Consider the following 44437-nt stretch of genomic DNA (forward strand, 5'->3'; position numbering starts at 1 on the left):
ACCAGCGCCTCGGCCGCCTCGCGGGCCGAGCCGTCGCGTGCCAGTGCGGCYAGGCGGCGCGGCGCGAGCAGGCCGTGCACGCCATCGCTGGTCAGCACGAACAGGTCGCCGGTCTGCAGCTCGGCCTGCAGGTAGTCGACGCGCACGCCGTCGTCCAGCCCGATCGCGCGGGTCAGGCGCCCGCGCTGGTCGGGGTGGTCGAAGCCGTGGTCCTGCGTCAGCTGCACCAGTTCGTCGCCGCGCAGCAGGTGGGCACGCGTGTCGCCGACGTGCGCCAGCGTGAAGCCGTGGCCGCGCAGCACCAGCGCGGTCAGCGTGGTCATGCCCATCGCGTCGTGCGCGCTGCGCTGGCGGCGCCGGTTGTGGTCGACCAGCCAGCGGTTCTGCGCGGCAATCACGCGGTCGAGGATGGCGGTGGTGTGCCAGGTGTCGGGCGCGGCGAAGTAATCCTGCACGACGCTCATCGCGGTGGTCTGCGCCGCCTCGAGGCCGAGCCCGCCGGACGACACGCCGTCGGCGATCGCCGCGATCAGGCCGCGCGCGGCGTCGTTGCCGTCGGGCACGAGGCAGGCGGCGAAATCCTCGTTGCGCGGGCGCGGGCCCGCGAGGCTGAAGTGACCGATCTCGACGTCGAAGCTCATCAGGAAACCTTTGTGCTACGCACGCCGGTATGTGCCCTTGGGGCGGCCCGGCGGGCACATGGGCCGCAAGCGTACCGCGTGTCCGGCTGGCCCCCCTTTTGCTTTTATCGCTGCGCACGCAGCTGGAACTGGAGCTTCACATGAAGAAGATGAAACTCGTGATGGTCGGCAACGGCATGGCCGGCGTGCGCACGCTGGAAGAGCTGCTGAAGATCGCGCCCGACCTGTACGACATCAGCGTCTTCGGGGCCGAGCCGCACCCGAACTACAACCGCATCCTGCTGAGCCCGGTGCTGGCCGGCGAGCAGACGCTCGACGAGATCGTGCTGAACCCGCTGAGCTGGTACGAGGAGCACGGCATCACCTTGCACCTCGGCAAGAAGGTGGTCGACGTGGACCGCCTCAAGCGCGTCGTGCGCGCGGCCGACGGCACCGAGGAAAGCTACGACCGGCTGCTGGTGACGACCGGCTCGAACCCGTTCATCCTGCCGATCCCCGGCAAGGATCTTGAAGGCGTGATCGCCTACCGCGACATCGCCGACACCAACACGATGATCGAGGCCGCCACCCGCTACAAGCATGCGGTGGTGATCGGCGGCGGGCTGCTGGGGCTGGAGGCCGCCAACGGCCTGATGCTGCGCGGCATGCAGGTCAGCGTGGTGCACGTGGCGCCGTGGCTGATGGAGCGCCAGCTGGACGACACCGCCGGCAAGCTGCTGCAGAAGTCGCTGGAGGCGCGCGGCCTGAAGTTCCTGATCGGCGCGAACACGCAGGCGCTGATCGGCGACCGCGACGCCGGCAAGGGCGGCCGCGTGATGGCGGTGCAGTTCAAGGACGGCACCGAGGTCCCGGCCGACCTGGTCGTGATGGCCGCCGGCATCCGGCCGAACACCGAGCTCGCCGAAAAGATCGGGCTGCATTGCAACCGTGGCATCGTCGTCACCGACACGATGCAGACGGTGACCGACCCGCGCATCTACTCGGTCGGCGAATGCGCGGCGCACCGCGGCATCGCGTACGGGCTGGTGGCGCCGCTGTTCGAACAGGGCAAGGTGTGCGCGACGCACCTGGCGGAGTTCGGCATCGGCCGCTACACCGGCTCGCAGACCTCGACCAAGCTGAAGGTGACCGGCATCGACCTGTTCTCGGCCGGCAACTTCATGGGCGGCGCCGATTGCGAGGAGATCGTGATGAGCGATCCGTTCGGCGGCGTCTACAAGAAGCTGGTGATCAAGGACGACAAGCTGGTCGGCGCCTGCATGTACGGCGACACGGTGGACGGCAGCTGGTACTTCAAGCTGCTTCGCGAGGGCCGCACCATCTCCGACATCCGCGACAAGCTGATGTTCGGCGAATCGAACATCGGCGACACCGGCCACGAAGGCCACAACAAGGCGGCCGCGATGGCCGACACCGACGAGGTGTGCGGCTGCAACGGCGTCACCAAGGGCACCGTCTGCAAGGCGATCAAGGAGAAGGGCCTGTTCACGCTGGAGGAGGTGCGCAAGCACACGAAGGCGAGCGCATCGTGCGGCTCGTGCACCGGGCTGGTCGAGCAGCTGCTGATGTTCACCGCGGGTGGCGACTATTCGGCGACGCCGAAGAAGAAGGCGATGTGCGGCTGCACCGAGCACAGCCACCAGGAGGTGCGCGACGCGATCCGCAACGAGAAGCTGCTGAGCATCGACGGCGTCTACAAGACCCTGGCGTGGCGCACGCCGAACGGCTGCTCGAGCTGCCGGCCGGCGGTCAACTACTACCTGATCAGCACCTGGCCGAAGCAGGCACAGGACGATCCGCAGTCGCGCTACATCAACGAGCGCAGCCACGCCAACATCCAGAAGGACGGCACCTACAGCGTGATCCCGCGCATGTGGGGCGGCGAGACGACGGCCGACGAGCTGCGGCGCATCGCGGACGCGGTGGACAAGTACAAGATCCCGACCGTGAAGGTGACCGGCGGCCAGCGCATCGACCTGCTGGGCGTGAAGAAGGAGGACCTGGTCAACGTCTGGAAGGACATCGGCATGCCGTCGGGCCATGCGTATGCGAAGGCCTTGCGCACGGTGAAGACCTGCGTCGGTTCGGAGTGGTGCCGTTTCGGCACGCAGGACAGCACGCAGATGGGCAAGGACCTGGAGCGGGCGCTGTGGCGGATGTACGCCCCGCACAAGGTGAAGCTGGCGGTGAGCGGCTGCCCGCGCAACTGTGCCGAATCGGGCATCAAGGATGTCGGCGTGATCGGCGTCGATTCGGGCTGGGAGATCTACGTGGGCGGCAACGGCGGCATCAAGACCGAGGTGGCGCAGTTCTTCGTGAAGCTGAAGACGGCCGAGGAGGTGCTGGAATACAGCGGCGCTTTCCTGCAGCTGTACCGCGAGGAAGCCTGGTACCTGGAGCGCACGGTGCACTGGATCGGCCGCGTCGGGCTCGACTACGCGAAGAAGAAGATCCTCGACGACGCCGAGGGCCGGCAGGCGCTGTGGGAGCGGCTCAAGTTCTCGCTCGATGGCGAGCCCGACCCGTGGTTCGATTTCGACAAGGCACGGGTCGACACGCGGCAGTTCACGCCGGTGGCGGCCGCACACGGAGAAGCGCAATGAGCCAATGGCAAGCCATCTGCCGCGTCGACGACATCCCGGTGCTGGGTTCGCGCCGCGTGGCGCGCGATGCCGGCGTCGATGTCGCGATCTTCCGCAACGACCAGGACCAGGTGTTCGCGCTGCTCGACCGCTGCCCGCACAAGGGCGGCCCGCTGAGCCAGGGCATCGTGTTTGGCACCAGCGTCGCGTGCCCGCTGCACAACTGGACGATCGGGCTGGACGACGGGTGTGCTCGTGCGCCCGATGACGGCTGCACGCCGAGGTTTGCGGTGCACGTGTCGAATGGGGTGGTGCATCTCGATGCACGTGAGTTGGCCGAGCATGCGATCGATCTGGTGCGGCCGGTGGCGGGGCCCAAGGTCATTCAGGTGGTGGCGGTTTGATCGATGTCGCCACGGCAGGACCACACGATGCGTGAAACCCGCTCCACCTGCCCCTACTGCGGCGTCGGCTGCGGCGTGATCATCGAATCGACGAACGACCAGATCACCGGCGTACGAGGCGACCCGGACCACCCCGCGAACTTCGGCCGCCTGTGCACGAAGGGCAGCACGCTGCACCACACCGCCAGCGCCGCGATCACGATGCAGTCGAGGCTGCTGCAGCCGATGCAGCGGCTCGAGCGAGGACAGGCGCCACGACCGATCACCTGGGACACCGCCCTCGACTTGGCGACCGAGCGCTTCGCCAGCACGATCGAACGGCATGGGCCCGACGCGGTCGGGTTCTACCTGTCCGGCCAGCTGCTCACCGAGGACTACTACGTCTTCAACAAGCTCGCCAAGGGCCTCATCGGCACCAACAACGTCGACACCAACTCGCGGCTGTGCATGAGCAGCGCGGTCGCGGGCTACAAGCTCACGCTCGGGGCCGATGCACCCCCCGCCTGCTATGACGACCTGGGGCTTGCCAGCACGTTGTTCATCGCGGGCGCCAACACCGCGTGGGCGCATCCGATCCTGTTCCGGCGGATCGAGGATGCCAAGCGTGCCAACCCGGCAATGAAGATCATCGTGGCTGATCCGCGCCGCACTGAAACCGCCGAAGCCGCCGATCTGCACCTGCCCTTGCTGCCCGGCTCCGATGTCGCGCTCTTCAACGGCATGCTGCACCTGATGCTGTGGGAAGGGCTGGTCGACCAGGCCTACATCGCGGCGCACACCGAAGGCTTCGCCGTGCTGCGCGACCGCGTGCGCGAGTTCACGCCGAAAGACACCGCGCGCCTCTGCGGCATCGACGAGGCGGCGCTGGTGCAGGCGGCACGCTGGTTCGCCGATGCCAACGGCCGCACGCTGTCGCTGTACTGCCAGGGGCTCAACCAGAGCCGCGCCGGCACCTTCAAGAACGCCGCACTGATCAACCTGCACCTGGCCACCGGGCAGATCGGCAAGCCGGGCGCGGGCCCGTTCTCGCTGACTGGCCAGCCGAACGCGATGGGCGGGCGCGAAGTGGGCGGGCTGGCGAACCTGCTGAGCGGCCACCGCGACCTGGCGAACCCGGCCCACCGCGCGGAAGTCGCCTCGCTGTGGGGCGTGCCCGACGTGCCGGCGGTGCCGGGCAAGACGGCGGTCGAGATGTTCCAGGCGGCCGCCGATGGCGAGATCCGCGCGCTGTGGATCACCTGCACCAACCCCGCGCAGTCGATGCCCGACCAGGCCACCGTGCGGCGTGCGCTCGAACGCGCCGAATTCGTCGTCGTGCAGGAAGCGTTCTCCACCACCGCCACCTGCGCCTACGCCGACCTGCTGCTGCCCGCCACCAGCTGGGGCGAGAAGGACGGCACCGTCACCAACAGCGAACGCTGCATCAGCCGCGTGCGTCCGGCCATCGCGGCACCCGGCGAGACCCGCCACGACTGGGCCGCGGCCACCGATTTCGCGCGCCGGCTCGAAACGCGGCTGCGGCCTTCGCTGCCGTCGCTGTTTGCCTACGCCTCGCCGGAATCGGTCTGGAACGAGCACCGCGAGACGACGCGTGGACGCGACCTCGACATCACCGGGCTCAGCTACGAACGCCTAGAGACCGGGCCGGCACAGTGGCCCTTCCCGGCCGGCGCGTCGGTCGGCCAGGCCCGCCTGTACGAAGACGGGCGATTTCCGACCGACTCCGGGCGCGCCCGCTTCGCCGACACGCCGTTCGAACCGCTGGCCGAACCGCGCGACGCCCGCTTTCCGTTCTCGCTGACCACCGGCCGCCTGCGCGACCAGTGGCACGGCATGAGCCGCACCGGCACCATCGGCCGGCTGTTCGGCCATGTGCCGGAGCCGGCGATCGAACTGCATGCGCAAGACCTCGCGCGGCTGAAGCTCGCCGACGGCGACCTCGTCCACGTCAGCTCGCGCCGCGGCAGCATCGTGCTGCCGGTGCAGGCCAGCGACCAGGTGTCGCCGGCCCAGGCCTTCGTCGCGATGCACTGGGGCGACGAGTTCGTCGGCGGCCAGACCGGCAGCACGCCGATGCACGGCATCAACGCACTGACGACCTCGGCCTTCTGCCCGCGCTCGAAGCAGCCCGAGCTGAAGCACACGGCCGTCAAGGTGCTGAAGGCCGAGCTGCCGTGGCGGCTGCTCGGCGTCGCGTGGCTGCCCGACGACGAGGCGCTGCGCGTGCGCGAGGCGCTGAAGCCGCTGATGCACGGCTTCGCGTTCGCGAGCTGCGTGCCGTTCGGCCGCGAGCGCAGCGGCGTGCTGTTCCGCGCCGCCGCCTACGAGCCGGTGCCCGACGCGGTGCTCGACCGCATCGAGACCCTGCTCGGCCTGGCCGCACCCGAGGTGCTGCACTACGCCGACAAGCGCCGCGGCCAGCGCCGCGCGATACGGCTGGCGCGCCACGCCGGCGACGAAGCGCGACTCGAAGGCTTCATGCTCGCCGGCGACACCAGCGCCGAGGTCTGGATCAAGCCGCTGCTGCAGGACGAATTGCCGGCCCAGGCCTACGGCCGCCTGCTGCTGAGCCCGGGCGCGCGCGCGCCGGTCGCGGTGCCGGCCAGCGGCAAGCAGGTCTGCACCTGTTTCAACGTCACCGAGCCGGCCATCCTCGCGCAGCTCGAACGCTGCAGCGGCCCGGCCGACGAACAACTCGCTCAATTGCAGGGCGCGCTGAAATGCGGCACCAACTGCGGTTCGTGCATCCCCGCGTTGAAGCGCATGGTTCGGTCACAGCTTGCAGTCTCGACCGCTGCCTAGAATCGCCATCGCATAACAACGATGGAGACAGCATGACGATCCTGACGCGCGCAGCCCTGCTGCTGGCCTGCGCCTGCAGCCTGCTCGCCGCCTGCGCCACCGCGCCCGCCTCGCTCGCCGACTACCCGCCGATGGCTGCCGGATCCGCCCCCGGCGCATCGCCCCAGGCCCTGGAGACCGCGCACGCGATGGGCCGCGGCGTGAACCTCGGTAACATCTTCGACGCGCCCACCGAAGGCGCCTGGGGCCTGCGCTACGACGGCGCGCTGGTCGACAAGGTCGCCGAGGCCGGCTTCACCAACGCCCGGCTGCCGGTGCGCTGGAGCAACCATGCGTCGGTCGACGCCGAGGCGCGCATCGACCCGGCGTTCTTCAAGCGCGTCGACACCGCCGTCGATTCGCTGCTCGACAAGGGCCTCGTCGTCGTGCTGAACATGCACCACTACCGCCAGCTCGACGGCGACGCACTCGATGGCGATGAGGCCCCGGTGGCCGCCGGCCTGCATGCGCTGCGCTTCCTGAACATGTGGAAACAGATCGCCCAGCACTACAGCACGCGGGGCCCCAAGCTGGTGTTCGAGCTGTACAACGAGCCGCACGGCGCGCAGACCTCCAGTTGGAACGACCTCGCCGCCCGCGCGCTGCAGGTGGTACGCCGCAGCAACCCGACCCGCATCGTCGTCATCGGACCGACCCAGTGGAACAGCGCCAATGCGCTCGCGAGCCTCGTGCTGCCGAACGACGCGAACCTGATCGTCACGGTGCACAACTACGAGCCCTTCCACTTCACGCACCAGGGCGCCGAATGGGCGAGCGGCGCGTCGGCCTGGCTGGGCACCTCGTGCTGCGACGCGACGAAGCTCGCGCAGATGCGCGGCCCGCTCGACACCGCACTCGCGTGGTCGCTGCGCCACCGCTATCCGATCTACCTCGGCGAATTCGGGGCCTACGGCAAGGCCGACATGGCGGCACGCGCCACCTACACCCGCCGCCTGCGCGACGAGGCCGAGCGCCGCGGCTTCAGCTGGGCGTACTGGGAACTGGCCTCGGGCTTCGGCGTCTACGACCCCGCGGCACGCGCGTGGCGCGAGCCGCTGAAGAACGCCTTGCTGGCCCCCTGATCCCCCTTCTCTTAATACATGCCTCATCAAATCGTCGTCGCGTTGGCCCGGTACTTGCGAAACTCGCTCAGGGAGAGCCCATGAGCATCACGAACTACATCAAGGAAATCGGTCGCGGCAAGGAAGGCGCCCGCTCGCTGTCACGCGAGCAGGCCCTCGACCTGATGAGCCAGGTCCTGGACGGCCAGGTCAGCGACCTCGAACTCGGCGCCTTCGCGATGGCGATGCGCATCAAGGGCGAATCGGTGGATGAACTCGCCGGTTTCCTGCAGGCCACCGCCGCGCGCTGCCTGCCGATCGCCTGCGATCGCACCCTGGTGGTGCTGCCGTCATACAACGGCGCGCGCAAGCTGCCCAACCTGACACCGCTGCTCGCGCTGATGCTCGCGCAGGAAGGCGTGCCGGTGCTGGTGCACGGCATGCCCGAGGACCCGGGCCGCATCACCACCGCCGACATCTTCCAGGTGCTCGGGCTGCCGCTCGCGCGCAATGCCGACGACGTGGCCCAGGCCTGGCGCCGCCGCGAGCCAGTCTTCATCCGCACCGACACGCTGTGCCCGCCGCTGGCCCGCCTGCTCGACGCGCGCTGGACCATCGGCCTGCGCAACTCCGGCCACACCGTCGCGAAGCTGCTCGACCCCTGCGCGCCCGGGCAGGCGCTGCGCGTCGTCAACTACACGCACCCGGAGTACGGCACGATGCTGACCGACTTCCTGCAGCGCACCACCGCCAACGCGCTGCTGATGCGCGGCACCGAAGGCGAGCCGGTGGCCGACCCGCGCCGGCTGCCGCGCATGGATGTGTTCATCGACGGCCAGCCGCGCGCCGAGCTCTCGCTGTCGGCGCACGACGGCGTGCTGCGCGAACTGCCGGTGCTGCCGCGCACCTGCGATGCGGCCACCACCGCGATGTACATCCAGTCGGTCATCAGCGGCGAGAAGCCGGCGCCCTCGCCGCTGACGCAGCAGGTGGCCTGCCTGCTCGACGGCCTCGCGGCACTGGAACGGGCGCACCCGAAGGAGAAGACGGCATGAACGAATCAATGCAGCCCGGCGGCGTGACGCCGGGGAATGTGACCCTGGTCGGCGCCGGCCCGGGCGACCCGGAGCTGCTGACATTGAAGGCGATCCGCGCGATCCGCGCCGCCACGGTGCTGCTGGTCGACGACCTCGTCAGCGACGGCGTGCTGCGCTATGCACGGCGCAGCGCGCGCATCGTGCACGTCGGCAAGCGCGGCGGCTGCGCGAGCACGCCGCAGGCTTTCATCGAGAAGCTGATGGCCGCCGAGGCGCTGAAGGGCGAGCGCGTGGTGCGGCTGAAGGGCGGCGACCCGTTCGTGTTCGGCCGCGGCGGCGAAGAGATGCAGCACCTGCGCGCGCAGGGCATCGCGGTGTCGGTGGTCAACGGCATCACGTCGGGGCTGGCCGCCGCGACCTCGCTCGACGTGCCGCTGACGCACCGCGACCATGCGCACGGCGTCATCCTGGTGACCGGCCATGCGAAGGAATCGGGCGCCTCGCCCGACTGGCCGACGCTGGCCGCCGCGGCCGCGCAGGGGCTGACCCTCGTGATCTACATGGGCGTGGCACAGGCGGCCGCGCTGCAAGCGGGCCTGCTGCAGGCGTTGCCGGCGCAGACGCCGATCGCCGTCGTGCAGCACGCAAGCCAGCCGCAGCAGCGGCATGCCACGAGCACGCTCGGCGACCTGGCCGGCCTGATCGAGCGCGAGCAGCTCGGCAGCCCGGCGATCATCCTCGTCGGCGAGGTGCTGCGCGGCCTGCAGGCCCATGACGCCCTGCCGGAATCCCTCCAAATGGGGGTCTCCCGGGTCGCCTGAAGCGCAGAGCACCGCCGCATAATCGCCGGCCACGCAAGATCGCGGGCGGAGTGAGGACCTGATGCTCAAGATCGACAAGCTGAACCGCCTGACGGCTTCACACGGCCCGCTGGAACGCGGCCACGGCATGGTGACCGGCGTGATCGCGCTGGGGCTGTCCATCCTGTGCTTCCTGGGCGTGATCGCCTTTCACTTCCCCGAGTACCTGACGACGCCAGAGCTGCGCCCGAACTACAACGTCGACGTGATACGGCAGGTGCTGCTGGTGGCGCTGGTGATCGCCGGCTCACTGTCGCTGTTCAACATCATCCGCGGCCAGGCACGCTGGCTGGCATTCGCGTCGTTCGTGCTGGTAGCCGCATCGCTGGCCTGGGGCGGCCACAAGGTGCCGGTGAAGAGCGACTTCCCCGACCACACGCCCTACCTCGGCCTCGACTGGTTCATCCTCGACCTGCTCGGCTCGACGCTGATCTTCGTGTTCATCGAGAAGCTGTTCGCGCTGCGCCGCGAGCAGCCGGTGTTCCGCGCCGAATGGCAGACCGATTTCCACCACTTCATCGTGAACCACATGGTGGTGGGTTTCGTCCTGCTGGCAACCAACCTGGTGGTGCACCGGCTGTTCGGCTGGGCCGCGCACGACGGCATCCGCGGCTGGGTTGCCGGGCTGAACTTCTGGGTCGCGCTGTTCCTGATCGTGCTGGTGGCCGACCTGGTGCAGTACTGGACGCACCGCGGCTACCACGAGGTGCCGGTGCTGTGGCGCCTGCATGCGGTGCACCACAGCGTGAAGAGCATGGACTGGCTGGCCGGCTCGCGCCAGCACATCCTCGAGCTGCTGATCACCCGCACGCTGGTGCTGGCGCCGATCTACGTGCTGGGCTTCAGCAAGGAAGTGATCGATGCGTACATCGTCGTGGTCGGCTTCCAGGCGGTGTTCAACCATGCCAACGTCAGCGTGCGGCTCGGCCCGCTGCGCTACCTGATCGTGACGCCGAATTTCCACCACTGGCACCACTCGCAGGACGACGAGGCGATCGACAAGAACTACGCGGCGCACTTCGCGTTCATCGATTACCTGTTCGGCACCGCGGTGAAGGCGGACCGCAAGTGGCCGGATCAGTATGGAGTCGTGGGGGATTACGTGCCGAACGGGTTCTTCAAGCAGCTGAAGTTTCCGTTCGTTTGGAAAGGCTGACCTCGATCACACGTCCTCATAGGTCATCGCATGAGTGCATACATTGCTGCTCCAGCCGTGCCGGTCGGAACGATCAAGAGTTTTGGCGCCTTGGGCCCCAAATACGAGGTCGGCCCGCCGCTGCGCCCGTTGGCCGATGGTGATTGGCTGGTGGAAATCACGATGATCGAGACAGGCGAGAAGGCCGAATACCGCTGGACCCGAGTGGCCGACGATCCCGCGGCGCATTGACGAGCGCAGCCTTGTAGCCCGGATGCCAATCCGGGAATGCATGAACAACGAACCCGGATTCGTATCCGGGCTACGGACTTCGGCACCACCCCTTCGACACGGGCCCTCGACAAGCTCGGTCCCTGCTCAGGGCGAACGGTTTTTTCCCGTTCGCCCTGAGCTTGTCGAAGGGTCGGGCTGAGCCTGTCGAAGCCCTGTCCGCATCACGCCGCCGCTGGCCTCAGCGCCCGCGGCGCAGCCACCGCCAATATCCCCGCGAACAGCGACACCGTCGCGAGCCCGAGCGTCAGCGACGCGTGCTCCGCGATGATCCCGATCAACGGCGGGCCGGCCATCATCCCGAGGTAACCCACCGACGCGACCACCGCGATCCCGTGCGCCGGGTTCGCATCCACCTTCGCAGCCGCGCTGAACAGCACCGGCACCACGTTCGCGAAGCCGAACCCGACCAGCGCGAAGCCCACCAGCGCCACCATCGGATGCCCGATCAGCAGCACCGCCGCCATCGACACCGCGGCCAGCGCCGCGCTGCCGCTCATCAACAAGGCCGGCGACACCCGCTCGCGGATCCAGTCGCCGCCGAAGCGCGCGGCCGCCATCGCGGCACTGAAGCTCGCATACGCCAGCGCCGCGAAGCTCGCCTCGCTGGCCAGCTCCTGCTTCATGTAGAGCACGCTCCAGTCGTACATCGCCCCCTCGGCGATCAGCCCCAGCGCGCCAAGCACGCCCAGCAGCGCCAGCAGGCCGCGCGGCAGCTCGAAGCCGCCCTTGTCGTCGGAACCTGCGATCGTGCGCAGCATCACCGCGCCGGCCCCGCCGATCGCCGCCGCGCCGAGCACCGCCATCGCCACCAGGTGCGTCGCGCCGCCGACCTCGTGCGACAGCAGCAGGCTGCCCAGCCCCGCGCCGACCATGCCGCCCAGGCTGAACATGCCGTGGAAGCCGCTCATCAGGCTGCGCCCGGCGCGCTGCTCCAGCTCACCGGCGGCCGCGTTGATCGACACGTCGAACAGGCTGGTGCCGACACCGAACACCACCATCACCGCCAGCAGCCCCGCATACGCGTGCGACGACAGCAGCAGCGCCAGGCACAGCGCGGTCGCGCCGCCCGACAGCAGCGCCGCACGCCGCGCGCCCAGCCGCCCGACCCAGCGGCCGGCCTGCGTCAGCGTGGCGACCGCGCCGACGCCGGCGGCCAGCATCGCGATCGCCAGCGCCTGCTCGCCGAGCGCGTAGTGCAGCTTGATGGTCGGCACGTGCACGCCGAAGCTCGCGAACAGCACGCCCGCAACGAAKAACTGCAGGCGCACGGCCCAGGTGGCTCGGGCCACGGTGGTCGAATCAGGATTCATCTTTGATGGGTGTGCAAAAGGGCAAACGGTTGCGGGCGCGGAGAGCGGCCGATTCTAGGAAGCCGCAGCACCCTCACCTGTCACAGATTGCGCTGCCCGGATAATCCCGCGATGCATTCGTACGACGTGGTGGTGATCGGCGCAGGCGCGGCCGGCTTGTTCTGCGCAGGGATCGCCGGCCAACGCGGCGCCCGGGTGCTGCTGATCGACCACGCGGCCAAGGTGGCCGAGAAGATCCGCATCTCCGGCGGCGGGCGCTGCAATTTCACGAACCGCGACGCCGGACCGGCCAACTTCCTGTCAGACAACCCGAACTTCTGCCGCTCGGCGCTGGCCCGCTACACGCCGCAGGACTTCATCGGGCTGGTGCAGCGCCACCGCATCGCGTGGCACGAGAAGCACAAGGGCCAGCTGTTCTGCGACGACTCGGCGGAAGACATCATCGCGATGCTGCTGCGCGAATGCGAGCAGGGCCAGGTCACGCGCTGGCAGCCCTGCGCGGTCGACGCGGTGCGCGGCGAGCCCGGGCGCTTCGAACTCGACACCGCGAACGGCACAGTGCGTTGCCGGCGCGTCGTGATCGCCACCGGCGGGCTGTCGATCCCGAAGATCGGTGCCACCGATTTCGGCTACCGCGTCGCAAAGCAGTTCGGCCACAAGCTGATCGACACCCGGCCGGCCCTGGTGCCTCTGACCTTCGCGGCCGCCGACTGGGCGCCCTTCGTCGAGCTGGCGGGGCTGTCGCTGCCGGTGGCGATCAGCACCGGCGCCGGCAAGGCACGGGCCCGCTTCGTCGAAGACCTGCTGTTCACCCACCGCGGGCTCAGCGGCCCGGGCGTGCTGCAGATCTCGAGCTTCTGGAAGCACGGCACGCCGCTGCAGCTCGACCTGGCGCCCGACCGCGAACTGGCCGCGGAATTCCTGCACGCCAAGGCCGCCTCGCGCAAGCAACTGGGCAATGAGCTGGCGACGCTGCTGCCGGCACGGCTCGCCGCCGCGTGGCTGCAGGCCCAGCCGGGCCTGTCGGATCGCCCGGTGGCCGATCTGAAAGACCGCGACCTGCAGCAACTCGCCGCCGGCCTGCAGGGCTGGCAGCTGACGCCCGACGGCACCGAGGGCTACCGCAAGGCCGAGGTCACGGCCGGTGGCGTCGACACCCGCGAGCTGAGTTCGCAAACCCTGGAAAGCCGCCGCATGCCCGGCCTGCACTTCATCGGAGAGGTGGTCGACGTGACCGGCTGGCTCGGCGGCTACAACTTCCAGTGGGCCTGGGCCAGCGCCGCCGCCTGCGCCACGGCTCTCACCGACAGCCTGCAGCCCGTTGAAAGCGGCCACTGACACCCCGCTTGCATGACCAGGAACTATGGCTATAATCGCGGTCTTTGCTGGCAAACCCGCGCCGCGATTTCACTACAAATCTTCGTCCATGCCCCAGGCTGGATTCCGGAACCTCCTTCCTGAGAGCCCGGGCGAACGACAGTGAGACACCGAGCGCAAAAACTTCTGGATCTATGACTTCGATTCGCGTCAAAGAAAACGAGCCGTTCGACGTGGCTCTGCGCCGCTTCAAGCGCACCATTGAAAAGCTGGGCCTGCTGACCGACCTGCGCGCCCGCGAGTTCTACGAAAAGCCGACCGCCGAGCGCAAGCGCAAGAAGGCTGCGGCCGTCAAGCGCCACTTCAAGCGCATTCGCAGCATGCAGCTGCCCAAGCGCCTGTACTGATTCTTCGGCGCTGCCGGCCTGAACACCGGGCGCCCCAGATCCCCAAAGCCCGCAGCACGCGGGCTTTGTCGTTTTTGCCCCCTGCGAGCCACCCTCTTCTTCACGAGATCCTGCGATGAGCCTCAAAGACCAGATCACCGAAGACATGAAGACCGCGATGCGGGCCAAAGACGCCGCCCGCCTGCTGACGATCCGCGGCCTGCTCGCGGCGCTGAAGCAGAAAGAGGTCGATGAGCGCATCGTGCTCGACGACGCCGCGGTGATCGCCATCGTCGACAAGCTGATCAAGCAGCGCAAGGATTCGATCACGCAGTTCGCCGCCGCGAACCGCACCGACCTGGTCGACAAGGAAACCGCCGAGCTGGCCGTGCTCGAAGGCTACCTGCCGCAGCGCCTGTCGGCCGACGAGGTCGCCGCCGAGGTCGGCAAGCTCGTCGCCGAGCTGGGCGCCACCGGCCCCGGCGACATGGGCAAGGTGATGGGCGCAGTGAAGACCCGCCTGGCCGGCAAGGCCGACATGGGCCTGGTGTCCGCCGCGGTCAAGCAGGCCTTGAGCAAATAGGTCGCCGACCATGAGCGACCCTGTCGTCCAGCAGCTCAGCGCCGAGGTCTGCGTCGCGCCCCAGCTCGAACCGGCCGCGATGGCCTGGGCCGCGCAGCAGGGCTTCAGGAGCGTGATCAACAACCGCCCCGATTTCGAAGGCGGCCCCGATCAACCCACCAGCGCGACGATCGAAGCCGCCGCTCGCGCGGCCGGCCTGCAGTACGCGCACCTGCCGGTCGCGCCGGCCGTGCAGACGCCCGAGCAGATCGCCGCGTTCGCGTCGCTGCTGGCCGCGCTGCCCAAGCCCATCCTCGCGTTCTGCCGCAGCGGCACGCGCTCCGGCAAGCTCTACCGCGCGGCGACAGGCACTGCCTGATCCCGGGGCACGGCGGCCGTCCATGCGCCTGAAGCTGAAGGTCTTCCTGTTCGCGGTGATCCCGCTGATCGCATCGCTGCTGCTGATCGCGGTCGCGGTGCGCCAGAAAGAGAACGACCTCGCCGCCCGCGAGCGCGCCGTCGTCGAGGCCGCGACGATGGCCTCGAAGCAGAACGAGCTGCGCCACTATGTCGACCTCGCGCAGAGCACGATCGCGCCGCTCTACGCCTCCGGTCGCGACGACGACGCGACCAAGGAGCAGGCGATCCGCCGCCTCGCGTCGCTCGACTACGGCAGCGACGGCTACTTCTTCCTCTACGACCTGGCCGGCAAGAACCTGATGCACCCGCGCCAGCCCGAGCTGGTCGGCCAGGACATGTGGGACATGCGCGACGCCAACGGCGAACCGGTGATCCAGCGGCTGATCGCGCAGGCGCGCGAAGGCGGCGGCTTCGTCGAGTACCTGTGGCGCAAGCCCTCCACCGGGCAGATCACGCCCAAGCTCGGCTACGTGGTCGCGCTGCCGCGCTGGAACTGGATGTTCGGCACCGGGCTGTACCTCGACGACGTGCAGGCCACGATGAAGCAGCTCGACCAGCAGGTCACCGCCAACATCGCCGACACGATGTGGTGGATCGCCGGCATCGCGCTGCTGGGCACCGTGCTGATCGGCGGCTGCGGGCTGGCGCTCAACGTCAGCGAGCAGCGCATCGCCGATGCCAAGCTGCGGCTGCTGGCGCGCCAGGTCGTGCAGTCGCAGGAAGACGAGCGCGCCTACCTGTCGCGCGAGCTGCACGACAGCACAAGCCAGACGCTGGTGTCGATCAAGCTGCTGATGGAATCCTCGGTCGCGCAGCTCGGGCCCGAGGCGCCGGCCACGCTGACCAAGGCGCTGGTGCGGCTGAACGGCGCGCTCGGCGAGGTGCGCGAGATCTCGCACCGGCTGCGCCCGGCCGAGCTCGACGTGCTGGGCCTGCCGGCCGCCCTCGCCCACCTCGGCGAAGAGTTCGGCGAACAGCGCCGCCTGCCGCTGCAGGTGCGGGTGCGCGGCGAGCCGCCCGAGGGCCTGCCGAACGAGATCAACACCGTGCTGTTCCGCGTGACGCAGGAAGCGCTGAACAACATCGACAAGCACGCGGCCGCGTCGCGCATCGCGCTGCGTCTGGCCTTCGGTGCCGGCGGCGTGCGGCTGCGCGTGATCGACGACGGCCGTGGGTTCGACGTGGGGGCGATGCAGCAGCACCCGCGCCGCGGCATCGGGCTGCGCAACATGCGCGAGCGGCTCGCATCGATCGGCGGCAACCTGAGGGTGTCATCGCGCGCCGGCCGCACCGAGGTCGTCGCCGACGTGCCCGCCTCGGCGCTGCGCCGCTTCGCCACCACCGCCCCATGACCCACCACGCCAGTGCCACCGTGACCCGCCTGCTGATCGTCGACGACCACCCGCTGGTGCGCGAAGGGCTGAAGGCCCGGCTGTGCACCGTGGCCGGCATCGACGTGGTCGGCGAGGCCGGCGATGCGGCCGAGGCCTTCGCGCAGCTGGCCGCGCACGAGGTCGACCTGGTGCTGATGGACATCGGCATGAAAGACGTCAACGGCATCGAGCTGACGCGCCGCCTGCTGGCCGAGCGGCCCGCGCTGCGCGTGCTGGTGCTCAGCATGTACGACAACCCCGAGTACGTGAACCGTGCGATGCAGGCCGGCGCGCGCGGCTACGTGCTGAAGGACGCGCCGTCGACCGACATCATCGACGCGATCGCCGCGGTGCAGGCCGGCGAGACCTTCCTCAGCGCGGCGATCTCGGGCCGGTTGATGCGCGCGCAGACGCCGCGGCCGGTGATGTCGCTGCGCGAGAGCGAGATCCTCGCGTGCCTGGCCAAGGGCCGCTCGAGCAAGCAGATCGCGCAAGACCTGAACCTCAGCGTGCGCACCGTCGAATCGCACCGCCAGAACATCAAGCGCAAGCTGAACCTGGAAGGCCAGGCCGAGCTGATCAAGTACGCGGTCGAGCACTGCCGCGATTTCGGCGAAGCGCCTTCCGCCACGTAGTTTCACTTAGCTGTTTGACCCGTTGCCCGCCACGCCGGGTTGGGGTCTGATTCCACCCTGCCAAAAGAACCAGTCCTGGAGACGCCCGTGCAACCCCTGCTGTCCCTGTCACGCCTGATCGACCGGCTGAACGAATTCGTCGGAAAGTGGCTCGCCTGGCTCGTGCTGGCCGCCGTGCTGATCAGCGCCGGCAACGCCATCGTCCGCAAGGTCTTCAACGTCAGCTCGAACGCCTACCTCGAGATCCAGTGGTACCTGTTCGCCGCGGTGTTCCTGCTCGCCGCCGGCTACACGCTGCTGCGCCAGGAACACGTGCGCATCGACGTGATCTCGGGCCGCTTCTCGAAGCGCACGCAGATCTGGATCGACATCGTCGGCATCTGCGCCTTCCTGATGCCTTTCGTGATCGTCGCGACCCGGCTGGTGTGGCCGGTGGTCATCAGCAAGTTCAACAGCGGCGAGGTGTCGGGCAACGCCGGCGGGCTGGTCCTGTGGCCGGCCTGGGCGCTGCTGCCGGTGGGGCTGGTGCTGCTCGGGCTGCAGGGCGTGTCCGAGCTGATCAAGCGCGTGGCCTTCCTGAAGGGCCTGGTGCCCGACCCGATGAAGAAGGGCGGCGGCAAATCGGCCGAAGAGGAACTCGCCGAGTTCCTGCGCCTGCAAGAAGTGGCGGTGCGTGAGAAGGCTGCGCTCGACGCCCAAGGGAGCACGAAATGATGGAGTTCATCTCCTCCAACATGGCGCCGATCATGTTCGGCAGCCTGATCGTGTTCCTGCTGTTCGGCTACTCGGTCGCGTTCTCGCTGGCGGCCTGCGGGCTGCTGTTCGGCTTCATCGGCATCGAGCTCGGGCTGCTGCCGTCGGCGCTGTTGCAGGCGCTGCCGCTGCGCATGTTCGGCATCATGCAGAACGACACGCTGCTCGCGGTGCCGTTCTTCACCTTCATGGGCCTGCTGCTCGAGCGTTCGGGCATGGCCGAAGACCTGCTCGACACCATCGGCCAGCTGTTCGGCCCGATCCGCGGCGGCCTCGCGTTCGCGGTGATCCTGGTCGGCGCGATGCTCGCCGCGACCACCGGCGTGGTGGCCGCCTCGGTGATCTCGATGGGGCTGATCTCGCTGCCGATCATGCTGCGCTACGGCTACGACCGGCGTGTCGCGTCCGGCGTGATCGCGGCCTCGGGCACGCTCGCGCAGATCATCCCGCCGTCGCTGGTGCTGATCATCATGGCCGACCAGCTGGGCCAGAGCGTCGGTGACCTCTACAAGGGCGCGTTCATCCCCGGCTTCGTGCTGACCGGCCTGTACGTGCTCTACATCGTCGGCGTGACGATGTTCCGCCCGCAGTGGGCACCGGCGCTCCCGAAGGAAGCGCGCACGATCCGCGAGGCCGATGGCAGCAGCGGGCTGCGCTCGCTGGCCGTGGTGACGGTGCTGTCGGTGGCGTCGGCCTTTGCGTTCGCGCGCACCCGGCCCGACGCAACGCCCACCGATGAGCTGATCGTCACCTCGATGTGCGCCGGCGTCGGCTTCGCGTTCCTGCTGGCGGTGATCAACCGCGTGACGCGGCTGAACCTGCTGTCGAAGATGGCCGAGCGCGTCACCTTCGTGCTGATTCCGCCGCTGGCGCTGATCTTCCTGGTGCTCGGCACCATCTTCCTCGGCGTGGCCACGCCCACCGAGGGCGGCGCGATGGGGGCGACCGGTGCGCTGGTGATGGCGCTGGCGCGCCGGCGCCTGAACCTGAGCCTGCTGCGCCAGGCGATGGACACGACGATGAAGCTGTCGTGCTTCGTGCTGTTCATCCTGGTCGGCTCGACGGTGTTCAGCCTGTCGTTCCAGGGCGTGGACGGGCCGAAGTGGGTCGAGCACCTGCTGACCGGCCTGCCCGGTGGTCAGCTCGGCTTCCTGATCGTCGTCAACATCCTGGTGTTCGTGCTGGCGTTCTTCCTCGATTTCTTCGAGCTGTCGTTCATCATCATCCCGCTGATCGGGCCGGTGGCGCACACGCTGGGCATCGACCTGGTGTGGTTCGGCGTGCTGCTGGCGGTGAACATGCAGACCTCGTTCATGCACCCGCCGTTCGGCTTCGCGCTGTTCTACCTGCGCAGCGTCGCGCCGGTCGACGACTACACCGACAAGGTCACGAAGGCGCCGGTCGCGAAGGTGACGACCGGGCAGATCTACCGCGGCGCGATCCCGTTCGTGCTGATCCAGATCGTGATGGTGGGGCTGGTGATCGCGTTCCCCGGGCTGGTGTCGAGCGGGCTCGGCAAGGAGAACAAGCTGAACAACGACGAGATCATGCAGCAGCTGCAGCAGGACCGTCAGGACAAGCCGGCACCGTCGATGGACGGCCTGATGCCGCAGCCGGCCGAAGAGCCGGCGAGCGCGCAGTCGTCATCGAAGTCCGGCGCCGACGACGAGCAGATGAAGGCGGTGGAGCGCGCCCTGAAGCAGGACGCCAAGTAGCCCGGATGCCAATCCGGGGGCCGGCCGACTACAACTTCTGCTGCTGCATGAACTCGTCAAACCCCGCTTCGGTGAAGCGGAACCACAGGTTCTGGTCTGCGCGGAACTTGCTGAAGTCCTCGTAGACCTTCTTCCAGTTCGGGTTCTTGCCCGACAACTCGGCGTAGATGGCCATCGACTCCTTGAAGGCGAGGTCCATCACGTCTTTCGGGAAGCGGAACAGCTTGGTGCCGCTGCCGACCAGCTGCTTCAGCGCACCGGGGTTGCGCGCATCGTACTTGGCCTGCATGTCGATGTGGGCCACCGCGGCCGCCGCTTCGACCACCGCCTTGTACTCCGGCGTCAGCGCGTCGTAGGCCTTGGTGTTGACGAAGAAGTCGAGCTGCGGGCCGCCTTCCCACCAGCCGGGGTAGTAGTAGTTCGGTGCGACCTTGTTGAAGCCGAGCTTCTGGTCGTCGTAGGGCCCGACCCATTCGGCGGCGTCGATCGTGCCCTTCTCGAGCGCCGGGTAGATATCGCCGCCGGGGATGTTCTGCGGCACGCCGCCCATGCGTTCGATCACGCGGCCGGCGAAGCCGCCGATGCGGATCTTCAGGCCCTTGATGTCGGCCGCGCTCTTGATCTCCTTTCGGTACCAGCCGCCCATCTGCGCCCCGGTGTTGCCGCCGGGGAAGCTGATGATGTTGAAGTTCTTGTAGAACTCGCGCATCAGCTTCAGGCCGTTGCCCTCGAACATCCACGCCGTCATCTGCCGCGAGTTCAGGCCGAACGGGATCGCGCAGCCGAGCGCGAAGGTCTCGTCCTTGCCGAAGAAGTAGTACGGCGCGGTGTGCGCGATCTCGACGGTGGCGTTCTGCACCGCATCGACCACGCCGAAGGCCGGCATGATCTCGCCGGCCGCGTGCACCGAGATCTGGAACTTGCCGCCCGACAGCTCGCCGACCTTCTTCGCGAACACCTCGGCGGCGCCGAAGATGGTGTCGAGGGATTTGGGGAAGCTGGAGGCGAGGCGCCAGCGCAGGGCCGTCTGGGCGTGGACGATGGCCGGGGCGCTGGTGGCGGCGAGCACGCCGGCCAGGCCGGTACGGGTGATGAGGGTGCGGCGGTCCATGTCTCTCTCCTCGGGTGGTGGGGCGGGGAGATTTTTCACGGAACCGCGACGGAGGCAGGGACGGACTTACCCCGTTGGGGAAAGCCCGTGCAGAAACAACGTTCGTGAATATTAAATCACCGTCACCGAGCCCGATGACTCGAAAGGAAATGTCAGATTACCTTATTGACTGCACTCGCATGTCGTTGACACAATTGACTGAATCCGATCAGGTCGTTTTCCGAGAGAAACTTCTCGGCATCCGCAATGAACTTCATGCGAAATCCACCAATTTTCTCCATCAGTTCCCCGACAGAATTACTATAAATTCGATCATAAATTCTGATTATATCCTGCCTGCCATCCCCCACCACCTTCAACGAAATGGCACCCAAAATACTAGAGCCCCTCAGATTAACTCCTTTATCAATCTCGCTCGCAATCATCTCAATTTCTTTTGCGAAATCCTTATTCACCACATTATCTGCGCTAAATAACCCACGCTTGCGACACAACATCTTCACAACGCTTCCATGATAGTTGAAATCGTGCATCATCATCATGAGTTCTCGCCGAAACAGATTGGAGAACTCTGAAATTTTGTTCTCCACAAGAAGTGGCAAAGATCTTTCAATGAAAGCCTTCTTTATTTCACTCAAATCTGATTTATCCTTCTTTTCCCTCGTCAAGTCTATCCAGCAATCAAAGACTTCATCCATTGTTGCGAGATAGCCCAGCCATATATCCGGAAAAAGCGATTCAGTCGCTTTTTCTTGCAGGGTCTTCAGCGAAGACGCAGCATGCTTGACCAATTCAGTCTTGGAGTCCGTGGAAAATTTTATTTCAGCCCTCTGGGCCAACAAAAGGTTGTAACTTGACCTCGTCGCCTTGACTTTCATTTTCGTAATACCCACCTCGCGCAATGCATGGTACGCAAGCAGCTCTTGCAGATCTCCAGTCTTTACGGGTTCGCGCATCAGAGCTTTACTGCCCGGCAGCCCTGAGGGCTTGATTTCTCCCTCGGCCGTGGCCGGGGACTTTGCCGCTCCACTTTTGTGAGCATCTCGATCACGTCTGCGAGGAGGCTTTTCATCATTTTTCTTTTTGCCATCCCCATCTGACAAAGGAAGATTTTTCCGGCCGATATTGGGGCGGACATCCGGCTCCAACAGATTCGCCTCAATTTCATGCATTGAGTGCGGAGCCCTTTTCCCGGACTCAAGATCGGCAATTAAATCATCGATCACCTCCCAAACATCATCGGAGGGCTCCCCCTTAGGAGAAACATAAATCCCTGTAGAGTTATTTTTTTCGCTTGACGCAAGACCGCAAGCTGGAATCTGCACGGGCTTTTCAATTTCAATTAAAACTGCACCTTCTCCGACAGCGTCGTTCGGCTCATAAAAAACCTCAGTCGACGTCCTATCAGCTTGCCCTGCTTCTTGGGGAACCAACCTGGCGCCCTCACAAGAGTTGAGATTGGCTATGTCATAAAGCAGACCATCAATGTCAGTATCGGCGGCGACATGATTTCCGTCGGAATTCTGGAAAGCGAGATAATCGCAGAGCCTCTGCAATGCCTTCTCATACTCGAGAACATTTCCTTGCTCCATGGCCGCAGTTGAGCCCCTCTCGAAATCCGAGAATCCACCATCGAACTCTGATTCTCTCCTACCGTCATTCGGTTTATATTTAATGGCATGCATCTGCTCGGAAAGCCAGCGATAGGTGCCTTCAATGGCGAGCTTGAGAGCTGGCTCGTTCAACTGAGATTTATCAATTCCACGAAATCCATTGATCGTTTGGGCCACAAGTCCGCTCGCCAACTTAAGTGCTTCACTGCGGTCGTTTGTGTACCATCTCTGCGACGGAACTACGTGCCATTTTCCATCGTTGAATGGAACCAACCGTTCGCAATGTTTGCCAGCACCGCTGCGCTGTTCGGCAATCTTTGTATTCACGGGTACCACGGACACTTGCGGCGCTGTTGCGTTGTGAGTGTTTTCCGTCTGAACCGCCGGACGGGGGGATGTAGTGGTGCTGATTGTCATGAATTTGCTCCAGAGCGCAGTAAAACGATGCCTCGCCATGCAGCAATCACACAGACCACTCACCAGCAGGCGCTCCCCCTGTGTGACCGATCCGCATTCCAAGTTCCAAGCCGGGACAAACGGCTTCACCCCTCTGGCCGATTCGCACTCTCAGGTGCGTCGCTCGCGCCTCGGATCCCGCCTCACCCCCCACGCACCCCCAGCTTGAAACTGATCATCGCCCGCAACTTGTTCGGCACCACCGGCTTCACCAGCAGGTGGAAGTTGTGCGCCTGCGCCTCGACCTCGTGGTTCGTCATCGTGCTGCCGCTCACCATGATGGCCGGCACCCCCGGCCCGAAGCGTTCGCGCAGCGCCTGGATCGCCTCCAGCCCGGTGTGGCCGTGCTCCAGCCGGTAGTCGACGATCAGCAGGTCGGGCACCTCGTGGCCGGCCTCGTCGCTCTGCGCCCAGGCCCGGCAGGCCGCCACCGTCTCGAAGCTGCGCACGCTCGCACCCCAGCCCTTCAGCAGTACCTCCAGCCCGTCGCGCACCGCCGGCTCGTCTTCGACGATCACGATGCGGCGCCGGTCCAGCGTCAGCCCGATCGGTGCCTTGCCGCCGAATGACGGCGCCACCGCGCGCGGCGCCTTGCCGGGCGGCAGCTCCAGCGAGAACACCGTGCCGTGCCCCGGGCGCGAGCGCAATGACAGCGGCGCCTCCATCAGCCCCGCCAGCCGCTTGACGATCGCCAGCCCCAGGCCCAGCCCCTTGCGCTGGTGCGGCGCCAGCGCATCGCCCTGCGGCACCTGGTAGAACTCCTCGAAGATGCGCTCCTGCTCGCGCTCGCGGATGCCCACGCCGGTGTCCCACACCTGCAGCAACAGCCGCCCGCCGCGCTTGCGGCAGCTCACCAGCACCGTGCCGTCCTGCGTGTAGCGGATCGCGTTCGAGACCAGGTTGCGCAGGATGCGCTCCACCAGCACCGGGTCGGCGAACGCGTTGTTCGCCCCGCCGCGAAAGCGCAGCCCCAGACCCTTCTCGAACGCGGTCGGCTCGAAGTGCAGCCTGAGCCGCCCGAACATCGCGCCGATGTTGAAATGCTCGGCCTGCGTCTCGACGCCGCCGGTGTCGATCTTGGTGATGTCGAGCAGCTCCGAGAACAGACCCTCCAGCGCGTCGACCGAGCCGTTGATGCTGTTGACGAGGTGGATCACCTCCTCGTCGTGGCTGCGCTGCCGCAGCGCCTCGGCAAACAGCCCCATCGCATGCAGCGGCTGGCGCAGGTCGTGGCTCGCGGCCGCGAAGAACTGCGTCTTCGAGCGGTTGGCCACCTCGGCCTGCTGGCGCGCCGCGTCAGCCGCCGCCTTCTCGGCGCGCAGCTGCGCGCCCAGCTCATCGGCACGCAGCTTCAGCTTCAGCAAGTTCTCGTAGTTGAGCCGGTAGTCGCTCGCGAGCAACGTCGTCATCGCGACAATGGTCAGCAGCACGCCGGCCAGCACCAGGTCGTCGAAGCCGCCCGGCAGCCCCACGCGCAGCACCGTCGGCCCGAAGCACAGCAGCGCGAAGACGTTGTAGACCTTGCGCATCGGCGCGAGGATCGGCATGCCGGCCACGCAGAAGCTGTAGACGGTGAGCAGCAGCCCGATGCGCTCCGTCGTGCCGCCGTGCGGGTAGAACAGCCACGCGGCCGAGCCCCAGACGATGCCCGAGCCCATCGTCGCGCCGACCCACACGCGGAACCACGGCTGCGCATCGGCCAGCGTCTGCACGTTGCGATTGCGAAACACCGCCAGCGCCCACACCCGGAAGAACCACAGCCCCCAGAACATCACCATCCAGGCGGCCAGCAGCCAGCGCGGCGCATGGTCCCAGAACAGCAGCGCCATCACCGACGCACCGGCCGCATTGCCGGCCAGCGTGGTCGGCACGTACGAATACAGCCCGTGGATGCGCTCGACTTCGGTCAGCTCGCGCGGCGATGGCGGGGCCGACATCGGGTCACTTTCTCCAGGCCGAGAACCCGCCGTGCGCCTGCGTCATCTGGCTCACCGCCAGCACCGCCTGCGTGCGCGAGCTGACGTTCAGCACCCGCAGCACCGCGGCCACGTGGTCCTTCACCGTCTCGACCGACAGCCCCAACTCGCGGGCGATCAGCTTGTTCGGGTTGCCCTGCAGCAGCAGCGCCAGCACGTCGGTCTGGCGCGGCGTGAGGCCCAGCGACGCGATCGACGGGTGCTGCTGGAAGCCGCCACCGCGCGCCGCCTCGCCGATCTGGTTGACGGCCGCGGGCACGCCGCCCCAGGGCCCGTCCTGCGCGCGTTCGGACGGCCGGTCGTTGCCGATGCTGATCGGCGGCACGTAGATGCCGCCGGACATCACCATGCGCAGCGCATCGAACAGCGTTTCGTTGGAGGCGCGCTTGGGCACGAAGCCCATCGCGCCCAGGTCGATCGAGCGGATCACGTCGCTCGCGCGGTCGGAGGCCGATACCACCACCACCGGCAGCGCCGGGTAGGTGCTGCGGAACTCGACCAGCAGGTCGAAGCCGTCGGCGTCGCCCAGGTGCAGGTCGAGCAGCACCAGGTCGAAGTCGTTGTCGGCCGCCAGCGTCTCGCGCGCGGCGCGGGCACTGCCGGCGCCGACCACGCTGACGTGGTCGCCCAGGCCCTGGATCACGGTCTGCAAGGCCGACAGGATCAACGGGTGGTCATCGACCAGCAGCACTTTCATCGCGACATCCTTTTGGTGGGTTGCCGATGCTAGCTGAGCGTGCCGGGCACCCCGTACCCCCCGAAGAGGGAGAAGCCGCATCGGCGCGTTTCAAACGTAGCGCCGTGTCAGCGATTCGGCCACGCACACCGGCTTGGCCGAGCCGTCGCGCTCCATCGTGACCTCGATCGTCAGCTGCGCGCCGCCATCGAGCACCTCGTAGGCCATCAACTTGAAACTGCCGCGCAGCCGGCTGCCCACCGGCACCGGCGCCGGAAAGCGCACCCGGTTCAGCCCGTAGTTGACGCCCATGCGGGTGTCGCCCACCTCGAAGGCCGACGCGAACATCTCCGGCAGCAGGCTGAGCGTGAGAAAGCCGTGCGCGATGGTGGTCTTGAACGGCCCGGCCGCCGCGCGCACCGGATCGACGTGGATCCACTGGTGGTCGCCGGTGGCGTCGGCAAACTGGCCGATGCGGCGCTGGTCGACCTCGATCCAGTCGCTCAGGCCGATCTGCTGGCCCACCAGGGCCTGCAGCTCGGCCAGCTTCTCGAAGCGCTTCATCAGGCGTCCAGCCACTGGATCAGCGGCTGCCATTGTTCAATGTCGCGCTCGACGCGGCTCGGCGCCACGTCCCACAGCGACAGGCCGCGCGCGGCCAGGTGCACGTAGTTCTGGGTGTCGCGCAGGAAGCCGATCAACGGCACCTGCAGCGTCTCGAGGAAGCTGCGCAGCTGGTCGGCCGAGATGGTGCCGTCGCGCACCCGCATGCCGACGATCGCGATCGTCACCTTGTCGCCACGCCGCCGCGACAGCAGCTCGCGCACGAAAGCGTGCGTCGCGTGGATGTCGAAAATGCTCGGCTGCAGCGGCACGAGCACCTTGTCGGCCAGCTTCATCACCTCGTCGAGCCGCTTGCCGTGCAGGCCGGCGGGGGTGTCGAGCACCGCGTGGGTGGTGCCCTTGGGCGGGCGGACGATCTCGTCGTGGGCCAGGTCCCAGCCGGTGATGACGGGCAGGTTCGCGGGGCGCAGCGAGAGCCAGGTGCGGGCCGATTGCTGGCGATCCACATCGCCCAGCATCACCGCGTGGCCGGCCTGGGCAAGGTACCCTGCGATGTGGGTCGACAAGGTGCTTTTTCCGACCCCGCCCTTCGGATTGGCCACCACGATCACTGGCATGCACTGCTCCTGACGATCCTTGTTTGCGGTTATGTTAACGAACACTATCGTTGTTGGGCTACCAATACTTACCCCCGCCACTCACGCCGCCATGAACCCATCGGAAGTCCTCGTCCTGACCGCCCATCCGCAGATGGAGCAGTCGCGCGTCAACCGCACGCTCTACAAGGCGGCCAAGAAATCCGGCCACGCCACGGTGCGCGACCTGTACCGCCTCTACCCCGACTACCTGATCGACATCGAGGCCGAGCGCGCGCTGCTGCTGCAGGCCAAGCTGGTCGTGTGGCAGCACCCGATCCACTGGTACAGCATGCCGCCGCTGATGAAGCTGTGGGTCGACGAGGTGCTGGGCTTCGGCTGGGCCTACGGGCCCGACGGCCATGCGCTGCGCGGCAAGGACCTGTGGCTGGTCTCGTCCACCGGCGGGCCCGACGATTCGTACCGCCCCGACAGCTACAACCGTTACCACTTCGACGCCTTCCTGCCGCCCTACGAGCAGACGGCGGCGCTGTGCGGCATGCGCTTCCTGCCGCCGCTGGTGCTGCACGGCGCGCACCGCGTCGGCGCGGCAGATCTGCAGGCCCATGCCGACACCTTCGTGCAGCACCTGGGCAGCTACCCGAACTGGCCCGAGCTGGCCGGCCTGGACGACTGCATCGACTGCGAGGTGCCCGAATCGGCACGCCCGGCGGATGCGGTCGAAACCGCGCTGGTGGAGAGCGCCTGATGGAACACGGCAGTTGGTTGACGGGCGGGCTGGTGTACCTGGGCGCCGCGGTGGTCGCGGTGCCGGTGGCGAAGAAGCTGGGGCTGGGGTCGATCATCGGCTACCTGGCCGCGGGCATCCTGATCGGGCCCTGGGGCCTGCGGCTGGTGACCGATCCGCAGGACATGCTGCATTTCGCCGAGTTCGGCGTGGTGCTGATGCTGTTCCTGGTCGGGCTGGAGCTGGAGCCGAAGCGGCTGTGGTCGCTGCGCAAGCCGATCTTCGGCTGGGGCAGCGTGCAGCTGTTTGGCTCGGCGGCGCTGCTGCTCGGCGCGGCGGTGGCGGCCGGCGTGCCGTGGCAGCTGGCGGTGGTGGGCGGGCTGGGCCTCGCGATGTCGTCGACCGCGATCGGGCTGGGCGTGCTCGGCGAGCGCAACCTGATGGCGACGACCTCCGGGCAGAGCCTGCTCAGCGTGGCGCTGCTGCAGGACATCGCGGCGATCCCGATCCTCGCGCTGGTGCCGCTGCTGGCCGGGGCTTCGGATGCGCCGGAGCACGGCAGTTTCTGGCTCGGTGCCGCCAAGGCGCTGGGGGTGGTCGCGATCATCGTGCTGGGCGGGCGGCTGCTGCTGCGGCCCACGCTGCGCTGGATCGCCGGCAGCGCGACGCCCGAGATCTTCACCGCCGCATCGCTGCTGCTGGTGCTGGCCACCGCGGCGCTGATGCAGACGGTGGGCTTGTCGATGGCGCTCGGTGCCTTCCTGGCCGGCGTGCTGCTGGCTGAAAGCGAATACCGGCGCGAGCTCGAGACCGACATCGAGCCGTTCAAGGGGCTGCTGCTCGGGCTGTTCTTCATCGCGGTCGGGATGAGCATCGACTTCTCGGTCGTGATGCAGCGCCCGCTGCTGGTCGCACTGATCGTCGGCGGCTTCCTCGCGGTGAAGGCCGGCGTGCTGTGGGCGATGGGCCGCGCGATGCCGCTGCCGAAGGCCGAGCGGCCGGTCTTCATCATCCTGCTGGCGCAAGGGGGCGAGTTCGGTTTCGTGGTGTTCCAGACCGCGACGCAGGCCGGCGTGATCGACGGGCCGACCTCGTCGCTGCTGGTCGCGGCGGTGGCCTTGTCGATGCTGTTGACGCCGCTGCTGCTGGTGGCCGCCGACCGCTGGTGGACGCCGACGCTGGCCGGCCAGAAGCGCAGCGACATCCCCGAGATCAGCGAGCAGCAGGACGCGTCGGTGATCATTGCCGGCTTCGGCCGCTACGGGCAGATCGTCGGCCGGATGATGTTCGCCAACGGGCTGACGCCGACGGTGCTGGAGCATGACGCCGAGGCGCTGGAGGCGCTGCGCCGCTTCGGCTGGCCGGTGTTCTACGGCGACGCGACGCGGCTCGACCTGCTGCGCACCGCCGGCGCGGCGACCGCCAAGGTGCTGGTGCTGGCGATCGACGACGTGGCGCAGAGCGTCGAGGTGGCGACGCTGGTGCGCGAGAACTTCCCGCAGCTGACGATCGTGGCCCGCGCGCGCAACGTGCGGCACTACTACCAGCTGCGCGAGCTGGGCGTCACGCTGATCGAGCGCGAGACGCTCGACTCGGCGCTGATGACGGCGCGCAGCACGCTGGAGCTGCTGGGGTGGCAACCGCACCAGGCGCGCAACCTGGCGCTGCGTTTCCGGCGCCACAGCATCGACCAGCTGGAGGCGATGCGCCCGCATGCGCGCGACCAGGAGCGGCTGATCGCGGTCGCGAAGGAAGGCCGGCAGCAGCTGGAGACGCTGTTCGCACAGGAGCGCGCCGCAGCGGTGGAGCGCAAGCAGCGCGCGGGGTGGGGTGGTGCGCCGGAGAAGCCGGACGAGGATGCCGCGACCTGATCAGCGGAGCGCGTCGTACAGCAGCTTCGCGCCGGTGAGGAACATGCCCACATACACCAGCCGATAGAACAGCGTCGGCTGGATCCGCTTCGCGAGCCGGATGCCGATCCACACGCCGACCGGCGCGAACGGCATCAGCACCAGCGAGGTCCCGAGGTTGCGCATGTCGATCAGCCCGAGGAAGGCGTACGGGATCCACTTCGACAGGTTCACCACCGCGAAGAAGGTGGCCATGGTCGCGGTGAAGATCAGCGGCGGCAGGCGCAGCGGCAGCACATAGGCGCTGACCGGTGGCGCCCCCGCATGCGCGACGAAGCTGGTGAAGCCCGACGCGATGCCCAGCACGAAGCCGAGCCAGCGCGGTGGCGGTGGCGCATCGGCGCGCGGCGGAAACAGCAGCCGCTGCGCGAGGAACAGCAGCGTGAGCCCGCCGACGATGCCGGCCACCGTCTTCGGCTGCAGCAGCCCGAACGACAGCGTGCCGAGCAAGGTGCCGAGCAGCCCGGCCGGGATCAGCAGCCGGATCAGCGCCTTGTCGCGCTGCTGGAACAGCGCCTTCACGCCGACCGCGTCCATCACGAGCAGCAGCGGCAGCATGATGGCCGCGGCCTGCGGCACGGTGATCGACAAGGCCATCAGCGGCGTCGCGAGCGAGCCGAAGCCGGCACCGAAGCCGCTCTTGGACAAGCCCATCAACAGCACGGCCGGGATGGCAGCCGCATAGAACCAGGGGTCGGTGATCATCGGCGAGAATTCTCGGATGTTTGCACCGACCCAGCACGACGTTCGCAAGTTCTTTTGCGAGACCTTCCGCAAGCAGCGCGACGGCCTGCCGCTGACGCCGATGGAGACGGTGGCCGGCGACTGGATCGCCAGCCACCCGGAGTACCACGCCGAGCTGGCCGACGAGGCCGCCGCGCTGGCCAAGGTCTATGAGGTCGAAGATGGCCGCACCAACCCCTTCCTGCATTTGTCGATGCACCTGTCGATCAGCGAGCAGGTCAGCATCGACCAGCCGACCGGCATCAAGCAGGCCTATGCCCTGCTGGCCGCCAAGTGCGGCTCGGCCCACGATGCGCAGCACGAGATGATGGAGTGCCTGGGCGAGATGATCTGGGCCTCGCAGCGCAGCGGCCTGCCACCGGACGGCCACAAGTACATCGACTGCGTGCGCCGCCGCGCGACGCGCTGAACCACTGGTGAGGCCCCACAGGGTTACCAACGCTACGGTTTGCTGACAACTGTTCGCGCGGGGATGGGCCACCATCGGCCCCGGTTTTCCCCCAGCGTCGACAACCTGCGAACCGTCCGATGGCCCACCTTCTTGCTCGTCCCGTCTCCCGCCTGATTCCCCACCGCACCGGCTTCGTCGCCGCGCTCGCCTGCGTGAGCTTCGCGTGCCTGGTCGCCACGTCGCAGGCCGATGCCGCGCCCTTCGTGCTGGCCTACACCGACGGCCAACTCGGCCAGTCGTACACCAACCTGCAGGCCTACCACGCGCAGTTGAGCGCGGTGGGCCTGGGTTCGGCCTACAACCTGACGGCCGCGGGCGCGATCGGCACCGAGGGCATGACCAACACGACGCGCAGCATCATCAGCTTCGCGAAGGGCAAGGGCCTGCCGCTGTACCCGACCGTTTCCGACTACAGCAACGACGCCGGGGGCTTCGATCCGGCGATCTCGAAGGCGGTGCTGGCGAGTGCTGCGAGCCGCGCCAAGGCGGTGACGAACCTGGTGAACCTGGCGACCTCGAACGGCTTCGCCGGCATCGACATCGACCTGGAGGCGGTGCAGCCGTCGGACAAGGCGAACCACAGCGCGTTCATCTCCGCGCTGGCCACCGGCCTGCATGCCCAGGGCCTGAAGCTCGTGATCAGCATCCCGCCGAAGACCGGCGACAAGGCACCTGACTACCTGGGCGGCTACGACTACAGCGCGATCGGCGCCGCGGTCGACTACTTCCAGGTGATGACCTACGACGAGGTCGGCCCCGGCTGGGCGAGCAGCGGCTTCAATGGCGAGGTGTGGCCGGGTCCCGAATCGGGCCTGGACTGGCAGAAGGCGATCCTGTCGTACACCGTGTCGCGCGTGCCGGCCTCGAAGGTGCTGGCCGGTTTGCCGAGCTACGGCTACGACTACAGCACCGGCCAGGTGGTGCACTGGTCGAGCTTCCCGGCCGTGCTGGCCGCGCATGCCGGCGCGGCGTTGCAGCGCGATGCGGCGTCGGCGACGCCGTATGCGACCTGGGGCACGGTGCGCAAGCAGCCGGACGGCACCGAGTGGAGCAATTCGACAAAGCAGCCGGCGCTCTGGTACGACGATGCGCAGAGCATCCAGGCCAAGACCGCGCTGGTGAATGCGTACGGGCTGGCCGGAACCAGCGTGTGGGCGATGGGTTATGAAGACGCGAGTTTCTGGTCGGCGGTGAAGGCCGGGTTGGACAACGGTGCGACGGCCCCGCTGAGCATCGATGCCGCGGCGGGCGCCGGTGGATCGATCGTGCCGAGTGGGGCGGTGCAGGTCGTGCAGGGCCGCAGCCAGGGATTCAGCATCGTGCCGAACGCCGGCTACGACATCAGTGCGGTGACGGTGGATGGCGCGGCGATCGGTCCGGTGACGAGCTACACCTTCAGCGACGTGCAGGCCGGCCATTCGATCCGTGCCGCGTTCACCGCGCGCGGCGGCAGCGGCGACACGCAGATCGAAGCCAGCGGCACCGGCCAGGTGTGGATCAAGAACACGACGGCGCTGTCGAACGCGAACCGGCAGGCGCGTGCCGGCATCAACGACGGCAAGCTGGCCACCGGCGTCACGTTGAATGCCGCGGGCGAAGGCGAGGCTGGCAAGTGGGAGGCGGCCGGCGTCACGTGGACGGCGGCGAAGGCGGTCTCGAAGGTGACGTTCATCAACGGCGCGATCGACAGCTACGGCAACGGCTACTTCGAATCGGGCGTGAGCTTGCAGTACACGACGGACGGCACGCGCTGGCTCGAATCGGGATGGGCGATCGCGCCGGCGTATCCGAACAGTGCGGCGGCGGGTGGCGCGAGCTACGCGTTCAGCGGCACGCCGCTGGCGGGTGTGCTCGGCGTGCGGATCTCCGGCAAGACCGGCCCGCAGTCGTGGAGCGCGATCGTCAACGAGGTCCAGGTGACAGGGCGCTGAGGCGCGGACGCTGCGCTGTGCAGGCAGGTTTCGCCCTGCCGGGCGAGTCACTTTCATTTGAGCGCAAATGAAAGTAACCAAAGCAAAGCGCTTTTAACCCGAACACCGTGCGGTTCGTTCTCCACGCTGCGGACAACACGGCTGCTTCGGCTGAAGCTCCGCCTTGATTGGGATTGTTGACCGTTCTTCTCCACCCAGCTCGCTGCGCATCGCCCGCATGACGCGGCGGTGGCGGCCGGTGCGAGGCGAGGCGGAGCGAGCGGGTGGAGCGGGAGGGCAACAATCCCAATCAAGGGACGATGTGCAGCGGCGTGGCAGTGTTGTCCGCAGCGGGCCAGAACGAACCGCATGGTGTTGTATTCGAGCCCTTTGCTTTGGTTACTTTCATTTGGGCTCAAATGAAAGTGACTCGCCCGCCGGGGCGAGACCCGGCAGCAGCCTCACGCAGTGAAGCAAATCACCGAATGGTGACCCAGCGCCATTCCAGCCAGTTATCCGCCCGATGCACCACATCGACATTGGACCGAGCCGCCCAGGGAATCACCTGCCGATGCAGCGGAATATTCAGCACCTGCTCGTTGTGCTCCCGCAGCGCCGCCTTGATCAGCTGCTCGCGCTTCTTCGGATCGGCTTCCTTGCTCGAAGCCGCCGCCAGCTCATCCAGCTTCGCGTCCTTCGTGCCGCCGAAGTTCCACGCCCCCACCCCACCCTCGCCGCGGCTGCGCAGCACCGGCGTCAGCGTCACCTCGGCATCGGTGATGGACCCGCCCCAGCCCAGCATGAACATCGAGGTGTCGAACTTCTGCACCTTCGGGAAATAGGTCGAGCGCGGCATCGCGTTGACGCGGATCTTCACGTTCAGCCGGGCCCACATCGAGGCCAGCGTCTGGCAGATCTCCTCGTCGTTGATGTAGCGGTTGTTCGGGCAATCGAGCGTCACCTCGAAGCCCTGCGCATAGCCCGCATCGGCCATCAGCTTCTTCGCGCCCTCGAGGTCATACGGCAACCGCTTCTCGATCTCGGGATCGTTGAAGGCGCCGAGCGGCGATGACGTGATGCCGCCGGTCGGCACGGCCTGGCCGCGCATCAGCTTGGTCTTGATCGTCTCGATGTCGACCGCCTGGTACAGCGCGCGGCGCACGCGCTGGTCCTTGAACGGGTTCTTGCCCTTCACGCTGCCGTACAGCAGCTCGTCGCGGCTCTGGTCCATGCCGATGAACACGATGCGGTTCTCCGGCCCGTCGATCACCTTCACCTGCGGCGTGACGCGCAGTCGCGCGATGTCCTGCGGCGCCGGGTCGAGCACGAAGTCGATCTCGCCCGACAGCAAGGCCGCCACCCGCGTCGGGTCGCTCTTGATCGGCGTGTAGACCACCTCCTGCACGTTACCGTCGAACTTGCCCCACCACGCCGGGTTGCGCTTGAACACGGTCTTCACGTCGGGCGCCCGCGAGACCAGCATGTACGGGCCGGTGCCGTTCGCGTTGAACGACGCGTAGCTCTCTTCCTTGTTCTTGAAGTCCAGCGGCTTCGTGACCTTGTTCTTCTCGCTCCAGGTCTTGCTCATGATCTGCACCAGCGTCGCGTGCTGCAGGAAGATCGGATTCACCGCCGGCAGGTTGAACTCGACCGTCAGCGCGTCGATCTTCTTCGGCTCGCCGAGCGCGTTCGCATAGGCCTTGATGTCCGAGGTGCCCTCGCGGGCGCGCTGCACCGAGAACACCACGTCGTCGGCGGTGAACGGCGTGCCGTCGTGGAACTTCACGTTCGGGCGCAGCTTGACGCGCCATTGCGTCGGCGTCGTCTGCTGCCACTCGGTGGCGAGCACCGGCTCGATGCCCAGCTGCTTGTCGCGGTTGACCAGCGTCTCGTAGACCTGGCCGTTGATCGCATTCGTCAGCAGCTCGTTCTGCGAATGCGGGTCCATGGTCTGGGCATCGCCCTGGGTGGCCCAGCGCAGGGTTTGGGCGTGCGCGCCGACGCACAGCACGGCGCACAACAACGGAATCCAACGTTTCATGAGGCGATCCTTCGTGATCTGTGGCGTGGAAGGCCGCAGTCTACGGGGATCGGGACCCACCTCTCACCGTTCGCCCTGAGCTTGTCGAAGGGTAGGACTGAGCTTGTCGAAGGCCTTCGACAGGCTCAGTCCGAACGGTGTGTATTCAACGGCGGCTTCAGCGGAAGCGCGACTGCGGCACGGTGTGCAGCTCAGTGGGCAGCGACGCCAAGTACTGCGCCAGCGTCTTCAGCTCGGCATGCGAGAACTGCTTGACCTGCCCGACCATGATCGGGTTGCTGCGGCCGATCTGCGGGTTGCCGTTGGTCTGGTACGCCTTCAGCGCGACGAACAGGTAGTCGGCATGCTGGCCGGCCAGCTTCGGGTAGCTGCCGTCGATCGGCTTGCTGAAGTTCTCGCCGTGGCACGACACGCAGTTGCCCTTCTTCAGCAGCTCGTCGACCTCCGGCGGGGCCTTGGCTTTCTCGGCGAGCTGCGGCTGCTCTTTCGGGAGCTGTTCGTAGAAGGCGGCGAGGTCGGCCATGTCCTGGTCGGTCAGCGGCGCCGCGATCGCACGCATCGTCGGGTGCTTGCGCTCGCCCTTCTTGTACTCGCCGAGCGCGGCGACGACGTACTTGGCGCCCTGGCCCGCGATCATCGGCACCTTGTGCACTTCGGGGAAGCTCGCCTGGTAGCCCGGGATGCCGTGGCAACCGATGCACATCGCGGCTTTCTTTTCTCCGGCCTTGGCATCGCCGGCCTTCGCGTCCTGCCCAGCGGCGGTGCCGGCCAGCATCATGGACACAGTGAATGCGGCGATCAGATTCGACAGGGAAACCAGCTTTGTCATGGCAGCTTTTTTGAAGTTGGCGAGGGCTTGTCTTCGGACCGCGGGCGATTATAGGGCCCGCCTTATACTGGCCCGCACCCCTTCCAACCTTGCGCCGCATGAAGTTCAAAGGCTCTGACAACTACGTTGCGACCGACGACCTGATGCTGGCCGTCAACGCCGCCGCCACGCTGAAGCGGCCGCTGCTGATCAAGGGCGAGCCCGGCACCGGCAAGACGATGCTGGCCGAGGAGGTGGCGCAATCGCTGGGCATGCCGCTGCTGCAGTGGCACATCAAGAGCACCACGAAGGCCCAGCAGGGTTTGTACGAATACGACGCGGTGAGTCGCCTGCGCGACAGCCAGCTCGCCGACGTCGACGGTGGGGCGCGGGTGCACGACATCCACAACTACATCGTCAAGGGCGTGCTGTGGCAGGCCTTCACCGCCGAGCAGCCGGTGGTGCTGCTGATCGACGAGATCGACAAGGCCGACATCGAATTCCCGAACGACCTGCTGCGCGAGATCGACCGGATGGAGTTCTACGTCTACGAGACGCGTGAGCTGATCCAGGCGAAGCACCGGCCGCTGGTGTTCATCACGTCGAACAACGAGAAAGAGCTGCCCGACGCCTTCCTGCGCCGCTGCTTCTTCCACTACATCCGCTTCCCCGACGCCGACACGATGAAGCGCATCGTCGAGGTGCACTTCCCGTCGCTGAAGAAAGAGCTGCTGACCGCCGCGCTGCGCAACTTCTACGACGTGCGCAATCTGCCGGGGCTGAAGAAGAAGCCGAGCACCAGCGAGCTGCTCGACTGGCTGAAGCTGCTGGTGGCCGAGGACATCCCGCTCGAGGTGCTGCAGAGCAAGGACGAGAAGGTGAGCCTGCCGCCGCTGGTGGGCGCGCTGCTGAAGAACGAACAGGACGTGTCGCTGTTCGAGAAGCTCGTCTTCATGCAGAAGCACAACCGATGACGCCTGCCGGGCACCGCTCCGGCCACCCCCGTTTCTCCACCGACTGCCGCTCACGAGGCGGCCACAGACATGGCCCGACACCAGACCCTGAGCATCGATGACCTGTGGGCGCTGCAGCGCGTCGGCGGACTGGCCCTGTCGCCCGACGGCGCGCAGGCGGTCTGTTCGGTCGGCAGCTACTCGATGGAGGACAACAAGGGCACCTCGGCCCTGTGGCTGCTGTCGACCTTCGGCGGCGGGCCGCGCCGGCTGACGCAGGCGGGCGAGAAAGACGGCCAGCCGGCCTGGTCGCCGACCGGCGAGCGCATCGCGTTCATCGCGCGCCGCGAGCAGCAGGGCAAGAAAGACGACACGCCGCAGCTGTACGTGATCGCGCCCGACGGCGGCGAAGCGCGGCGCGTCAGCGATTTCGCGCCCGGCGTCGACGCCTTCAAGTGGTTCCCCGACGGCAAGCGCATCGCGTTCGTCTCGTGGGTGTGGCCCGATGCGCGTGGCGCCGCGGCGCAGGCCAAGCGCCACCAGGCCTTCAAGGACCGCAAGGAAACCGCCTACGTGACGAGCGAGGCCCAGTACCGCTACTGGGACCGCAACCTGCCGATGGAGCGTGTGGCGCACGTGCTGGTGCTCGACGTCGAGAGCGGCCGGGTGCGCGACCTGTTCGAGGGCAGCGACTACGAACTGCAGCGCGGCGACCCCGACGCGCATTCGTTCGACATCTCGCCCGACGGCCGGCACATCGCGTTCGCGTTCGACCCGGCGGCCGAGAAGCGGCTGGACCATTGCAAGTCGCTGGCCGAGGTGGCGGTGCGCACCGGCCGCATCGAGGTGATCGCGCAGGACAAGGCCTGGGACTTCGAGGCCCCGCGCTACAGCCCGGATGGCAAGCGCATCGCGTTCCTCGCGAGCCACCAGGGCAAGCGCCACACGATGCCCAACCATGCGGCGGTGCTGCAGCGGGGCATCGATGCGCCGGTGAAGCAGCAGGTGCTGAGCGCCGCGTGGGATCACGCGGTGAACGGCCCGATCCGCTGGTCGGCCGAGGGCGACGCGCTGATCTTCACGGCCGAAGACCAGGGCCGGTGCCACCTGTGGCGCTTCGACATCGCGACGCGCGCGGCGACGGTGGTGGCGCAAGGCGGCTGGGTGCAGGGCTTCGACGTCGCGGGCGACGTGATCGTGACGGCGGCTGACGCGATGGACCACCCGGCGCGGGTGCATGTGCACCGTGCGGGAGAAGAAACACCGCAGCGCCTGGAGCACTTCAATGATGACCTGCTGAAGCCGGTGCGGCTGGGCAGGCATGAGGACCTGCGGTTCAAGGGCGCGCAGGGCGACGAGATCCAGGCCTGGGTGGTCTATCCGCCGGGGTTCGACCCGAAGAAGAAGTACCCGCTGCTGCACAGCATCCACGGCGGCCCGCACGCCGCTGCCGGCGACACCTTCCACTACCGCTGGAACACGCATGTGTTCGCCGCGCAGGGCTACGTGGTCGTCTGCGTGAACTACCACGGCTCCAGCGGCTTCGGCTACGGGTTCCTCGACAGCATCACGCACCGCTGGGGCGAGCTGGAGCTGCAGGACGTGGAGGCCACGACCGACCTGATGCTGAAGAAGCCGTACATCGACCGCGGCCGCGTCTTCGCGACCGGCGGCAGCTACGGCGGCTACATGGTGGCGTGGATGAACGGCCACGTGAAGCCGGGGCGCTACCAGGCCTATGTGTGCCACGCGGGCTGCTTCGACTGGACGGCGATGTTCAGCGACGACGCCTACACCTGGCACGCGAAGGAGCTGGGGGCCTGGTACTGGGACGACCAGGCCAAGGTCAATTCACAGAGCCCGCACGCCTTCGCGAAGAACATGAAGACGCCGACGCTGGTGATCCACGGGGCGCTCGACTTCCGCGTACCCGACCAGCAGGGACTCGCCTACTACAACACGCTGAAGGCGCGGGGGGTGGATTCGCGGCTGGTGTGGTTCCCGGACGAGAACCACTGGATCCTGAAGCCGCGCAACAGCAAGCTCTGGTATTCCGAGTTCTTCGGGTGGCTCAAGGCGCACGACAAGAAGTAGGTTTCTTGTTGTTGTGCGCACGCCAAAAGCCGTTCGCCCTGAGCCCAAGAGGTCCTTGAAGGGACCCGGCAGTTGCAAAGAAACACCGTTCGCCCTGAGCCTGTCGAAGGGTCGGACTGAGCTTGTCGAAGGGTCGGACTGAGCTTGTCGAAGGCCATGCGCGCTTCGGGCATAACCCTTCGACGGACGGGCCCTTCGACAGGCTCAGGGCGAACGGGGTGGGGGTGAGCTCACCTCAAGAGATTCGAGATATCCCAGGTGACGGCAAAGCGCGGATCCTCCCAGCCCGGGACCCCAGGCCGCTGCGCCGTCCCGAGATCGAACGACAGCCGCCGCGGCACCAGCCACCAGCGAGCGCCGACCCGGTTGACCTCGGTCTCGCCGGCCGAGAGCCCGGTGCCGACCCATTCGGCGTAGAGCGTGCCGCTGCGCAACGGCTGCCACACGCTCGACAAGGTGGCCCGGTTGCGCGGCACGCCCGCCACGTCGCGCCCCAGGTTCATCTGCAGCGCCCAGCTGTCGGCCAGCCGCACCTGCGCGCCCGCGGCAACTGTCGCCTGCTCGGTGCGCAGCCCCGGTTCGGTCTCGGTGCGCAGGCCCGCCCAGCTCATCCGCAATGACGTCTTGAGGCCGCTGCCCAGGGTTTCGGTCGTGCTGGTCTCCACCCGCGAGCGCAGTTGGCTCGGTCCGACATCGGTCGGCTTGGCGCGCGGCGTCTCGACCTTCCAGTCGAGGCGATCACCGCCGCAGCGCCTCGCCAGCAAGGCCTCCTGGTCCGTCGCCCCGGCGTCGGCGAACGGCTCGACGCGGCAAGGCACCGGCGGCGCGGCCGACGCGGCAGCAGCACCGCCCGCCATCAGGACCATCATCAGGGTGCGCTCGAGCGCCGGAAACTTCATGTCACAAGGCGGGGCAGGAATGTCAGCCGAGACATCATGCAAGAAGCTCCCGTAGGACAACGGCAATGCCGCACCGCAACAATGGGGTATGCGCACGAGGACGGTGCGCTCGGACGACGTCACAATACGCGGCAGTTCCATCGGGCAAGTCGTCGTCCCCCTCCGCCATGCTGACCAACTTCTTCTACACGCTGCGCGCCGCCAAGTTGAAGGTCTCCGTCAAGGAATACCTGACGCTGCTCGAAGCCTTGCAGGCCGGTGTGATCGACGATGACGGCGGCCCGAGCGTCGACAAGTTCTACCTGCTCGCCCGCACCACCCTCGTCAAGGACGAAGCCAACTTCGACAAGTTCGATCGCGCCTTCGCCGCCTACTTCAAGGGCGTCGAGCTGCTCACCGACTTCACGCAGGACGTGCCGCTCGACTGGCTGCAGAAGAAGCTCGAACTCGAACTCAGCCCCGAGGACAAGGCCGCCATCGAGAAGATGGGCTGGGACGAGCTGATGGAAACCTTGAAGAAGCGCTTCGAGGAACAGAAGGAACGCCACGAAGGCGGCAACCGCATGATCGGCACCGGCGGCACCAGCCCGTTCGGCGCCTTCGGCTACAACCCGCAAGGCATCCGCATCGGGCAGGACAAGACCCGCAACAAGAGCGCCGTGAAGGTGTGGGACCAGCGCCAGTTCAAGGACTACGACGACTCGCTCGAACTCGGCACCCGTAACATCAAGGTCGCGTTGCGCCGGCTGCGCCGCTTCGCCCGCGAAGGCTCCGACGAAGAACTCGACCTCGACGACACCATCCGCTCCACCGCCGCCAACGCCGGCTACCTCGACATCAAGATGGTGCCCGAGCGCCACAACAAGGTGAAGGTGCTGCTGCTGATGGACGTGGGCGGCACGATGGACGAGCACATCCACCGCGTCGAAGAAGTGTTCAGCGCCGCCAAGGCCGAGTTCAAGCACCTCGAGTTCTATTACTTCCACAACTGCGTCTACGACTTCATGTGGAAGAACAACCGCCGCCGCTACAGCGAGAAGTTCTCCACCTGGGACCTGATCCGCAAGTACAACAAGGACTACAAGCTGATCTTCGTCGGCGACGCGACGATGAGCCCCTACGAGATCCTCCAGCCCGGCGGCAGCGTCGAATACAACAACGAGGAAGCCGGCGCCGAATGGCTGCAGCGCCTCACGCATGCCTTCCCGAAATTCGCGTGGATCAACCCCGAGCCGCAAGGCGTCTGGGGCTACCGCCAGAGCATCTCGATCGTCGCCCAGCTGATGAACCAGCGCATGTTCCCGCTCACGCTGCAGGGCCTGGAAGGGGCCATGCGGCTGCTGAGCAAATGAGGTTGCCCGCACCGCCCCTGCTGGCCGCCAGGCTCGCGCTCTCTTTGTCGATGTCCTTGTCGATCTCGCTGTCCGGCTGTGCGATCTTCAAGCCCGACGCCGATGACGGCAGCAAGCCCGACGCCACCGCTGCCGCCGCGCCGGCCGCGGCAGCGTCCGCACCGGCCTTCGCCGCCTACCGGCTCGAGGTCGATGCGCCCGACGACCTGAAGGCCCTGCTCACGACCTACCTCGACCTCGGCCGCTTCCAGTCGTCGACGCAGGAGGGCATCACCCGCGCCGAACTCGACCGCCTCGCCGCGGCCGCACCGGCCCAGGCCAAGACGCTGGTCGAGACCGAGGGCTACTTCAATGCCGAAGCCAGCGTCGAGCGCAGCGAGACACCCGAAGGCCTGCCGGTCATCAAGCTGGTGCTGCAGGCCGGCCCGCGCACCCGCGTCGACCACTGGGACCTGCAGATCGAGGGTGAGTTGAAGAAGGGCCTCGACGCCAAGGACCCGGCCGCGCGCGAGACCCTCGACCGCCTCGAAAGCCAGTGGCCGCTGAAGCTCGGCCGCCCGTTCCGCCAGAGCCTGTGGGGCGAGGCGAAGAACGAGACCGTGGCCCGGCTGCGTGCCGACGGCTACCCGGCCGCGCAATGGACGAGCACCGAGGCGCGCGTCGACGCGTCGACGCAGAAGGCCAGCATCACCGCGGTGCTCGACAGCGGCCCGCTGTTCCACCTCGGCGAGATCCGCATCGAAGGCCTGCAGCGCTACGACGAAGGCGCGATCCGCAACCTCGCCGACTTCGGGCCCGGCACGCCCTACACCGAGAAACGCATCCTCGATTTCCAGGAACGCCTCGGCAAGCTCGGGCTGTTCGAGGGCGTCTCGGTCGAGATCGACCCCGATCCGGCGGTGGCTGCCGCGACACCGGTCACGGTGCGGGTGCGCGAACAGACGCTGCAGCAGGCCACCTTCGGCATCGGCTACAGCGACAACACCGGCGGGCGCTTCACCTTCGAGCACCGGCATCGCCGGCCCTTCGGCTTCAATGCGCAACTGCACAACAAGCTCGAACTCGGCCGCGACCTGCGCTCGTGGGACGCCGACCTCACGTCGAACCCGACCGACGGCCAGTACCGCAACCTGATCGCCACCAGCGTCTCGCGGCTCGACTCGGCCGGCGCGATCACGCTGAACTCGCGCGTGCGGGTCGGCCGCTCGCTCGACACCGAGCACATCGAGCGGCTGATCTTCGTCGAGGTGCTCGATTCCAAGCTGACCAACGACACCGCCGAGCAGGACAGCCGCGCGGTCTCGCAGAACTACAACTGGGTCTGGCGCGACGTCGACAGCATCGTGCTGCCGACCAGGGGCCTCACCGCCTCCATCCAGGCGGCCGGCGGCTACGCGGTGAACAACTTCGCCAGCAACGGCCCGTTCGGCCGCACCTATGGCCGCCTGACCGGCTACTGGCCGCTCGGCCAGCGCTGGTACGGCCAGGCGCGCGTCGAGGTCGGCGGCGTGTTCGCGAAACCCGACGTCGGCATCCCGGATGCGCTGCTGTTCCGCGCCGGCGGCGACGACTCGGTGCGCGGCTACGCCTACCGATCGCTGGGTGTGACCAAGGATGGCGAGCTCTACGGCGGCCGCTACCTGCTGACCAGCAGCATCGAACTCGCACGCCCGATCTCGCCGCGCATGCCCTCGCTGTGGTGGGCGGTGTTCGCCGACGGCGGCAATGCGTCCGACACCTGGGGCCACGTGAACTCGGTCTACGGCTACGGCGTCGGCCTGCGCTGGCGCAGCCCGGTCGGGCCGCTGCGCATCGACTATGCGCACGGGCAGGCGGTCGACGAGAACCGCCTCCACCTCAGCGTCGGCATCGCCTTCTAGAGCACGCATGAGCGACGACACCGAAGCCACGCCCGCTCCGCCGAAGCCGCTGCGCCGACGCCGCTGGTGGGTCGCGCTGCTGATCATCGGCTTCGTGCTGCTGATCGTGCTGCCGGCCGCGCTGGTCGGCACCGCGCTGTGGGCCGCCGGCAGCGAGAGCGGCACCGCGTGGCTGCTCGGCAACGTCGCGCGCTCGCTGCCGCTGCTGCAGGTCAGCGAGCCGCGCGGGTCGCTGGTCGGCGATTTCAGCGCGAAGCAGGTCGTCGTCGTGCTCGGTGAACACGATCGCGTCGTGATCGACGCGTTGCGCTGGCGCGGCCTCTCGCTGTCGTTCACGCCCTACCCGCGCTCGTGGGCCGCGGTGCATGCCGATGCGATGTCGGCCGACCGCGTCACGGTGCAGATCGGCCCGGCTGATCCGAACGCCAAGCCGTCGGGCCTGCCGACCTCGCTGCGCTCGCCGGTCGAGCTGTATGTCGACAAGCTGACCGTCGGCACGCTGCTGGTGCCGGGGCTGGAGGCGCATCCGCTGCGCGAGATCGCGGCCAAGGTCGCGCTCGGCGCCGAGCGCGGCGCGCTGCACCGCGTCAGCGATGTCTCGCTGCGGCTCGATGCGCTGCAGGTCACCGGCCAGGCGCAGATCGGCGCCGACGGCGACATGCCGCTCGAGCTGCAGCTGGCCGGCGTGCAAGGCAGCGGCAGCGATGCGGCACTGCCGGCACTGCCGACGTGGGCCAAGTCGCTGCGCAACGACTGGCATGCCGACCTGTCGGCGAAAGGCCCGCTCGCGCGCTTCAATGCCAAGGCCGCGTTGCGCGCGCAGGGGCAGTCGCTCGATGCCACCGCCACCGTCGCGCCATGGGACAACTGGCCGCTGCCGCAGGTCGACGCCAGCACGCAGGCGCTGGACCTGTCGGCGCTGCTGACCAGCGCGCCGGTCACCGCGCTGAGCGGCACGGTCTCGATCGCGCCCACCGATGCGAAGGCCGGCAAGGGCGGCCTCGCCGCGCGCGGCACGCTGCGCAACGACACCCCCGGCCGCTGGGACGAGCAGCGCCTGCCGCTGCGCCAGCTGAGCTTCGATGTGCGCGGCCGCGCCGACCAGCCGCGGCAGTTCGAGCTCGCGGCGTTCGAGGCGGTGCTGGCCGGCACCGCCAAGCCGGCCGGCAGCCTGAGCGGCACTGGCCGCGTCGACGGCGGCAACTTCGAGCTGAACGCGGTGCTCGACAAGGTGGCGCCGTCCGAGCTGGACCCGAACCTGCCGGCGATGACGCTCGGCGGCCCCGTCACGCTGTCCGGCCAGACGCACCCGCCGCTGCCCGACGGCAGCGCGCAGCCGCCGACCTTCAAGGCGCTGGTCGACCTGAAGGGCCAGCTGCTGCAGCCGGCGCGCGCGGTGCAGCTGAAGGTCGATGCGCAGGGCGATGAGCGGCACATTGAGCTGCGCGAACTGCGCGCCTCCGCCGGCGCCGCACAGGCCAGCCTGAGTGGCAGCGCCGAACGCGGCGAAGCACTCTGGCAGGCCAAGGCAAAGGGGGCGCTGGTCGATTTCGACCCCGCTGCATGGTTCCCCGGTCCGCCCGAATCGAGCTGGCACCTCGGGCCGCACCGGCTGAACGTGAAGGGCGAGCTCTCGCTGACGGTGCCCGACAGCGTGACCGCCCCGGCCCCGCGTGGCGCGACCTTGCTCGACCGCCTGGCCGCGCTGCGCGGCGACATCACCGCGGTGATCGGCGACAGCGTGCTGGCCGGCGTGCCACTGACCGGCGACATCGCGCTGCACCACCCGAGCGCCGCCTCGCCGTTCGCCGCCACCGTGAAGCTCGATGCCGGTGGCAACGCGCTGAACGCCGAAGGCACGCTCGCCACCGATGCGCGAGGCACCGCCGACCGCTGGCATGTCGACGCCCGCGCGCCGGTGCTGGCGCGCCTGCAGCCGCTGCTGAAGCTGCTGCCCGGCGCGCAGGCGTCCGGCCTGCTCGAAGGCCTGAACGGCAGCTTCACCGGCGAGGCCGAACTCACCGGCCGCTGGCCCGACGTGAAGACGCAGGGCAAGGGGAACCTCGCGAAGCTGCGCGCCGGCCCGCTGGCGGTCGGCCAGGCCGACCTGCACTGGCAGGCCGGCAGCAGCGCCGACGCGCCGCTGGAACTCAACGCCGACATCACGCAGGGCGCATGGCGCGGCCAGGGCCTGGACAGCAGCCGGCTGCAGCTGCAGGGCACGGCCCGCTCGCACACGCTGAACTGGCGCACCGAACTGAAGGCCTTGCCGCCGGCCTGGGTCGACAACGTGCAGCCGCCGCCTGCCGCCCGGGCGGCCAGTGCACCCCCCGCCAGCGCTCCCGTGGCC

37 protein-coding genes are annotated in these 44437 nt (G+C 67.6%); 25 read left to right on the top strand and 12 right to left on the bottom strand.

Features of this window, described 5'->3' with window-relative positions:
- A partial coding sequence (locus tag ACXJLU_RS20830) for a PP2C family protein-serine/threonine phosphatase (RefSeq protein WP_457334242.1) occupies positions 1 to 641 on the bottom strand: 641 nt, incomplete at its 3' end.
- A gap of 140 nt (positions 642 to 781) precedes the next feature.
- On the opposite strand from ACXJLU_RS20830, the gene nirB reads away from it, so the two are divergent.
- The 8 genes from nirB (at position 782) to ACXJLU_RS20870 (ending at position 10813) form a co-directional block, all read left to right on the top strand.
- Complete coding sequence (gene nirB / locus ACXJLU_RS20835; protein ID WP_457334244.1) at positions 782 to 3244, top strand: nitrite reductase large subunit NirB; 2463 nt, start codon at positions 782 to 784, stop codon at positions 3242 to 3244.
- The gene (gene nirD, locus ACXJLU_RS20840; RefSeq protein ID WP_457334246.1) at positions 3241 to 3627 is read left to right on the top strand and encodes a nitrite reductase small subunit NirD; all 387 of its coding nucleotides are present in this window, start codon (positions 3241 to 3243) and stop codon (positions 3625 to 3627) included. The genes nirB and nirD overlap by 4 nt, the downstream gene beginning before the upstream one ends.
- A 27-nt stretch (positions 3628 to 3654) precedes the next feature.
- Complete coding sequence (locus ACXJLU_RS20845) at positions 3655 to 6429, top strand: nitrate reductase (RefSeq protein ID WP_457334248.1); 2775 nt, start codon at positions 3655 to 3657, stop codon at positions 6427 to 6429.
- A 32-nt stretch (positions 6430 to 6461) separates the two neighbouring features.
- Entirely contained in the window at positions 6462 to 7550 is a 1089-nt protein-coding gene (locus ACXJLU_RS20850) for a glycoside hydrolase family 5 protein (RefSeq protein WP_457334250.1), read from the top strand.
- Positions 7551 to 7630: 80 nt separating this feature from the next.
- A complete protein-coding gene (ybiB, locus tag ACXJLU_RS20855) occupies positions 7631 to 8584 on the top strand; it encodes a DNA-binding protein YbiB (protein ID WP_457334252.1) in 954 nt (317 codons plus the stop codon).
- Entirely contained in the window at positions 8581 to 9387 is an 807-nt protein-coding gene (gene cobA, locus ACXJLU_RS20860; RefSeq protein WP_457334254.1) for a uroporphyrinogen-III C-methyltransferase, read from the top strand. The genes ybiB and cobA overlap by 4 nt, the downstream gene beginning before the upstream one ends.
- 61 nt (positions 9388 to 9448) lie before the next feature.
- On the top strand, positions 9449 to 10582 hold the full coding sequence (locus ACXJLU_RS20865) for a sterol desaturase family protein (RefSeq protein ID WP_457334256.1): 1134 nt from the start codon (positions 9449 to 9451) through the stop codon (positions 10580 to 10582).
- A 30-nt stretch (positions 10583 to 10612) separates the two neighbouring features.
- Complete coding sequence (locus ACXJLU_RS20870) at positions 10613 to 10813, top strand: DUF5397 domain-containing protein (protein ID WP_457334258.1); 201 nt, start codon at positions 10613 to 10615, stop codon at positions 10811 to 10813.
- 203 nt (positions 10814 to 11016) lie between these two features.
- Here the strand turns inward: ACXJLU_RS20870 and ACXJLU_RS20875 are convergent, their stop codons facing one another.
- On the bottom strand, positions 11017 to 12144 hold the full coding sequence (locus ACXJLU_RS20875) for an MFS transporter (protein ID WP_457334260.1): 1128 nt from the start codon (positions 12142 to 12144) through the stop codon (positions 11017 to 11019).
- Positions 12145 to 12276: 132 nt separating this feature from the next.
- On the opposite strand from ACXJLU_RS20875, the gene ACXJLU_RS20880 reads away from it, so the two are divergent.
- From ACXJLU_RS20880 to ACXJLU_RS20915, 8 genes are all read left to right on the top strand, one after another.
- Complete coding sequence (locus tag ACXJLU_RS20880; RefSeq protein WP_457334262.1) at positions 12277 to 13503, top strand: BaiN/RdsA family NAD(P)/FAD-dependent oxidoreductase; 1227 nt, start codon at positions 12277 to 12279, stop codon at positions 13501 to 13503.
- A gap of 173 nt (positions 13504 to 13676) precedes the next feature.
- Positions 13677 to 13889, top strand: a complete 213-nt coding sequence (gene rpsU / locus ACXJLU_RS20885; RefSeq protein WP_047503026.1) for a 30S ribosomal protein S21 — start codon at positions 13677 to 13679, stop codon at positions 13887 to 13889.
- A 115-nt stretch (positions 13890 to 14004) separates the two neighbouring features.
- Positions 14005 to 14451 carry a GatB/YqeY domain-containing protein gene (locus tag ACXJLU_RS20890; protein WP_457334264.1) on the top strand — a complete coding sequence of 149 codons (447 nt, stop codon included), beginning with the start codon at positions 14005 to 14007 and terminating at the stop codon, positions 14449 to 14451.
- A 10-nt stretch (positions 14452 to 14461) separates the two neighbouring features.
- A complete protein-coding gene (locus ACXJLU_RS20895; RefSeq protein ID WP_457334266.1) occupies positions 14462 to 14809 on the top strand; it encodes a protein tyrosine phosphatase family protein in 348 nt (115 codons plus the stop codon).
- Between the two features lie 22 nt (positions 14810 to 14831).
- Entirely contained in the window at positions 14832 to 16202 is a 1371-nt protein-coding gene (locus tag ACXJLU_RS20900; protein WP_457334268.1) for a cache domain-containing protein, read from the top strand.
- The gene (locus ACXJLU_RS20905; protein WP_073467620.1) at positions 16199 to 16858 is read left to right on the top strand and encodes a response regulator transcription factor; all 660 of its coding nucleotides are present in this window, start codon (positions 16199 to 16201) and stop codon (positions 16856 to 16858) included. The genes ACXJLU_RS20900 and ACXJLU_RS20905 overlap by 4 nt, the downstream gene beginning before the upstream one ends.
- Positions 16859 to 16945: 87 nt before the next feature.
- Positions 16946 to 17572 (top strand): TRAP transporter small permease subunit, encoded by a 627-nt coding sequence (locus ACXJLU_RS20910; protein ID WP_457334270.1) that lies wholly within the window; start codon positions 16946 to 16948, stop codon positions 17570 to 17572.
- Positions 17572 to 19326, top strand: coding sequence for a TRAP transporter large permease (locus ACXJLU_RS20915; protein WP_457334304.1), 1755 nt, complete (start codon positions 17572 to 17574; stop codon positions 19324 to 19326). The genes ACXJLU_RS20910 and ACXJLU_RS20915 overlap by 1 nt, the downstream gene beginning before the upstream one ends.
- A 28-nt stretch (positions 19327 to 19354) precedes the next feature.
- Here the strand turns inward: ACXJLU_RS20915 and ACXJLU_RS20920 are convergent, their stop codons facing one another.
- From ACXJLU_RS20920 to ACXJLU_RS20945, 6 genes are all read right to left on the bottom strand, one after another.
- On the bottom strand, positions 19355 to 20437 hold the full coding sequence (locus ACXJLU_RS20920) for a TRAP transporter substrate-binding protein (RefSeq protein ID WP_457334272.1): 1083 nt from the start codon (positions 20435 to 20437) through the stop codon (positions 19355 to 19357).
- Positions 20438 to 20589: 152 nt separating this feature from the next.
- Positions 20590 to 22467 (bottom strand): hypothetical protein, encoded by a 1878-nt coding sequence (locus ACXJLU_RS20925; RefSeq protein ID WP_457334274.1) that lies wholly within the window; start codon positions 22465 to 22467, stop codon positions 20590 to 20592.
- A gap of 182 nt (positions 22468 to 22649) precedes the next feature.
- Entirely contained in the window at positions 22650 to 24443 is a 1794-nt protein-coding gene (locus ACXJLU_RS20930) for an ATP-binding response regulator (RefSeq protein ID WP_457334276.1), read from the bottom strand.
- Positions 24444 to 24447: 4 nt separating this feature from the next.
- Positions 24448 to 25179 carry a response regulator gene (locus tag ACXJLU_RS20935; RefSeq protein ID WP_073467615.1) on the bottom strand — a complete coding sequence of 244 codons (732 nt, stop codon included), beginning with the start codon at positions 25177 to 25179 and terminating at the stop codon, positions 24448 to 24450.
- 90 nt (positions 25180 to 25269) lie between these two features.
- Entirely contained in the window at positions 25270 to 25722 is a 453-nt protein-coding gene (locus ACXJLU_RS20940) for a MaoC family dehydratase (protein ID WP_457334279.1), read from the bottom strand.
- Positions 25722 to 26339, bottom strand: coding sequence for a nucleotide-binding protein (locus tag ACXJLU_RS20945; RefSeq protein ID WP_457334281.1), 618 nt, complete (start codon positions 26337 to 26339; stop codon positions 25722 to 25724). The genes ACXJLU_RS20940 and ACXJLU_RS20945 overlap by 1 nt, the downstream gene beginning before the upstream one ends.
- 91 nt (positions 26340 to 26430) lie before the next feature.
- On the opposite strand from ACXJLU_RS20945, the gene kefF reads away from it, so the two are divergent.
- Entirely contained in the window at positions 26431 to 27066 is a 636-nt protein-coding gene (kefF, locus tag ACXJLU_RS20950; RefSeq protein ID WP_457334282.1) for a glutathione-regulated potassium-efflux system oxidoreductase KefF, read from the top strand.
- Positions 27066 to 28916, top strand: coding sequence for a glutathione-regulated potassium-efflux system protein KefC (gene kefC, locus ACXJLU_RS20955; protein ID WP_457334284.1), 1851 nt, complete (start codon positions 27066 to 27068; stop codon positions 28914 to 28916). The genes kefF and kefC overlap by 1 nt, the downstream gene beginning before the upstream one ends.
- Here the strand turns inward: kefC and ACXJLU_RS20960 are convergent, their stop codons facing one another.
- Positions 28917 to 29660, bottom strand: coding sequence for a sulfite exporter TauE/SafE family protein (locus tag ACXJLU_RS20960; protein WP_457334286.1), 744 nt, complete (start codon positions 29658 to 29660; stop codon positions 28917 to 28919).
- Positions 29661 to 29676: 16 nt separating this feature from the next.
- Here ACXJLU_RS20960 and ACXJLU_RS20965 point away from each other — a divergent pair, with 16 nt between their 5' ends.
- Complete coding sequence (locus tag ACXJLU_RS20965; protein ID WP_457334287.1) at positions 29677 to 30108, top strand: DUF1841 family protein; 432 nt, start codon at positions 29677 to 29679, stop codon at positions 30106 to 30108.
- 119 nt (positions 30109 to 30227) lie between these two features.
- Positions 30228 to 32081, top strand: coding sequence for a glycosyl hydrolase family 18 protein (locus ACXJLU_RS20970; protein ID WP_457334289.1), 1854 nt, complete (start codon positions 30228 to 30230; stop codon positions 32079 to 32081).
- 457 nt (positions 32082 to 32538) lie between these two features.
- On the opposite strand, the gene ACXJLU_RS20975 is transcribed toward ACXJLU_RS20970, so the two are convergent.
- Both ACXJLU_RS20975 and ACXJLU_RS20980 read right to left on the bottom strand, forming a co-directional pair.
- Positions 32539 to 34101 carry an ABC transporter substrate-binding protein gene (locus ACXJLU_RS20975; RefSeq protein ID WP_457334291.1) on the bottom strand — a complete coding sequence of 521 codons (1563 nt, stop codon included), beginning with the start codon at positions 34099 to 34101 and terminating at the stop codon, positions 32539 to 32541.
- A 157-nt stretch (positions 34102 to 34258) separates the two neighbouring features.
- Positions 34259 to 34930 carry a c-type cytochrome gene (locus tag ACXJLU_RS20980; protein ID WP_457334293.1) on the bottom strand — a complete coding sequence of 224 codons (672 nt, stop codon included), beginning with the start codon at positions 34928 to 34930 and terminating at the stop codon, positions 34259 to 34261.
- 98 nt (positions 34931 to 35028) lie between these two features.
- On the opposite strand from ACXJLU_RS20980, the gene ACXJLU_RS20985 reads away from it, so the two are divergent.
- Together ACXJLU_RS20985 and ACXJLU_RS20990 are read left to right on the top strand one after the other, a co-directional pair.
- Positions 35029 to 35883, top strand: coding sequence for an AAA family ATPase (locus tag ACXJLU_RS20985; protein WP_073467605.1), 855 nt, complete (start codon positions 35029 to 35031; stop codon positions 35881 to 35883).
- A 69-nt stretch (positions 35884 to 35952) separates the two neighbouring features.
- Complete coding sequence (locus ACXJLU_RS20990; protein ID WP_457334296.1) at positions 35953 to 37956, top strand: S9 family peptidase; 2004 nt, start codon at positions 35953 to 35955, stop codon at positions 37954 to 37956.
- Positions 37957 to 38186: 230 nt separating this feature from the next.
- Here the strand turns inward: ACXJLU_RS20990 and ACXJLU_RS20995 are convergent, their stop codons facing one another.
- Positions 38187 to 38996 (bottom strand): hypothetical protein, encoded by an 810-nt coding sequence (locus ACXJLU_RS20995; RefSeq protein WP_457334298.1) that lies wholly within the window; start codon positions 38994 to 38996, stop codon positions 38187 to 38189.
- A gap of 26 nt (positions 38997 to 39022) precedes the next feature.
- Here ACXJLU_RS20995 and ACXJLU_RS21000 point away from each other — a divergent pair, with 26 nt between their 5' ends.
- The 3 genes from ACXJLU_RS21000 to ACXJLU_RS21010 all read left to right on the top strand — a co-directional run.
- Positions 39023 to 40207: a vWA domain-containing protein gene (locus ACXJLU_RS21000; protein WP_457334300.1), complete on the top strand. Its 1185-nt coding sequence runs from the start codon at positions 39023 to 39025 to the stop codon at positions 40205 to 40207.
- A 2-nt stretch (positions 40208 to 40209) separates the two neighbouring features.
- Entirely contained in the window at positions 40210 to 42087 is a 1878-nt protein-coding gene (locus ACXJLU_RS21005) for an autotransporter assembly complex protein TamA (protein ID WP_457334302.1), read from the top strand.
- Positions 42088 to 42094: 7 nt separating this feature from the next.
- Positions 42095 to 44437, top strand: a 2343-nt coding sequence (locus ACXJLU_RS21010) for a translocation/assembly module TamB domain-containing protein (protein WP_489742201.1), incomplete at its 3' end; no start/stop codon positions are given.

It is taken from the genome of Rhizobacter sp. P5_C2, from assembly GCF_054049715.1.

Excerpts from the sequence above, each read along its gene's own strand:
- nirB (WP_457334244.1), top strand. The coding sequence starts at position 782 with ATGAAGAAGATGAAACTCGTGATGGTCGGCAACGGCATGGCCGGCGTG.
- nirD (WP_457334246.1), top strand. The coding sequence starts at position 3,241 with ATGAGCCAATGGCAAGCCATCTGCCGCGTCGACGACATCCCGGTGCTG.
- ACXJLU_RS20845 (WP_457334248.1), top strand. The coding sequence starts at position 3,655 with ATGCGTGAAACCCGCTCCACCTGCCCCTACTGCGGCGTCGGCTGCGGC.
- ACXJLU_RS20850 (WP_457334250.1), top strand. The coding sequence starts at position 6,462 with ATGACGATCCTGACGCGCGCAGCCCTGCTGCTGGCCTGCGCCTGCAGC.
- ybiB (WP_457334252.1), top strand. The coding sequence starts at position 7,631 with ATGAGCATCACGAACTACATCAAGGAAATCGGTCGCGGCAAGGAAGGC.
- cobA (WP_457334254.1), top strand. The coding sequence starts at position 8,581 with ATGAACGAATCAATGCAGCCCGGCGGCGTGACGCCGGGGAATGTGACC.
- ACXJLU_RS20865 (WP_457334256.1), top strand. The coding sequence starts at position 9,449 with ATGCTCAAGATCGACAAGCTGAACCGCCTGACGGCTTCACACGGCCCG.
- ACXJLU_RS20870 (WP_457334258.1), top strand. The coding sequence starts at position 10,613 with ATGAGTGCATACATTGCTGCTCCAGCCGTGCCGGTCGGAACGATCAAG.
- ACXJLU_RS20880 (WP_457334262.1), top strand. The coding sequence starts at position 12,277 with ATGCATTCGTACGACGTGGTGGTGATCGGCGCAGGCGCGGCCGGCTTG.
- rpsU (WP_047503026.1), top strand. The coding sequence starts at position 13,677 with ATGACTTCGATTCGCGTCAAAGAAAACGAGCCGTTCGACGTGGCTCTG.
- ACXJLU_RS20890 (WP_457334264.1), top strand. The coding sequence starts at position 14,005 with ATGAGCCTCAAAGACCAGATCACCGAAGACATGAAGACCGCGATGCGG.
- ACXJLU_RS20895 (WP_457334266.1), top strand. The coding sequence starts at position 14,462 with ATGAGCGACCCTGTCGTCCAGCAGCTCAGCGCCGAGGTCTGCGTCGCG.
- ACXJLU_RS20900 (WP_457334268.1), top strand. The coding sequence starts at position 14,832 with ATGCGCCTGAAGCTGAAGGTCTTCCTGTTCGCGGTGATCCCGCTGATC.
- ACXJLU_RS20905 (WP_073467620.1), top strand. The coding sequence starts at position 16,199 with ATGACCCACCACGCCAGTGCCACCGTGACCCGCCTGCTGATCGTCGAC.
- ACXJLU_RS20915 (WP_457334304.1), top strand. The coding sequence starts at position 17,572 with ATGGAGTTCATCTCCTCCAACATGGCGCCGATCATGTTCGGCAGCCTG.
- ACXJLU_RS20920 (WP_457334272.1), bottom strand. The coding sequence starts at position 20,437 with ATGGACCGCCGCACCCTCATCACCCGTACCGGCCTGGCCGGCGTGCTC.
- ACXJLU_RS20925 (WP_457334274.1), bottom strand. The coding sequence starts at position 22,467 with ATGACAATCAGCACCACTACATCCCCCCGTCCGGCGGTTCAGACGGAA.
- ACXJLU_RS20930 (WP_457334276.1), bottom strand. The coding sequence starts at position 24,443 with ATGTCGGCCCCGCCATCGCCGCGCGAGCTGACCGAAGTCGAGCGCATC.
- ACXJLU_RS20935 (WP_073467615.1), bottom strand. The coding sequence starts at position 25,179 with ATGAAAGTGCTGCTGGTCGATGACCACCCGTTGATCCTGTCGGCCTTG.
- ACXJLU_RS20940 (WP_457334279.1), bottom strand. The coding sequence starts at position 25,722 with ATGAAGCGCTTCGAGAAGCTGGCCGAGCTGCAGGCCCTGGTGGGCCAG.
- ACXJLU_RS20945 (WP_457334281.1), bottom strand. The coding sequence starts at position 26,339 with ATGCCAGTGATCGTGGTGGCCAATCCGAAGGGCGGGGTCGGAAAAAGC.
- kefF (WP_457334282.1), top strand. The coding sequence starts at position 26,431 with ATGAACCCATCGGAAGTCCTCGTCCTGACCGCCCATCCGCAGATGGAG.
- kefC (WP_457334284.1), top strand. The coding sequence starts at position 27,066 with ATGGAACACGGCAGTTGGTTGACGGGCGGGCTGGTGTACCTGGGCGCC.
- ACXJLU_RS20960 (WP_457334286.1), bottom strand. The coding sequence starts at position 29,660 with ATGATCACCGACCCCTGGTTCTATGCGGCTGCCATCCCGGCCGTGCTG.
- ACXJLU_RS20965 (WP_457334287.1), top strand. The coding sequence starts at position 29,677 with ATGTTTGCACCGACCCAGCACGACGTTCGCAAGTTCTTTTGCGAGACC.
- ACXJLU_RS20970 (WP_457334289.1), top strand. The coding sequence starts at position 30,228 with ATGGCCCACCTTCTTGCTCGTCCCGTCTCCCGCCTGATTCCCCACCGC.
- ACXJLU_RS20975 (WP_457334291.1), bottom strand. The coding sequence starts at position 34,101 with ATGAAACGTTGGATTCCGTTGTTGTGCGCCGTGCTGTGCGTCGGCGCG.
- ACXJLU_RS20980 (WP_457334293.1), bottom strand. The coding sequence starts at position 34,930 with ATGACAAAGCTGGTTTCCCTGTCGAATCTGATCGCCGCATTCACTGTG.
- ACXJLU_RS20985 (WP_073467605.1), top strand. The coding sequence starts at position 35,029 with ATGAAGTTCAAAGGCTCTGACAACTACGTTGCGACCGACGACCTGATG.
- ACXJLU_RS20990 (WP_457334296.1), top strand. The coding sequence starts at position 35,953 with ATGGCCCGACACCAGACCCTGAGCATCGATGACCTGTGGGCGCTGCAG.
- ACXJLU_RS20995 (WP_457334298.1), bottom strand. The coding sequence starts at position 38,996 with ATGGAACTGCCGCGTATTGTGACGTCGTCCGAGCGCACCGTCCTCGTG.
- ACXJLU_RS21000 (WP_457334300.1), top strand. The coding sequence starts at position 39,023 with ATGCTGACCAACTTCTTCTACACGCTGCGCGCCGCCAAGTTGAAGGTC.